Below are 57,671 nucleotides of genomic sequence, written 5' to 3'. Positions count from 1 at the left end.
GGCCAAGAAGCTGCAGGGCATCGCCGACGTCAAGGACCTCACCGACCGCAGCCACGGCACCCAGCTGGTGATCGAGGTCAAGAACGGTTTCGTCCCCGAGGCGCTGCTGGAGCAGCTCTACAAGCTCACGCCGCTCGAGGACTCGTTCTCGATCAACGCGGTCTGCCTGGTCGACGGCCAGCCCCGCACCCTCGGCCTGAAGACGCTGCTCGAGGTCTACCTCGAGCACCGGTACGACGTCGTCCGCCGCCGCAGCGAGTTCCGCCGCAAGAAGGCGCAGGACCGGCTGCACATCGTCGACGGTCTGCTGATCGCGATCCTCGACATCGACGAGGTCATCCAGATCATCCGCAGCAGCGACGACGCCGCCGCGGCCCGGACCCGGCTGATCGACATCTACGACCTGTCCGAGATCCAGGCCAACTACATCCTGGACATGCCGCTGCGCCGGCTGACCAAGTTCTCCAAGCTCGAGCTGGAGACCGAGAAGTCCGAGCTGGAGCGCGAGATCGAGCGGCTGACCGCGATCCTCGAGGACGAGGCGCTGCTGAAGAAGACGGTCGGCGACGAGCTGGCCGAGGTCGCCAAGACCTACGGCACCCCGCGCCGGACCGTGCTGCTGGAGTCGTCCGGCGCCACCAAGACCGCCGCCGTACCGCTCGAGGTCACCGACGACCCGTGCTGGGTGCTGATGAGCTCGACTGGACTGCTGGCCCGCACCAACGGGGTCGACCCGTTCGGACCGGCCGAGGGCCGGGCCAAGCACGATGCGATCGTCTCCGCGATCAAGAGCACCGCCCGCGGGCAGTACGGGCTCGTCACCAGCGCCGGCCGGCTGATCCGGCTCGAGTCGCTCGACCTGCCCGCCGTACCGACGACGGCCGCCGCGCCGAACCTGCAGGGTGGCGCCCCGATCGCCGAGTTCGTCTCGCTGGAGCCGGGTGAGAAGGCGCTCGCGCTGACCACGATGGATCCCGAGTCGGTCGGTCTCGCGCTCGGTACGGCGGGCGGTGTGGTCAAGCGGGTCACTCCGGATCACCTGAGCAACCGCGACGCCTGGGAGATCATCCGGCTCAACGACGGCGACGAGGTCGTCGGCGCGGTCGAGCTCAGCACCGGCGAAGAAGAGCTGTGCTTCGTCACCTCGGACGCGCAACTGCTGCACTTCTCCGCCTCCGCGGTCCGTCCACAGGGCCGGACCGCCGGTGGTATGGCCGGTGTGCGGCTCAGCGCCGGCGCGAAGGTGGTCTTCTTCGGCGCGGTCGCGCCCGGCCGGGAGGCTCAGGTCGTCACAGTCGCCGGCTCGAACGCGGCGCTGCCGGGCACCGAGGTCGGCGCGGTCAAGGTGACGCCGTTCAGCGAGTACCCGGGCAAGGGTCGTGGGACCGGCGGTGTCCGCTGCCAGCGGCTGCTGAAGGGTGAGGACGGGTTGCTGCTCGCCTACGTCGGCGCGGCTCCGGTCAAGGCCAGCGCGAACAGCGGTGCACCGGTGGATCTGCCACCGATCGACCCGCGACGCGACGGTTCCGGCGTGCCGGTGGCCCAACCGATCGCGGCGGTGGCCGCCGACCTGGCAGGCTGACCCCATGAAGAGACTCGTCGCGCTGGGCGCGGTGCTCGTGCTGGCACTGGTCGGCTGCAGTGACAAGAAGGACGCCGGCGGTGGCGCCGGCAAGTCCGACGACGCCGTCGCGCAGCTCACGGCGGCGAAGAAGGCGATCGACGAAGCCGCCAGCGTGCACATCGTGCTGACCGGGCGGGACCTGCCGGACAGCGCGCAGACGCTGGCCAGTGGTGACGGCGTCGCGACGCATGCCCCGGCGTTCAAGGGCAAGCTCACGATCCGCACCGGCGGGGCGCCGATCGACTCCGAGGTCGTTGCCGTCGACAAGAAGGTCTACGCGAAGCTGCCGTTCACCGGGACGTTCGTCGAGCTCACGGCCGACCAGCTGACCGGTTTCGGCGCGCCGGACCCGGCGATCCTGCTGGACCCGGCGAAGGGCCTGACCTCGGTGCTGCCGGCGCTGAAGGACCCGAAGGTGAAGGGTGACACCCGCGACGGCGCCAAGGTGCTGACCGAGATCACCGGCGCGGTCCCGGGCAAGCAGCTGCAGGGGATCTTCCCGAAGGCTCCGGCCGACCAGGACTTCCCGAGCAGCTTCAAGCTCGACAAGGACACCAAGCAACTGGTCTCCGCGACGATTTCCGGGCCGTTCTACGACGGCGCCACCAGCAGCTACGACGTCACCTTCGACAAGTACGGCGAGCAAGTCACGATCACCAAGCCGTAGTGAACAACGCGGTGGCCGCCCGGCCGAGAGCCCAGCTCACGCTCGCGTCGATCGCGGTCGCGTTCGCGGCCGCCGACACGTACGTCGTCGTCCTCGCGCTGCCCGACCTGATGTCCGGGGTCGGGCTGTCCGCGGACGAACTGCAACGGGCAGCGCCGATCATCTCCGGCTTCCTGCTCGGCTACATCGCGGTGCTGCCGCTGATCGGGCGGATCGCGGATGTCGCCGGACGGACGCCGGTCCTGGTCGGCGCGCTGATGCTGTTCGCCGTCGGGTCCCTGATCACAGCGGCGGCCTACGACTTACCCTCCGCGGTAACCGGTCGGTTTCTCCAGGGCGTCGGCGGTGGCGGGCTCGTCCCGGCCACGCTCGCGCTCGTGGCTGATCTGTGGCCGGCCCAGCGGCGAGGGCTGCCGCTGGGCGTGGTCGGCGCGGTCCAAGAGCTAGGCGCCGTCCTGGGACCGCTGCTGGGCGCAGCCGTCCTGGCCATCGCCGATTGGCGCTACATCTTCTGGCTGAACCTCGTTGTCGCGGTGGTGCTCGCGTTGCTGCTCCGCGGACTCCGGCGACCACCTCTGTCAGCCTTGTTGGGTCTCCTCGCGGCTGCGGCTCTCGGACTCACACTGACCGCACCACAACGGCTCGCAACTGATGTGACACTCGGCCTGCCCTTCGTGCCGTTCAGCGGTACGTCGAGACTCCTCACGCCCATCGGCGTCGCGACTCTCGTGCTCGGTCTGCTCTGGGCAGTGCTCGCAGTACGGCGTACTCAGGTGGTTGGCCTCCTCAAGCAGGTCGACCTACCTGGCGCCTTGCTGCTCGCTCTCGCGCTCTCCGGCGTCGTCCTGGCCTTCGCCACGGCCGATCCTGAGCGTGAGCTGATGTCTCCCGCCGGCCCTTGGCTGCTGATCGGCGCGGCCGTCTTCGCGGTGGCCTTCGTCGTTTGGCAACGCCGGACGCCGCGGGCCATCGTCCCGGCCGGTCTGCTCGCGGCCCGGCCGGCCTGGGGCTCGCTCGTGGTGAGCTTCCTGGTCGGCTGCGCGCTGATCGCCGCGCTGGTCGACGTACCGGTGTTTGCGCGTACCACCCAAGGCGGCGGGCAGCTTGCCGCCGCACTCGTGCTCGTGCGATTCCTGATCGCGCTGCCGGTCGGCGCGGTCGTGGGCGGTTGGCTGACCCGGCGCTACGGACTCGGGCTGATCACCGGCGCCGGGCTCGCGCTGGCCGGGGCGATGTTCGTCGTGATGGCGTTCTGGAGTCGCGACGCGCTCGATCACGTCGGAGCGACCGTCGTACTGGTGCTGTGTGGATTCGGCTTCGGCCTGGCACTCTCGCCGGTCAACACGGCGATTCTCGGCGCTACTCCCCCGGCGGATCACGGGCTGGTCAGCGCGCTGGTCGTCGTCGCCCGGATGGTCGGCATGCTGGTGGGCGTGTCGGCGCTGACCGCGATCGGGCTGCGCCGGTACTTCGCGATCGTCGACGACGTACCGTCACCGAACGAGCTGTGTCCGACGGCACCGGCGTCCTGCCGGCCGTTCATCGACGCGCTCCGCGACGCGGCCGTTTCACAAACGCACGCGATCTTCGCGGGCGCCGCCGTCTGCGCTTTCCTGGCCGCGATTCTGGCGGTCGCGCTGCTCGGTCGACGTGGCGTTGTGCACATTTGACGGTCTTTTGCTGGACGCTGCACGGGACTGAGGGCTGCCTAACCTACAGTGGAGCCGTGAGAGTTCCGCCCGACGCGACCGGTCGGCCCGGCCTGTGCTCGACGTTCTGCCGTCAGCTGCTGGAGCCGCTGCCCGGATCAGCCATCGTCGCCAGCGGCTGGGTCGTCCTGGAACAGCCCGGTCCGTGGGGTGCCGATGCCGTCGTCAACAGTCACCTGAACCCGGAGTTCGGTGGCCGGTTCGATGCCGAATGCAAGAAGGCAGATGTCCGCTTCGGCCTGATCCGGACGCCGGGCCGGCACTCCTTCCCGGCCAATCACGCCCAGCAGGTGTACGTCGCCTCGACCGTGCCCGGCAGGTCCTGGCTACTCACCGCCCATCTCGACGACCCGCTGGTACTCGAGCGGCTCGATCTCGCCGCCATCGCCCGCGGCGACCGCGAAGCTGTCGAGACCTCGCTGCCCGGTCTGGTGCCGGTCGACGAGTCGATCATGCTCGTGTGCACCAACGGCAAACGTGACGAGTGCTGCGCGATTCTCGGCCGCCCGCTGGTCAACGCGCTGGCCACGGCCAAGCCCGGCCGCGTCTGGGAGGCCAGCCACCTCGGCGGCCACCGCTTCTCCCCCACCGCCGTCCTGCTGCCGCCCGGCACCATGCACGGCCACCTGGACTCCGAGACCGCACTCGATGTGCTCGCGGCCTCGGACCGCGGCGAGACCCTGCTCACCGGTCTGCGTGGCCGCACCACGTGGACGAAACGCGGTCAGGCCGCGGAGATCGCCGTACGCCACCAGACCGGTGAGCTTGCCTTGGACGCCCTCACCGTCGCGGGCGAAGATCTGGAATCCGTGACAGTGTGGCATCGCGACGGACGGTCCTGGGTCGTCCCGGTGACCAGCGCGCCCGCCGGTCCACCTCGTCCGGAGTCCTGTGGAAAGGAGCCGTTCGCGATGTCGATCCTCAACGCCGGAACCCCGGCCCTGGCCCTGGAGACCGCCCGATGACCACTGGTTTCGAAGACCTCCTCGCCGCCAACGCCGAGTACGCCGCCGATTTCCACTACGGCGGCTTCGACGGAATCGCCCATGCCGGCGTCGGCGTGGTCACCTGTATGGACTCGCGCATCCCGCCGCTGGAGATGCTCGGCCTCAAGCCGGGGGACGCCAAGGTCCTGCGCAGCGCGGGCGGCCGGGTCACCGAGATCACGCTGACCGGACTCGTCCTCGGCGTGAACCTGCTCGGCATCCGCCGGGTCATGATCATCCCGCACACGCGCTGCGCGATGGCCGCGATGTCCGAGGACGACCTGCGCGCCAAGGTCGAGCAGGCCGCCGGGAAGCCGGCCGGCTACCTGCCGATCAACGTCATCCCCGACCAGCTCGAGGCGCTCCGCCACGACGTCACCGCCGTCCGCGAGCACCCGCTGATCAGCGAGGAGATCCTCGTCGGCGGCTTCATGTACGACGTGGACACCGGTCTGCTGACCCAGCACGTCTGAGTGTTCGGCCGGTCCAGGCGGTCCGGCGGCATGGCAGTGTTCGGCCATGCTCACCATCGACCGCCTGGGCCCCACCGACCGCGACCGCTGGCAGACGCTGTTCGCCGGCTACAACGAGTTCTACGGCCGCACGATGCCGGCCGAGTTCTTCGACCAGGCCTGGGCCAGGTTCGAGCGTGATGAAGAGGTGCACGCCCTCGGCGCACACCTCGACGGCCAACTGGTCGGGATCGCGCACTTCCTCACGCACGCCAGCACGACATCCGCGGACGTCTGCTACCTGCAAGACCTCTTCACCGCGCCTGAAGCGCGCGGACGCGGCGCGGCCCGCGCTCTGATCGCCGCCGTGACCGACTGGGCCCGCTCTCGCCAGTGCGCACGCCTCTACTGGGCGACCCAGGAAACCAACGCCACCGCCCGCCGCCTCTACGACCAGGTCGCCGAGAACCGCGGCTTCATCCTCTACACGCTCCCCCTCTGACCTCTGCTTGACATTGTTTTATCCGACTGGGTAACTTTTACTCATGCGGATAAAAGACGGCTTGGATCGATCCGGCAGTACGGCGGCCCGCCGGGACCAGATCGTGGCGGCGACGATCGCCGTCCTGGCGGAGCGCGGTTTCGCAGCGACGTCGTACGACGCGATCTGTGCGGCGGCCGGGTTGAGCAGCAAGCGGCTGATCTCGTACCACTTCAAGACCAAGGACGAGTTGCTCGCCGAGGTACTGCACCGGGTGACGGCCGACGCGGCCGAGCTGATGCGGCCGGCCATCGAGGCTGCGGACGGCCCCGCGGCGAAGCTGGCCGCCTACATCCGGTCGAACGTCGACTTCATCGCGACCCGCCCAGACCACGTGCGGGCGGTGCAACAGATCGCGTTCGGGAGCACCGACGTACCGAGTGAGGAGTCGGACGGGGCTGTGTCGCGGCTGGTGACCTTGTTCGACGAGGGACGCCGTACTGGTGTCTTCCGGGCGTTCGACTCGCTGCTGATGGCGATCACACTGCGGGCGGCGATCGACGCGGTCGCGGGACGAGTGATCGCCGGAGCCGACCCGGCGCTGTGCGCTCAGGAGCTGGTGGAGACCTTCGACCGGGCGACCCGCTCATGAGCGCCGCGACCGAGAGCAAGCCGAAGGCGCGCTGGGGCGCGGTGCTGGCACCGGCGCTGGTCGACCTCGTCGTCCCGCTGCTGATCTTCTACGGCTTTCGCCAGGCCGGTGCGGGAATCGTCACGGCGACGCTCGCGGGATCGGTGATCCCGGCGGTCCGGACCGTGTACTCGCTGATCCGCGGCCGCAAGGCCGACTGGATGGCGGTCTTCATGCTGGTCGCACTGGCGATCGGGACGATCGCGTCGCTGGCCATGCACAGCCCGCGGATGCTGCTGGCGAAGGACGGCGTGATCACCGCGATGTGCGGCCTGTGGCTGCTCGCCACGGTCGTGCTCGGCAAGCCGCTGCTGCTCGCCGTCGGGCGCGGTATCGCCGAAGCCAAGCGCGGCAAGGGCGGCGGCGAGGTCTGGGCGAGCCGGTGGGACACCGAGCCGCGATTCCGGCACGGGCTCAAGCTGATCACCGCGGTGTGGGGTGTGGGGCTGGTGCTCGACGCGATCGTGCGAGTGGTGATCGCGTTCTCGCTCCCGTTGGACGCCGTACCGGGGGTGACGACTGTGCAGTGGATCGTCGTGTTCGCCGGGCTCTACCTGTTCATGTTCTGGTACTCGCGCAAGAACGACCTACTCGCATGAGCGATGTGCTTGTGGTCGGCGCTGGGCCGACCGGGTTGTTGCTGGCGTCGGAGTTGGTGCTGGCCGGGGCATCCGTAGTACTGGTGGACAAGCGGCTGGAGCGGTCCGGGCAGTCGAAGGCACTGTCGTTGCAGCCCCGGTCGGTGGAGATTCTGCATTCGCGCGGTCTGCTGGAGTCGCTGCTGCCGGAGGGACGCGAGTTGCCGGGCGGGCACTTCGCCGGTCTGCCGTTGGACTACAGCGCCTTGGAAACGCGGTTTCCGTACCAGCTCGGGATTCCGCAGTTGCGGATCGAACAGCATCTCGAGGATCACCTGGCTCGGCAGGGTGTCGCCGTACGACGTGGTGTGGAGCTGACCGGACTTGTCCAGGACTCGACCGGGGTGACCGCCGAGTTCGCCGGCGGCGAGTCGATCCGTGCGAGCTGGGTGGTCGGCTGCGACGGGGCGCGGAGTGCGGTGCGGCAGTTGAGTGGGATCGGCTTCCCCGGCCGCGACGGGCGGTACAGCGCGGTCGTTGCGGATGTCGTGATCGACGGAGTCGAGGCGGACTGGCAACTGCCGGAGCTCGAGCCTCGCGACGGCGCGGTGCTCACGCTGCTGCCGCTCGGCGGCGGGGGCGACCGGATTCTGTTCACCGGCCCCGAACAGCAGGGGCTGCCGAAGGACCACCCCGTCAGCTACGAGGAGGTCGCGGCGGCACTCACGAGCTGGTACGGCGAGGGCGTCGTACTGAAGGAGTTGCGCTACGCGTCTCGCTTCACCGACGCAGTGCGGCAAGCGGACCGGTATCGCGCCGGGCGGGTGTTCGTGGCCGGCGACGCGGCGCACATCCACTCGCCGACTGGCGGCCAAGGGATGAACCTGGGACTGCAGGACGCGTTCAATCTCGGCTGGAAGCTCGGGGCGGTCGTTCGAGGCGAGTCCCCGGACAGGCTGCTGGACAGCTACCACGAGGAGCGCCATCCAGCCGGTGCGGCGGTTCTGGCCAACACTCGCGCTCAGGGGGTGCTGATGGTTCCTGATGACGATGTGGCGGCTTTGCGTGAGACTTTTGCCGAGCTACTGCAGTTGCCGGAGGCCAATCGACTCCTGGCTGGGGTGATCTCCGGCCTGGCGGTTGCCTACTCCCCCGGTGAGCACCGGCTTGTCGGCCACCGCATGCCCGACCTGGAGCTGACCGACGGCTCGACCGTCATGCAGGAGCTGCGCCGTGGCCGAACGATCGTGGTGGAGCCGCGGGACGGCTCGATCGCCAGGGCCATCGTCCGTCCGGACGGCTACGTCCAAGCGGCCCGCTAGACCAGCGACACCTGGCCGGTGTCGAGGTTGTAGTAGACGCTCTTTGTGCGGATCTCTCGGCTTCCGCGCCCGGATCTGATAGATACGCCGTATGAGACTCCGCCCCAGCTCATTTCCCAGGTCCCTGCTTGTCGGCGCCCTGGCGCTGACAAGCGTCCTGTCCAGCGCTCCCGCCGTGCACGCCGCACCGGTCGTCACCGGTTGCCTGGACACCACGGTCACCGGGACGGTCGAGGAGCAGCGCCTCGGCCGGGGCGTCGGCGGCGGACCATCCGTCCCGGCCGAGATCCTGCGCCGGACCGGGTTCGACAAGCAGGTGGAGCTGTTCGGCCGGTTGCTCTGCTCGATGCCGAGCCGCGAGGCCGCCAAGCTGCTGATCCGCGCCCAAGGTGAGGCACTGTGGCGGACAGCCGTGCACCGCGCTCAGCACCCGGTCTCCGGCGCTGACGCCCTGCCGTCCACCGACGACCGCGGTCTGTACTGGGCGCGCATCTCGATGGCACTGACGGTTCGCCAGTGGCAACCACGCTTCACAGTCGGTACGGCGGAACGCGCGGAGCTGATCCGATCCCTCGAGTACGCATCGCGCGGGATCACGAGCACGCGGTTCTCCCCCGGCGTACGGAAGATCCTGGTCACCGGATTCGATCCGTTCACGCTGGATGCCGACATCCGGATCGGCAATCCGTCGGGCGCCAACGCGCTGACACTCGACGGACAACGCTGGACGGTGAACGGCACGACGTACGAGATCCAGACCGTCGTCTTCCCGGTTCGCTACACCGACTTCGACCAGAACATGGTCGAGGACGCTCTCGCACCGCACTACCGCGGTGGTCCGCAGCACGCGGATCTCGTGATGACGGCGAGCCAGGGACGCGTCGGCATCTTCGACCTGGAGGTCTACAACGGCCGCCGCCGGTCGACCAGCTCGATCGGCGACAACAACAACCTGTGGGGCGGCGGGACCGCCGCTGCGCCGGTCGTTTCGCCGAGCATGCCTGCTGGTCCGGAGTGGCTCACCTCCAGCCTGCCGTTGGCTCGGATGGCGCAGGCCGAGGTCGCGCCGTTCCGTACCCGGGTGAACACCTCGGTCCTGGAGATCCCCGCCGGTCAGACCACGCCTGTCCAGCAGCCCGACGGACCGACGCCGGGATCGATCGCGTCCGAAGGTGCAGGCGGTGGCTACCTGTCCAACGAGGTCGCCTACCGCAACACGCTGCAGCGCGACCTGAAGGATCCGTCGATGCCGGCCGGACATCTGCATGTCCCGGTGCTGTCGTTCGACGCGGCCAACAAGACCGCGATCACGGACCCGACGTACGAGGCGAATCGCGACGCCATCGTTCGCGGTGCCCATGCAGTTCTCCGCCGGGCACTGTGATCAGTTTTCTGATCAGCTGGCGATTATTCTGAACGCCTCCAGCACCGACTGAACAGAATAGTCGGCTGCCGGTCCGCCTGCGCGATCCCCGACCAGGATGGTGCGCAGGCCGGCATTCGCTCCGCCCGCGACGTCGTACGCCGGATGGTCGCCCACCATCCAGCCGTCCAGCACAGCGCCGGCACGCTCGGCCGCGATCGCGAAGATCGCGGCATCCGGCTTGCGCACCCCCACAGCCTCGGACACGCAGCAGTAGTCGACGACCGCGGCGATACCCGTGTGCTCCAGCTTCAACGTCTGCTGTACGACGGTGCCGTTCGTCACCACTGCAACCCGCCACCCGGCAGCTCGCAGCGCTGAGAGACCCTCCAGGACGGCGGCATCGGCCCAAGTGAACGACGGATGTTCGCGGTCGTAGCTCTCGATGCTCGGTGCAACACCGAACTCCTGCCGCAGACCGGCGAACAGCTCCTCGCGCGGCCGGAATCCGCCGTTGTCGTGGGCAATCAGCCAGGCTGCGGCGGCCTCCCCCAGACCTGCCTCATCGCACCACCAACGCGCCCAGTCACGAAAGGCCGCGTCGCGGTCGATGAGGGTGTTGTCCAGGTCGAAGCAGGCCAGCCAGGCCCTCTCCATCAGACCTCGATCAGACGTCGATGCGGCTCTCGTCCAGCTCGTAGGCGCCCTGAACGATGAACTCCTTGCGCGGCGCCACGTCGTTGCCCATCAGCAGGTCGAACACCTGGGCCGCGGCCTCACCGTCGTCGACGGTCATCCGGCGCAGTGTCCGGTGCCGCGGGTCGACGGTGGTCTCGGCCAGCTGGTCGGCGTCCATCTCGCCCAGACCCTTGTAGCGCTGCGGGGGCTCTTTCCACTTGACGCCCTTCTTCATCAGCTCGGCCGTCTTTCGCTGGTACTCCGCGTCGCTGTAGGTGTAGATGTACTTCTCCTGACCCTTCTTCGGGTTGGTCAGCTCGAAGCGGTGCAGCGGCGGAACAGCGGTGTAGACGCGACCGGCGTCGACCAGCGGCCGCATGTAGCGGAAGAACAGCGTCGCCAGCAGGCAGCGGATGTGCGCGCCGTCGGAGTCGGCGTCGGCCATGAAGATGATCTTGCCGTAGCGGACCTGCTCCAGATCGAAGCTGCGGCCCGACCCGGCACCGACGACCTGGATGATCGAGGCGCACTCGGCGTTCTTCAGCATGTCGCCGACCGACGCCTTCTGCACGTTCAGGATCTTGCCCCGGATCGGCAGCAGCGCCTGGAACTCCGAGCTCCGGGCGAGCTTCGCCGTACCGAGGGCCGAATCACCCTCGACGATGAACAGCTCGGAGCGGTCGACGTCGTTGCTGCGGCAGTCGGCCAGCTTGGCCGGCAGCGCGGACGACTCCAGCGCAGTCTTGCGGCGCTGCAGCTCCCGGTGCTGGCGGGCCGCGACGCGCGTGCGGGAGGCGGCGACGACCTTCTCCAGCACCGCCCGGGCCTGCGCCTTGTGCTCACGCTTGGTGGAGGTGAGGAACGCCTCCAGCTCGGTCTGCACGACCTTCGCGACGATCCGCGACGCGGCCGGCGTGCCGAGCACCTCCTTGGTCTGTCCGTCGAACTGCGGCTCGGCCAGCCGCACGGTGACGATCGAGGTCATGCCCTCGAGGACGTCGTCCTTGATCAGCTCCTCGCCGCTCTTCAGCAGCCGGGTGCCCTCCATCGCGTTGGTGAAGCTCTTGGCCAGCGCCCGCTCGAAGCCGGCCACGTGCGTGCCGCCCTTCGTGGTCGCCACGATGTTCACGAACGAACGGACCTCGGTCTCGTACCCGTCGCCCCAGCGGACGGCGATGTCGACGTCGAGATCACGCTCGACGTCGGTCGGCGTCATGTGGCCGGCGTCGTCGAGCATCGGGACGGTCTCGGTGAAGTGCCCGGTCCCGGTCAGCCGGATGACGTCGGTCACCTTCTGGTCGGTGGCCAGGAACTCGCAGAACTCGCTGATCCCGCCGTCGTGCTTGAAGTGCTCCTCGGTGACCTCGTCACCACGCTCGTCCCGGATCACCAGCTCCAGGCCGGGAACCAGGAACGACGTCTGCCGCGCCCGGGTGACCAGCTCGTCGTAGTTGAAGCTGGCGTCGCGGGTGAAGATCTGCCGGTCGGCCCAGTAGCGGATCCGGGTGCCGGTGACACCCTTCTTCGCCCTGCCGGCCTTGCGCAGGCCCACGGCCGCGGTGAAGCCCGCGTCGGCGCCCTCACCGTCGAACTCACCGGCGACACCGCGCCGGAACGACGTGGTCCACACCACGCCGCCGCGATCGACCTCGACGTCGAGACGCGCGGACAGCGCGTTCACCACCGAGGCGCCGACACCGTGCAGACCACCGGAGGCGTTGTACGAGCCGCCGCCGAACTTGCCACCGGCGTGCAGTTTGGTGAACACCACCTCGACACCGCTGAGCTTGGTCTTCGGCTCGATGTCGACCGGGATACCGCGGGCGCGGTCGCGCACCTCCACGGACCCGTCCTTGTAGAGGACGACGTCGATCCGGTCGCCGTGACCCGCGAGGGCCTCGTCGACGGCGTTGTCGATGATCTCCCACAGGCAGTGCATCAGGCCGCGACTGTCGGTGGACCCGATGTACATACCGGGCCGCTTCCGGACCGCCTCGAGTCCTTCGAGGACGAGCAGGTTGCGGGCGTTGTACGTCGGGTCGAGCTCGGTACTACGAGGCGTCGGGGCGGCCACAGGGCTCCTTCACTGGTTCACCAACTCACTACGAGGCACAGCCTATGCGGCTCCACCCCCAAAACCTGTTAGCGGCTCCGACAGACGGGGAACCTGACAGAACAAGGAAAAGGCTGTTACCGCAGATATCGATAAGGACTCGATCCGGCGTGGCCGACCGACACTCCGAAGATCAGCACCGCGTGACGGGTTCATGGCGCAGAGTGAGATAAGACACGCCCGACGCAGCGGGTCCCGCCTAAATCACTCGAAAGAGAAACGATTCCGCGTCAGCATGCGTCATACGGGAGCAGGTGGTTCGTCTCACATTCGGACACGTTGCCCCCACCGGGAAGCGATCCGCATGTCAGGATGTTGCTATCTGGTGAGAACGGAACTAGATGAGATGAGGCCTCAAGTGACTACAGCACTCGCCCCGAGTTCGGCCCTGTCGGCCGCGGATCGTTGTGACCGCTGCGGTGCGCAGGCCTACGTCCGTGTCACCTTGACCAGCGGTGGGGAGCTTCTGTTCTGCGCCCACCACGGCCGGGAGCACTCGGACAAGCTGCGCAACATCGCCGTCACCATTCACGACGAGACGGGCCGGCTCGAAGCCACTCCCGCCGCCGTCGCCACGGAGGACGAACGGTAAGCCAGGTCTCATAAACGCGCCAACGACGGCGCCAAAGTCCTACAGACCCGATGGCGGTCCCCACGAGGGAGACCGCCATCCTTGCGTTCTCGGGCCCTACTGCTTGATGAAGTACCACCGCTGGCATAGACCGCCGTGGTAGGACCACGTGATCACGTCGGTGCCGGCAGCAGGGTTACAGGTGTCCACGTCCATCGACAGCCCGGAACTGACCGAGGTCACCGCGTAACTGCCGTCGACGGCGGGCTCGATCCGCCACCGCTGGCACTCCCCCTTGTTGCTCGGGAAGGCGATCAGATAGCCCTTGAGCAGCTTCGAGCAGCCGCGGATGTCCAGGGCCCGGTTGCTGCTCGGATCGACGATCTTGTAGACGTCGTCGCCGAGGCTCTCCACCTTCCAGCTCTGGCACGGACTCCCCGGCACCCACTCCCACATCCGGATGTCGTCACTCGCGGCGCAGTTGGCGATGTCGAGCACGTTGTGTGACGTCGCCGCCTCGATCCGGTACCGCGCGGCGCCGTTCTCCCCGAGCTGTGTCTGGTTGTACGACGGCCGTACGGTCCACTGCTGAGTGCTCAGCTGCCCGCAGGTTTGCTGCTTGATCGGTGCGTAGTCGTCGAAGGTGGTGACGTTCTTCTCCGGTTCGGCAGTGACCGTTGCGCACTTGCCACTGTGTGCGAACCTCAGCTGGACCACGGTGTCGTAGCTGGTGCCTTCGATGTACTCGATGGTGAGCTGCTGGTTGGCGGTGGGCTCACCGGTACCGCTACCGCAGGGCCACTGCAGCAGCTGGGCACCGTCCTGCTGGCCGAAGTCCTCGACGTCCGCGCATTTCATGCTGTGCATCGGCCGGGCGCTGTACTGGTCCGTGCCGGCGATCGCATCGATCCGGAACCGCGCGTTCAGGTCGACCGGCAGGCATTGGTACTGGATGTAGCGGGCGTCGTCGTTCGCGCTGGCGAACTCGACGTTCAGGCACTTGTTGCTGTTCTTGCTGACCAGGTCGTAGGCCCGGTGCTCCAGCTCGAACTTCGGACCGGTGACCGCGTCGACCTGACCGGACCAGGTCTGCTGCCGAGCACCGAACGCCGTACCGGTGGACAGTTGAGTGAACGCCTGCCGGCCACCAGGTGTGCTGCCGCCGGCGTACAGCAGGGCGATGTCGTCCTTACGGTCACCGTTGTAGTCACCGACCGACAGGCTGGTCTTGGACAGGTCGAGGTCGTTGTTGGTGACCGACCACCAGGTACTGCGGGTCAGCGTCGAACCCGTCGGCTTGAATACCTGCAGCGAGGTGTTGGCCGGGCTGTCCTCGTACATGGTGACGATGTCTTCGCGACCGTCACCGTCCGGGTCGGCGACAGCTGCCTTGCTCTTCTCCCAGCAATAAGCACCGACGCCCGAGTCGTACGCCGTCGCAGGCGCGGCGAAGGCGGTTCCGGTCGAAGCGAAGAGCTCCACCGAGGTCCGGCAGCCGTCAAGGTTGCGCAGGCTGACGAAGTCGGCCTTGCCGTCGCCGTTGAGGTCGGCCAGCAGCGGAGCGCTGCGGGTCCACTGGTTCGAAGCCTCCGAGGTGAACCACTTCACCGGCGCGGTGAAGTTGGTCGCGGCTCTGAACACCAGGACCTCGAAGCCACCGTTGGCGGTGGCGTTCTGCACCACGATGTCGGACGCCTTGTCGCCGTCGACATCGCCGGAAACCACCCGGGCGGTGCTCAGCGGCCAGCCGTTCGCCCCGCTCGTCCAGCTGGCGTCGAGCGCGTCGTACCGGTTGCCTTCCGACATCAGCTTGTACAGCCAGATCTGCCGGCCGGCGCCCTCGCGCAGCAACGCCATGTCGGCTTTGCCGTCCTTGTTCCAGTCGCCTTGCACCGCCCGCGTTCTGGTCAGGGCGAAGCTGCCACCCTCACTCGTGTCCCACTCCATGACGCCGGTGTGGAAGTTCGTGCCGGCCGAGGGCATCGACCAGATGGCGGTCCGCCCGAAGCCCTGGTCGAAGATCGCGGTCAGGTCCGCCCGGCCGTCACCGTTGCTGTCCCCGCGCGCCGGCGCCGGCGCCGTGCCGCCGGTCAGGGGCCGCAGCGCCCAGGACTCCGTGAGCTCACTCTGGTTGCCTGCCTTGTCCACCGCGGCGACGTACAGGGTGCGGTCGAAGGAGCCGGTCTCCGCCGACGGCGTCAGCGTGATCGGCACGGTAGCCACACCTCCCGCGCCCGCCTTCACCCGCATCGCCAGCTTGTCCGACAGGAAGCCGTAGACGTACTCCGCGACCTCGTTCTCCTGCCCCGTCGCGGGACGGAAGGTGACGGTCCCGGTCGTGTACGCCGGCGTCCGGCGCAGGTTGTCCGGGAAGTCCGTCGAACTGATGGCCGGGATGTCCGGGCTGATCGAGTCGATCACGAAGTAGCAGTCCTTCGTGGCCGGGCCCGCCACGAGCGCGTCCCGGGTGAAGGCCCGGTAGTGGTAGACCTCGTTCTCGTTCAGCTTCCCGGCCGGAACCTCCGCCCAGGAGAAGGCCGCCCCGGTCGCGGTCGGCCCGACGGCACTCGAGTAGACCACCGCGTTCGCGGAGTTGGCGATCTCCAGTGTCGTCGTCACGCCGTCACCGCTGTCCGGGTCGTTCGCGACGGCGGAGAACTGCGGCGTACGGGTGGCGATCGCGGTCGGCGCGGCCACCGTCCCGCACGGGCGGGGCCGGATCATGTTCAGCGACTTCGGCTCCCGCGGCGCAGTGTTGTACTCGATCGACAGCACCGCGGTGTCGAACTTGAACTTCTTCCACTGGCTCTCCAGGCCCTCGTTCGGCGCCCGCAGCCCGAGGCCCATGGTCAGCTTGCGGTCGTCGGCCGCCTGCTGGACCAGGTCGTGCAGCCGCGCCGGCGCGAACTTGACGACCTTGTCCTCCGGCTCCGGCCAGGCCTCCGCCTTCACCTGGTCGATGTTCTCCTTCCAGAACTGGTCGTTGTTACCCCAGTCGATATAGGTGCCGGTCGTGAAATCGTTCAGGTGCCACAGGTCCACCGGCGTCTCGGTGCCGGTCGGGCTGTGGTCGAGGGTGATGCTGAAGTAGACGTCGCCGATCGTGCTGCCGCCGATGGTCTGCGCACCGTTGGTCAGGTTCATCAGGAACATCGACCGGTACAGGTTGTCGGTGTCGTGGTAGGCCCGGCCGACCTTGGCTCCCTGGCCGGTGTCGTAGCCCCAGCCGGTCTGGTTTCCCATCCGGACGTTGACGTGCAGCCAGCCGGCCTTCCGGCCGCTCAGCGACGGGTCGATGTAGATCGGGAACTTCGCCCGCGGGTCGGCCAGCAGCGATCGCTGCGGCGTCAGCTCGAGCGCGCCGGACTTCAGCCGGATGCCGACCTTCGCCTGCCGTGGCGTGACCGGCGTACTGTCCCACATCGTCGGCGCGGGCGCGGTGTAGAGCAGCTCCCCCAGCGGGTTGACCGCTGTGGTCGAACCGTCGCGGTTCACCGACAACCGAAGACCGTCGCCGACGAACGGCGTCCGCAGGGCGCGCAAGGCGTCAGTCAGTGCGGCGGACCGGTCCTTCACCACCAGCAGGTAGGAAAAGTTGTCTACAGCAACTTTGATCTGGAGGTCGACACCGCGGTACACCTCGGGGTAGGTGGCAGTGTTGCCGGCGATGCGAGGCCCCGGAAGCTTGTTCGGCCAGCCCATCGCGACCCGGGCGCCGGGTTTTCCGAAGCGGAGCAGGGTTTTGTCGCCACCGCCGGACAGAACCACGGGCACAGCAGCCGCGACCGGCTGAACGGTGCCGTCCGGCTGGAGACGCAACGACGCATCCGGTGCTGCCCAGCCGGCTCCCTTGCGCACGCGGACCGGAACCGCGTGCTGGGTCATCGTTTTGGAGCCGTTCGGATTGACGTAGACCTCTGATGTCTCGTTGCGCCAGTCCACCACCTCGACTCGCCGCCCGGTCCGGGCCGCCTCGTCGGTGGCCTTCACTTCGGGTGTGAGTGGTCTGCTGAACTTTGCCGGCTGCGCTGCCGCCGGCGGTGGATCGCCTTGTACAGAAGCGATCAGAGGCATCGCCAGGAGCAGCGACAGCAGTGCGGGCAGCAGACGACGACTGGGCGGCATGATGGGACAACCCCTCGGTGGCACGGGCGGGACAGGGCCGATGATCCACGACAAGTGCTTGCTGCGCTTACGTTTCGACCGACCTCGAAACGGCTGCCGAATCAGCTGCCGGCTGTCAGCCTTGCCAGGTCCCCCAATCTCCGGAGGTTTCTCCATGCCCGCCCACCCCCGTCGCCGGCGATCACGCCGGTTCGCCCTGCCTCGTGCAGGTCTGATATTCGCCTCGGCCATCGCGCTGACTGTCGGCGTCCAAGGTCCGGCCGCTCAAGCCGTCGCCGACACCCCGAAGAAGGACACCGAACCGCACACCACCAGACTCACCTCCGTTCCCGGCAAGAAGGTCGCGGTCAAGCCGCGACCGGTCGACGCCGGCGCCAAGTCCGATGTGACCAAGCGTCCGGAGGTGAGCTGGCCGGCGGCCGGGTCCACGGAGGTCCAGCCCGCGGTCTCCGCGGTGGATCCGCGGCTCGGCTTCGGTCCGCAGGCCGGCACGCAGGTCTCCCCCGCCGATCTCACCAAGGGCAAGGCCGGCGCACTGCCGGTCTGGCTGTCGACGCCGGCAACCGCCGCAGGCATGACGGCCGCGGCCGTCGCCGACGCCGTACCGGCCAAGGTGAAGGTCGAGTCGCTGGGCCGGCAGGGCAACCAGTTCCTCCTCAAGCTGCACCGTGCCGACGGGGTGGCGAAGGCCGGGCAGACCCGGCTGACCGTCGGCTACGACCAGTTCCGCGATGCCTACGGCGCCGACTACGCCTTGCGGCTCAGGGTCTTCCAGCTCCCCGCGTGCGGCCTGAACAAGGCGGCACCGGCGGCCGGCTGCACGCCCAACCTGCTGAAGACCACCAACAACCCGGCCGGCTCATTGAGCGCCGACGTACCGGTCGCTCCGGCCGGCTCACCTGAAGGCACCTTTGCTGTCGCGGCGGTTGCCGCCAGCAGCGCCGGGGACTACAAGGCAACCACCCTGAAGCCGCAGGCCACCTGGACGGTCGGCGGATCGTCCGGCGACTTCAGCTGGAACTACCCGCTGCAGACGCCGCCGGCCCTGGGCGGCCCGTTGCCGCAGGCAACCATCGGCTACTCCTCCGGCGGTGTCGACGGCCGGACCTCGTCCACGAACAACCAGCCGTCCTGGGTCGGTGAGGGCTTCGAGTTCGCTCCGGGCGGCTCGATCGAGCGCCGCTACGCGTCCTGTGGCGCGAAGAGCGAGCAGACCGGGAACAACGGCAAGAACCCGACCGGCGACCAGTGCTGGGCCACCGACAACGCCACCTTCACGCTGAACGGCGCCGGTGGCGAACTCGTCAAGGACGACGCCACCGGCGAGTGGCACGCGCGCCAGGAGGACGGATCGACGATCCGCCGCCTGACCGGCGCGAACAACGGCGCCAAGGACGGCGAGTACTGGGAGCTGACCAGCAAGGACGGCATCAAGTACTACTTCGGCCTGAACCACCTGCCCGGCTGGGACAAGCCCGAGCCCGCGGTCAAGCACGAAACCGCATCGGTCTCCACGCTACCGGTCTTCGGCAACCACGCCGGTGAGCCCTGCAACAAGACCGCGTTCGCCGACTCCTGGTGCACGCAGGCCTACAAGTGGAACCTCGACTACGTCGTGGACCGCAACGGCAACACGATGAGCCTGTTCTACGACCGCGAGAGCAACTACTACGCGCGCAGCATGACCGCCACCAAGGTCAGCAGCTACACGCGGGCCAGCAACGTCGCGCGGATCGAGTACGGCCAGACCGACGGCAACGTCTACCAGACGAAGCCGGTCGCGCAGATGGTGTTCACCACGACCGACCGCTGCATCGCGTCCGCGTCGTGTGTCGCGGCCGACTACCTGGACACTCCGCTCGACCAGGAATGCACGTCGAGCACGAACTGCAACAACCACTTCAACCCGAGCTTCTGGACCAAGAAGCGGCTGACCAAGATCACCACCCAGGTCTGGCGGGCGGCGGAGAACAAGTTCGGCGACGTCCAGCGCTGGGATCTGCGCCAGTCCTTCCGTGACCCCGGTGACGGCACCAGGGCCGGGCTGTGGCTGGAGGGAATCAGCGAGGCCGGTCTGGCCGGTGAGCCCGCACAGATGCCGGAGACCAACTTCGACAGCATCCAGCTGGCCAACCGCATCATCCCGGCCGGCGACACCAACCCGCCGATGAACTGGCTGCGGGTCAGCGCCGTCAACTACGGCAGCGGTGGCCAGATCAAGGTCACGTACGCCGACCCTGACTGCAAGACCGGCGACGTTCCGGCCAGCCCCGACGACAACACGCGCCGTTGTCACCCGCTGAAGTGGACGCCGGACAACGGCACCGAGCGGACCGACTGGTTCAACAAGTACGTCGTCACCCAGGTCACCGAGACCGACCGGCTGGCCGACACCCGGCCCGCGGTGACGAAGGTCGAGTACCTGTCGAAGCCCGCGTGGCGCAAGGACGACGAGGACGGTCTGGTCGAGATCGGGAGCAAGACCTGGGCCCAGTGGCGCGGCTACAGCTTCGTGCGGGTGACCAAGGGCGACGGCAGCGACGGGCCGCCGACCGTCACCGAGACGCGGTACTTCCAGGGCATGGACGGCGACCAGAAGGCCGACGGCACCATCAAGCATCCGGTGATCACCGACTCCAACGACGTGTCGGTGGCCGACCTGCAGCCGCTGTCCGGCCAGCCCCGCGAGCAGACCACGCTGAACGGAACCGAGATCGTCGACCGGACGATCACCGACCAGTGGGTCTCCGCGGCGACCGCCACCCGGGTGAAGTCCTGGGGCACGGTGAAGGCCTACCAGGCGCAGGCCGGCGGCAACACCCAGGTCCAGACCGTCGCCGGCGGCGGACTGCGCAAGCTGGCCGCGAAGAACAACTACGACGCCGACGGCGTACTGAAGTCCAAGTACGACGCCAACGACGTGACCACCGCGGCCGACGACACCTGCACCTACTACGAGTACGCGAGCAACGCCGGGGCCGGCATCGGCGAGCTGGTCAAGCGCGAGTACGTCGTGTCGACGGCCTGCGACCAGGCGTACACCAAAGAGCAGGTGATCAGCGACCAGCGCACCTACTTCGACGGCGCGACCGACATCGACGCGACGCCGACCAGGGGCAACCCGACCAAGACCGAGCGGGTCGCGAGCTACGACTCGGCCGGCAAGCCGGTGTACGACGAGCAGTCCAAGCTGGAGTACGACGCGCTCGGCCGATCCGTCAAGGCCATCGATGCCGAGGGTGCGGTCAGCACGACCAGCTACTTCCCGGCCGGCGGCGGACCGGTCACCGAGCGCGTCGTGACCAAGCCCAACGGGCACACCACCACGACCGACCTCGACCCCGCCTTCGGCCAGGAGGTCGCCGTCACCGACCAGAACGGCCGCAGCAGCGAGGCCACGTACGACGGCTTCGGGCGGCTGCTCAAGGTGTGGATGCCCGGCCGGACCGGCTCGGCCGCGGCCTCGAAGCAGGCCAAGTCGGCGGGCAAGGCCTTCACGGCCGACAACGCCGCGACTCCGAACATGGAGTACGAGTACCGGATCGGCATCGACAACGGTGCCAGCTCGGTGATCACCAAGTCCCTGCAGAGCGACGGCAGCGTCAACGAGAGCTACGACCTGTCCGACGGTCTGTTCCGGCCGGTGCAGAAACAGGAGATCGCCCCGGGTGGCGGCCGCACGGTGACCGAGACCTGGTACGACTCGCGGGGTCTGGTCGTGCGGGAAAACGGACCGTACTGGAACGCGCAACCCGCGACCGAGGACGTCTTCCACGGCGACCAGAACGTCATCCCGACCCAGAAGCTGATCACGTTCGACGGCGCCGGGCGGACCACCGAGGAGACCTTCAAGTCGGCGAAGACGATCAAGTGGAGCACCAAGCGGAAGAACTCGGCCGACGAGGAGACCGTCGAGCCGCAGCTGGGCGAGCAGGCGACGACGAAGGTCACCAACGGTGACGGCCGGCTGGTCGAGCTGCGCCAGTACAAGGGCCAGACGGCGACCGGCTCGTTCGACAAGACGTCGTACAGCTACAACAGCCGTGGTCTGCCGACCCTGGTCACCGATGCGGCCGGGAACAAGTGGAGCTGGGAGTACGACATCCAGGGCCGTAAGACCAAGGAGGTCGACCCGGACCGCGGAACGTCGACCTTCACCTACAACGACCTCGACCAACTGGTCACCTCGACCGACAACCGCGGGACGACGCTCGAGTACAGCTACGACCTGATCGGGCGCAAGACCGCCATCAGCGAGGTCCCCACGGCGGGCCCGAAGAAGCTGATCTCGGAGTGGACCTACGACAACACCCCGGTCGTCGGCCAGACCGGCGCGGTGGCCAAGGGAAACATCAGCTCGACCACCCACTGGGTTGACGGGCAGCCGTACACCACGAAGGTGACCGGCTACGACAAGAGCGGCAAGCCGCTGGGCCAGGAGGTCGTGATCCCGGCCGCACAGGGCGGGCTGGCCCGCACCTACACGTTCGGCAACACCTACAAGGAGGACGGCGAGGTCGCGACGACCTCGATGCCGGCCGTCGGCGGACTTCCGTCCGAGACCCTGCAGTACGGCTACAACGACAAGGACCTGCCGACCACGCTGAGCTCGGACATCTCCACCTACGTGACCGGTACGGCGTACACCACGATGGGTGAGGTCTCGTCGCTCGTCCAGCGCGGAACCGGCGGCAAGTCGGTCACGCAGGAGTTCGACTACGAGGCCGGGACCCGGCGGCTGAACAAGGTCACCACGACCAAGGAGACCGCCGACGACCCGATCTCGGTCGTCAGGTACGCGTTCGACCCCACCGGCAACATCACCAAGATCACCGACGCCGGCGAGACCACCGACACGCAGTGCTTCACCTACGACCACCTGCGCCGTCTGACCTCGGCGTGGACCCCGGGCAGCGGTGACTGCGCGGCCGCGCCGACCAAGGACACCTTGGGCGGACCGGCGCCGTACTGGCACGGCTGGACGTTCGACGTGACTGGCAACCGCAAGACCGAGACCAGGACGGACGCAACCGGTTCCACGACGGCGACGTACAGCTACCCGGCGACCGGTCAGCCGCGGCCGCACGCGGTGCAGTCGGTGGTCACCACTGGTAGCGGTGGCACCCGGACCGACAACTACACCTACGACCAGACCGGCAACCTGAAGACCCGCAACCTGAACGCGGCGGGGATCGAGACCTTCGACTGGGACGCCCAGGGCGAGATGGTCAAGGTCGACGGCGCCGGCAAGACCACCGAGGTCATCAACAATGCCGACGGCGAGCGGCTGCTCCGTAAGGATCCGTCGGGCGTCACGCTCTACCTGCCGAACAACAACGAGGTGCTGCTCAAGGCGGACGGCTCGCTGGTCGGCACGCGGTACTACAAGCACGGCCAGCAGACGGTCGCGGTCCGGGTCGGTGCCAACCAGCTGTTCTGGCTCGGTGCGGACCACCACGGCACCTCCACCACGGTCATCGACAACACCCCGGCGCAGAACGTGCAGCGCAAGCGGCTCGACCCGTACGGCAACCTGCGCGGTGTCGCGCCGGCGGCATGGCCGGGACAGCGCGGCTTCGTCGGCGGGACCGAGGACCCCAGTACGGGGCTGGTCCACCTCGGGGCCCGGGAGTACGACCCGAAGACCGGGCGGTTCATCTCGGTCGACCCGGAGGCCAACTACTCCGACCCGCAGACGATCAACGGCTACTCGTACTCGAACAACAGCCCGATCTCGTTCTCGGACCCGGACGGCAACTCCTGGTTCAGCAGCGTGGTCTCCTCGATCGGCAGCGCCATCAAGACCACGGTGGAGCAGGTCGTCACCCGGGTCCCGGAGATCATCAAGGTGGCGGTGCCGTTCCTGGCGCCGGTGGTCAACTACATCCAGGCCTCGGGCGGAGTGTGGAACGCGGTGACCAACTTCGTCAACGCGGTGAAGGAGGTCGCCAAGACGATCTACCGGACCAAGATCGAGCCACACGTCAAGAGAGTCCAGGTCTTCATCGCGAAGGCGAAGGTGGTGGCCAAGAGCGTCGTCTCCCAGGCGAAGCAGAATTTCAAGGAGAACTGGAAGCGGAACGTCGCGGACTTCAAGACCGCCGCCTCCAAGGTCGCCGACGGCGCGAAGTGGGTGGGCAACCAAGTCAAGAACTTCGCCGCGTCCCCGGTCGGGAACAAGATCCTGCATCTCACAGCCAACTTCGCCAGCGGTCTCCTGGCCGGGGTGGTCGTGGGTCTGGCCTGCGGGCCGGCGGCGCTGATCTGCGGCGCGTTGGTCGGGATGGCGGCCGGCGGCGTGATCGGTGCCGGCCTGAACAGTGGTGTGGCGGCCTTGGCCGGGGAGAAGATCACTCCGGGCAAGGTGGCCGGCTGGTTCGCCGAGAACGCGTCACCGGGCCGAGCCATCAGCGGCATGCGGAAGGTCACCGGAACCGGCGGATGGGCCATGACCAAGAGCGTCTTCCGTGGCGGACCGCTGAAGGGGCCCAAGGGGATCGGCGAGTCGTTCAAGGAGGCGATACAGACACCGAAGAACTGGGGTATCCCGAGCCGGTTCGACCCCGCGAAGTACATGCCGAAGTAGCAGCTCCGCAGTAGTCAGCTGACAAGGTGCTGGAGGTCCTTCGGGGCCCCCAGCACTGCTGCTTTCCCGGCCCGCCACTCGACGGTGAGCGGCGCACCGGCCACGCGGAGACCTGACAGTCTCAGCTCGGACCATGGCAGTGACGACGCTGGATTCACCGTCAGCGCACCACCCGGTACGTCCGGTTCGATGCCGAGGGCGGCCACCAGGACGGCGACCGCCGAGGCTGCTGCCCAGGCTTGGGGGCGGCACGAACCCGGGTACGGCGTGGGCCGCGTCTCGGCGGTCAGCCCGCGGCCGCCGTACAGCTCGGGCAGGCGGTAGCCGAACGATTCGGCGGCGCGGACGAGACCAGCGACGTACGACGACGCGACCTCGTCGTAGCCGGTGGCGTAGAGACCCTGGACGGTCATCGCGGTGTCGTGCGGCCAGACGCTGCCGGTGTGATAGCCGATCGGGTTGAAGCGGGACATCGCCGTGGACAGGGTGCGCAGGCCGAAGCCACTGTCGAGATCGTCGTCGCCGAGCAGGTCCGCCACGCGTTGTTCCTCATCGGCGTCCAGGAGACCGGTTCCCAGCAGGTGACCCATGTTCGAGGCGCGGCCGATCACAGCGTTCTTGGCACCGTCGAGAGCGATCGCCGGATAGCCGTCGACCCAGAACGCGCTGCGGAAGCGCTCCTGGAGTGCTGCGGCCCAGGCGCGCCACTCGTCGCCCGATTCGCCGAAGGCTTCCAGGATTTCGGCGCCGCGGATGGCAGCGGCGTACGCGTAGCCCTGGACCTCGCAGAGGGCGATCGGGGCGGTGGCGATCTCGCCGTTCGGCCATTGCACCGAGTCGTCGGAATCCTTCCAGCCTTGGTTCGCCAGGCCGTGGCCGGACTCGTCGACGTACTCGAGGAAGCCGTCACCGTCCGGGTCGGCGTAGTCGCGCATCCATTCCAGTGCCCGGCGCAGGTTCGGTAGCAGTGCACTGACCTGGTCACTCGGCATGCCCCAGCGCCAGGCCTTGTGCAGGGTGGTGATCCAGAGCTGGGTTGCGTCGTGCGTGCCGTAGTAGACCGGCGGCAGGACGAATCCGGTGCCGTGTTCGGCTGTCTCGGCTCTGAGCTCGTGCGGGATCTTGCCGGGCTGCTCGGCGGTCTCGACGTCGACCTTGGTGCCTTGCCAGTTCGCGAGGGCGCGCAAGGTGCCGGCCGCCAGCTCCGGGTCGACCGGGATCAGCATCCCCGCGGAGATCAACGAGTCCCGGCCGAACAACGTGAGGTACCACGGCGGTCCCGCACCGAGGTAGCGGTCGTCGCCGATCGCGAGTTGCAGCGCCCGGACATCGTCGAGCGAGCGGTCGAACCAGCGCTCGACCCGGTGATCACTACAGTGCACACTCGCGGTGTACAGAATAGTGTTCACCGGTGGGTCGATGTCGAAGCCGCTGACCGAGCGGGGACCGGAAGCGATCACTGTAATGATCATCGTGAACTCCTCCCCCGGCGCCAGCTGCGGTGTCGCCGTCGGGCCGGGGTCGAGCTCCGCGGTGACCCGCGTGCCCTCATTCTCCCAGTACAGACGGCCCGAATCGCCGGACCTCGCCTCGAGCGTTGGCAGTGTCGCGGCGCTGCTGTTGCGGACCTGGACGATGCTCGCGAGATCGGTGCCTAGGGCAACTTCCAGCTGACAGGTCACGGTCTCGCGGGAGTTGTTCACCAGCGTGAGGTGTTCGGTCATTCCGTCCCGGCTGACCACGCGGCGGCGGTAGAGCAGCACGGTCTCCTCGCGGTCGACCTTGGCGACGTACACGTGCGTGGAGGCGCTGGGCTCGTCCACCTGCAGCGGGATCGGCTCGACGCCGTCCACGGTGACCACGAATCTCGACAGCAGCCGTCTGTCGCGGGCGTAGACCCCCTCGGCTCCGGAGCCGGTGAGCTGGCCGGAGCGGGGTGAGAGGACCACCCAGGGGGCAGCCAGTGCGGTGACCAAATCGTGCAGCTGGGACATGTCTCCACCCTAAAGGCGTCCGACTTGCGGCAGAGTGTCCGTGTGGACACTGCTATGACAGTTCTGGTCGGAGTGGCGATCTTCGTCGGCATCATCGGCATCGTGGTCCCAGTGCTGCCCGGGGCGATCCTGAGCCTGGCGGCGATCCTGGTCTGGGCGCTGGTGGAACGCAGTGCCACCGGCTGGGTCGTGCTGGCCGCCGCGGTGGTCCTGATCGGGGCCAGCCAGGTCGTCAAGTACGTCGTCCCCGAGCGCCGGCTGCGGGAGTCCGGCGTACCGCGGCGCTCGATGCTCATCGGCGTCCTGCTCGGCATCGTGGGGTTCTTCCTGATCCCGGTGGTCGGCATGTTCGTCGGCTTCCCGCTCGGCGTCTACGTCTCCGAGCGGCAGCGCCTGAAGACGCACGCAGCTGCCTGGAACTCGACCAAGCACGCACTGAAGGCCACGGGGCTCTCGATGCTGATCGAGTTCGTCGGTACGTCGCTCGCCGCGGCGGTCTGGCTGATCGCGGTCCTGTTCCTCTGAACGCCCTGATTGCCAGGAATTTCTCAGGTTCACCGGAGGCTCGTCTCAGCCCGATCGGGGATGCTGAGTCGCATGGCAATGTTCAGCAACCTCTCAGAGAAGCGCTGGCGGATCGCGGGCACCATCGCCGCGGTCGCCGTCACCACCACGGCGGGCGGTGTCGCCTGGGCCGCTACCAGTGCCGACCCGACCCCGTCCCCCTCCGCTTCACCGTCCACCCCGGCCGAGCCCGGCAAGCCGGGTAAGGGCCTGGGACACGGTCCCGGCGGACCCGGCCAGTTCTTCGGTCAGGGCGGCGCCCTGCACGGCGAGTTCGTCGTGAAGAAGGACGGCGGCGGCTACCAGACCGTGGCCACCCAGCGCGGCGAGGTCACCGCGGTCAGCAAGGACTCCATCACGCTGAAGAGCGAGGACGGCTACAGCCGCACCTACACGCTGACCGCGGACACCCTGGTGAACGCCGCCCGGGAAGGAATCGGCGACGTGAAGACCGGGAACACGGTCGTCATCGCCGCCGTGGTCGCCGACGGCAAGGCCACCGCGACCATGCTGCGCGACGGCACCGTCCGGAAGGCCGCGGGCGACAAGTGGGGCTTCCACCGCGGTCCGCGCTGACGACTCGCAGGAACGACTCACAGGCGATTGCCAGGAACCTCCCAGGCCGAGCACGGGGAACAGCGGCAGACTGTGGACATGAGCCCGCATCTGCTGGTGGTCGACGACGAGCCGAACATCGTCGAACTGCTGTCCGCGAGCCTGCGCTTCGCGGGGTACGACGTCTCCACGGCCAGTCACGGCACCGAGGCACTCCGCAAGGCCCGGGAGGTCCAGCCCGACCTGGTCGTGCTGGACGTGATGATGCCCGGCCTGGACGGGTTCGAGGTGGTCCGGCGGTTGCGGGGTGAGGACAGGCACGTGCCAGTGCTGTTCCTCACCGCCCGCGACGCCGTCGAGGACAAGGTCCTCGGCCTGCAGACCGGCGGCGACGACTACGTCACCAAGCCGTTCAGCCTCGACGAACTGGTCGCCCGCGTCCGCGCCTTGCTGCGCCGCTCCGGTCACCGCGAGCAGACAGCGACCGAGACCGCCGTACTGCGGTATGCGGACCTGGAGCTCAACGAGGACAGCTACGAGGTGTTCAAGTCCGGTCAGGCGGTGCAGCTGTCGCTGACCGAGTTCAAGCTCCTGCGTTGCCTGCTGGAGAACGCGGAGCGAGTGATGTCGAAGGGCCAGATCCTCTCCGCGGTCTGGAACTACGACTTCGCCGGCGACGCGGGCGTGGTCGAGTCCTACATGTCCTACCTGCGCCGTAAGGTCGACACCGGCGACCAGAAGCTGCTGCACACCGTCCGCGGGGTCGGCTATGTCCTTCGCACCCCCCGAGGCCCCAGCTGATGAACCATCAGCGCTTCACCGACCGGTACCCGCTCCGCGTCACCATCGTCGTGGTGCTGCTGACCCTGGTCGCACTCGCGCTGGTGGGCTCGGGCGTGCTCGCGACCACGATCATGCGCGGCTACCTGGTCGACAAAGTGGACGCACAGCTCGCCCAGGTCGCGGCACCGGTGGCGGACGGCCGCGGCTTCGGTGGCGGGCCGATGCGAGGCCGGCCACTTCCCAGCCAGTTCTTCGTGCAGCTCAACGACGTTGACGGTGGGCCGCAACCGGGCGGGCCCTTCCGCGCTCCGCTCCGCGAAGCGGAGACGCTACCGAAGCTTCCCACGCTCGATCTCGATCAGGTCCGGGCCTTGAACGGCAAACCCTTCAATGTGCCCGCGACCTCCGGCGGCGACACCTGGCGGGTGCTCGCGGTACCTCTCAACGACGACACCGGCTCAGCCATGGTGGCGCAGAACCTGCATGACGTCTCGCGGACCGTGCAGCGGCTCGTCGGAGTGCAGTCCGCGGCGGGGGTCATCCTGCTCGTCCTGCTCGCCGGCGTCGGCACCTACGTCGTACGGCGAAGCCTCCGCGGACTCGAGGACGTCGAACATACCGCGGTCGCCATCGCCGGCGGTGATCTCAGCCGGCGCGTCCCCGACCGTGATCCGCGCACCGAGGTCGGGCGGTTGTCCTACGCGCTCAACCAGATGCTCGGTCAGATCGAGAACGCCTTCGCTCAACGCACCGCCTCGGAGTACGCCGCGAGGCAGTCCGAGGACCGCATGCGCCGCTTCGTGGCCGACGCTTCCCACGAGCTGCGCACTCCCCTGACTTCGATCCGCGGTTTCGCGGAGCTCAGCAGGCAACGCGGTGTGGCCGAGCCGGACGTCATGAAGCGGATCGAGGACGAGGCCAAGCGGATGGGTCTGCTCGTCGACGACCTGCTGCTGCTGGCTCGGCTCGACCAGCAACGGCCGCTCCGGATGGAGGCGGTCGACCTGCTGCCCGTCGCCGCCGACGCCTTGCACAACGCGCAGGCCGTTCAGCCCGAGCGCAACATCTCGCTGAAGATCCTGCCCGACTCCGAGGCACCGGTCGTTCAGGGCGACGAGGCCCGGCTCCGACAGGTGCTCGGCAACCTGATCAGCAACGCGCTCCACCACACTCCAGTGAACGCGCCGATCCTGGTATCGGTCGGGACGCGCGGGACAGACGCCGTACTCGAGGTCAGGGACTCCGGCCCCGGACTGATCCAGGAACAGAAGGCACGGGTCTTCGAACGCTTCTACCGAGCCGACACAGCCCGAACCCGTACGACGGGTGGCTCCGGCCTGGGACTGTCGATCGTGGCGGCGCTCGTCGCCGCGCACGGAGGCCGGGTCACCGTCACCGACACCGAACCGCACGGCGCAACGTTCACTGTGCTGCTTCCACTGCCGCGCCGGCCGCTGTGATCTCGGCCGCGATCTCCCGGGCGATCTCGATCGCTCGAACCGCCAAGGGGGACTGGGATTCCGTGTCCGGCCAGTGCAGGTAGATCCCGCGGGCCGGCGCCGGGCGAAGCGCGTGGATCGAGAGGCGGTCGTCCTTCGGAACCTCTGATCCGTACACGGCCAGCCACGGGAGCACCGCCCAGCCCAACCCGGCCCGCACCATCGAGAGGATCGTCGCGTTGCCCGGCGACCGGAAGGCGACCTCCGGACGCGCGCCGGCCTCACTCAGCGCCGGTTCCATCCACAGCTGGTCGCACGACTCGTGACAGCCCACCATCGGCCGGCCGTCGAGGACCTTCAGCGAGGCGGGCCCGTCCGGAAGCTCACCGGCCCGCGTGACCAGGAAATAGACATCGTTGATCAGCCTGAGCTGTACGACGTCGCCATCCAGCGGCCGGTCGTAGAACACGAGGTCGAGGTTGCCGAGCTGTGGATCGTCGGCCGGCATGTCCGCGAGCCGGATATCGCAGTCCGGCTGCTCGTCGCGCAGCCGCCGGATGAGCGTCGGCAGGATCACGTGCGAAACGCTCTGGAACGTCCCGATGTCAATCCGGCCGCCGCCGGCCTTGAACCGGCCGACCGCCTCGGACAACTCCCCCGCCTTCGCCAGCAACTCGCGGCCCTGCTCGAGAACCACAGCACCGAGCGGCGTGAGCCGCACCGGACGTGGCCCGCCCGGCCGCTCGAACACCGCGCCTCCGACCGACTTCTCCAACGCGGCGATCTGCTGGCTGACCGTCGACTGCGTGTAGCCGAGGCGCGCGGCCGCCCGGCCGAACGTGCCGTCCTCGACGATGGCGACCATCGTCCCCAGATGTCGTAGCTCGACGTCGACCATGACGATAAATATAGCCTAGAGCGATCATCTTCATCGGAAACAATCGCTTTTCACGATGACGGAATCTCCCTACCGTCGAAGACATGACCACGACGCTGAGCGCGACCCCCAGGACAGCAAGGCGATCGCAGTTGGTCGGGGCGCTCACGGCGACCCACTTCGTCAGCCGGGCGGGCGGCGTCGCGCGATCGTTCCTGGTCCTCTACCTCACTCAGGAACGCGGTCTCTCAGCCACCACAGCGGGAGCGGTGCTCGCAGCAGTCGGTATCGGCGACATCGCGTCCCAGTTGCTCGGCGGTTGGTTGAGTGACCGGATCGGTCGCCGCCGGACGATGCTGATCGGCTTCCTGGGCACCGCCGTCGCGCTGATCACGCTGGGTGCGGCCACCACGCTGCCGGGAATCGCAGCGGCGGCCTTCGGTGTCGGCATGCTGGCGGAGCTGTTCCGCCCGGTCGGGTCGGCGGCGCTGGCAGACCTTCCGCCGGAGGATCGGATCCGCGCCTTCGGCCTGCTCTTCTGGGCCGCCAACGTCGGCTACACCATCTCGACGGTGGCCGCCGGCGTACTGGTCCGCCAAGGGTACGGCGTTCTGTTCTGGATCAATGCCGTCGCCGCAATCATCGCGGCGCTGATCGTGTGGCGCTGCCTCCCGGAGACTCGCCCGTCGACGGCAGCGACCACCCGCCGCGCGCTCCTGCCGGTCCTTCGACGCGACCGGGTGATGCTCGGGATGGTGGCGATTCACATCGTTTACTTCACCGTGTTCCTGCAGGTGTTCTCGACACTGCCGCTCGTGATGGCGGGAGACGGTCTCGGGCCGAGTGCCTACTCCATGGTGCTCGCGTTGAACGGGATCGCGATCGTCGTGGTGCAGCCGATCGCCGTCCGCCTGCTCGACGGCCGGGACACCGCCACGATCCTCGCCTTCTCGATGCTGCTGGCCGGCGTCGGCGGCGCCTTCTCCGCGGTCGTCCACGGCAGCGCCGCCTACGCCACGGCGATCGTCGTGTGGACGCTCGGCCAGATCGGCGTCTCGGTGCTGTTCGGCGCCACCTTCGCCGGTATCGCCCCGGCCGACCTTCGCGGCCGGTACATGGGCATCGCCTCCACCACGTGGAGCCTGGGGGCCGTCCTGGCCCCGCTGTTCGGTACCGCACTGCTCGACCACGCCGGACGCACGGTCCTCTGGGCGACGAGTTCGGTGCTCGGAATCGCACTGTTCATCGCAGTCCGCGTGATCGCCCCGTCGCTGCGCAACCGCACGAACCAACTAGCTGGAGGAATCTGATGTCGATCATCAAGGTCAACGAGGTCGAACTGTGTGTGCGGACGTCCGGCACCCCGGCCGATCCGGCGGTGCTGCTGATCCATGGGGCGGGACATTCGCTGCTCGCCTGGGACGAGGAGTTCATCAACCGCCTGGTCGCCGCCGGCCGGTTCGTGATCCGCTACGACAGCCGGGACGCCGGCCACTCGACCAGCTATCCGGTCGGAGCGCCGCCGTACGGGTTGACTGACCTGGCTGCGGACGCCGCCGGGCTGCTCGACGCGCTCGGCATCCCGACCGCACACATCGTCGGGATGTCACAGGGGCGGGAGTGGCTCAACTGCTGGCGCTCGATCACGCCGACCGCGTGGCTTCGTTGACCCTCGCGTCCGCGACTCCCGGTGGACCCGGGCACTGGAACACCGATCTGCCGCCGGTGACCGAGGAGATCCAGAAGCTGTTCGCGAACGAGCCCGCGCAGCCCGACTGGACCGACCGGGACGCGGTCGTCGACTATCTGGTCGAGGCCGAACGCCCGTACGCCGCTCAGTCGCGCCAGTTCGACCTCGACGGCATGCGGGCAGCCGCCGGGCGCATCGTCGATCGCACCACCGACATCGCCGCTCAACTGACCAACCCGTTCCTGATCAGCGCCGGGGAACCGTGGCGCGCCCGACTGGCCGATCTCCGCGTGCCGACGCTGGTGCTGCACGGCACCGAGGACCCGCTGTTCCCGCTCGGCCACGGCCGAGCGCTCGCGGCAGAGATCCCTGGTGCTGCGTTCCTTCCGCTGGAGCAGACCGGCCACGAGGTCTTCCCTCCGCACGTCTGGGACACCGTCGTACCGGCGATCGTGGAGCACACCGCGCCCTGATCGGTCAGAGGATGGGGAAGGCCCGGTTCGCGGTCTCGCCGTGTTCGAGCACCTGAGCGGCCGGGCCGAGGATCTTCGGGTCCGCTTGCCCGACCAGCTCGTGGTCCTTGTTCGTGTACTCGTACAGGCTCAGGACATGCCGCATGGCCTCGAGCCGGGCCCGCTTCTTGTCGTTGCTCTTGACAACGGTCCACGGGGCGACCGGAGTGTCGGTGTAGTGGAACATCGACTCCTTCGCCTCGGTGTAGGCGTCCCACTTGTCCAGCGAGGCGAGGTCGGTCGGCGACAACTTCCACTGCCGGACCGGGTCGATCTGGCGGATCGTGAATCGGGTCTGCTGCTCCGACTGTGAGACCGAGAACCACAGCTTCACCAGCAGGATCCCGGAGCGGACCAGCATCCGCTCGAAGTCCGGCGTCTGCCGCATGAACTCCTCGTACTCGTCCTGGGTGCAGAAGCCCATCACCCGCTCGACACAGGCGCGGTTGTACCAGGAGCGGTCGAACAGCACCATCTCTCCGGCCGACGGCAGGTGCTCGACGTACCGCTGGAAGTACCACTGCGTCTTCTCGCGCTCGCTCGGCTTCTCCAGCGCGACGATCCGCGCGCCGCGTGGGTTCAGGTGCTCCATGAACCGCTTGATCGTGCCGCCCTTGCCGGCCGCGTCCCGGCCCTCGAAGACGATGACGAGCTTCTGCTGCGACCGCTTCACCCAGTACTGCAGTTTCAGCAGCTCGATCTGGAGCAGCCGCTTGTCCCGGTCGTAGACCTCGCGCGGCAGCCGCTCGCCGTACGGGTAGCCCTCGCGCCAGGTGTCGACCGGCGTACCGTCGGCGCGGAGCAGGACCGGATCGTCGTCCTCCTCGTCCAGCACGCGGAAGCCGAGCTCTTGAACCAAGTCAGGGGTGTTCATGGCCTCAGGTTCGGGTGACCGGATGACTTCCAGGTGAACAGGTCAGCGATCGAGCACCGGCAGCGGCTCCGCCCGGCCGACGATGAACGCGTAGGTGAGGGCGCCGATCACCGCGACCACACCCGCGAGGAGGAACGCCGGGAGGTAGCTGCCGTCGTACAGGTCGAGCAGGAGGCCGAAGACGAACGGGCTGATGATGCCGGCGATGTTGGACGCGAAGTTCTGGATGCCGCCGATCGACGCGACGTGCCGGGAACTCGGCGCCACGTCGCCCGGCAGCGACCAGATTCCCGTCGCCGCGATCGCCAGGCTCGCGTACGAGATCGCCAGGAAGAGCAGCGCGACGTACACCGACTTGGCCGGGGCCGCGAACACGATCGCGGCCCCGCCGAGCAGGCCGCCCACCATCACCGTCTTGCGCACCCGGGTGACGTCGGCGCCGGCGCGGATCCGCCGGTCCGCGACGATACCGGCGATCCAGCCGCCCGCGATCGCGGTGATTCCGGGCAGCGTGCCCAGGGTGCCCAGCTCGGCCAGGTCGAGGTGCCGTGCGTCCTTCAGGTACGACGGGAACCAGGTGAGGAAGAAATAGATGACGAAGTTCAGGCAGAAGAAGCCGAGCATCATGCCGCGGACCGTCCGGTACCGGAACAGGTCCCGCCAGCGGATCTGCGCCGCGGCCTCGTCGTCGGTCTCCTCCAGGCGCGCGCCGTTGTTCGCGATGTACTCGCGCTCGAGGTCGTTGGCGCCCGAGTGCTGCCGCGGATCGCGGTAGTACCAGTACCAGACCGCGGCCCACAGAACGCCGATCACGCCGAGCACCACGAACGAGAAGTGCCAGCTCACCAACGCGATCAGCGCCGTCACGACCGGCAGCGACAGCACAGTCCCGACCCGCGATCCCGAGTCGATCACCGCGGTCGCGAACGCGCGCTCGTGCCGCGGGAACCAGCGTGACGCCGCCTTGGTCGCACTCGGGTACGCCGGGGCCTCCCCTGCGCCGAGTGCGAACCGGAACGCGAACAGCGACCAGAAGCCACGCGCCAGCGGCGTCAGCGCGGTGATCACGCTCCACCACAGCGCCGCGAACGTGAACGCTTTGCGCGATCCCACCCGATCGGCGAACCAGCCGGCGGCCAGCATCGCGCCGTCGTACGCCCAGAAGAACGCGCCGAGGATCAAGCCCTTCTCGGCGTTCGACAGGTTGAGGTGCAGGTCGTCCTCGATGAACGGCAGGGCGACGCTCAGGTTGGCCCGGTCCAGATAATTCAGCGAGAGTCCGACGAACGCGAGGCCTAGGATCAAGTAGCGTCGACGGGTCGCGCCGGGCGGCGCCTTGACGGTGGTGGCGGTCACTGCGTGCTCCGTTCTGAGTGCGGATCGTTGCACGTTATCGAACGCTCCGAGCTTGTGCGGACATATGTTTCATCCAGTGGAATGAGGACGTTCTGTGTTCGACGACGACGGTGAAGAGGTCCCACTGCTCGGTGGCGATGTGACCGTGGGACTGGTCCGGGTCGGCAGCACGGTACGGCGGCCTCCCGGCGAGCGGGCCGAGATGGTCCGCGGACTGTTGCGTCATCTGGAGGCGGTCGGCTTCACCGGCGCTCCGCGCCACTTGGGCCTGGACTCCGCCGGCCGCGAGGTGCTCACCTACATCCAGGGCGAGGTCGCGGGCCGGCCACGTCCGAGCTGGATCGCCGACGAGGACCGGATGATCTCGGTCGCCCAACTGGTCCGCGCCTACGACGACGCGGCCGAGGGCTTCGGCATCCCGGACAACCTCCCGGCGCCGATCGAGCCGCCGGGTCTGCCGGATCTGGCCGACCCGCCAGAGCTCGTCGGCCACCAGGACATCACCCCCGAGAACGTCGTCTTCCGCGACGGCCGCGCGCATGCCCTGATCGACTTCGATATGGCCCGGCCTGTCAGCCGCGTCCGCGAGGTGGTCAACCTAATGCTCTGGTGGGCACCCTTCGGCGCCGACGAGGACCTCGACCCGCTGTTGCGCGGCCTCGATCGGCCGCGCCGCAGCCGCCTCATCGCAGACGCCTACGGACTGTCCGAGGACGGCCGCCGCCGGCTGATGCCGCTCGCCGTCGGCCTCAACGAGCGCGCCTGGCACACGATGAAGTTCCGCGCCGAGACTCAGGGCGGCGGCTGGGCCCGGATGTGGGACGAGGGCGTCGGCAGCGTCATCAACCACCGTCAGCACTGGCTCGACGAGAACGCCGACGCGATCACGGCGGCACTCCTCGACTAACGACCGGCCCGCCGGAAGCCGAACCCGGCGATCAAAGCACCAGCCACCGCCAGTACGCCGATCGCCGCGAAGGCAGTGTGGAAGCCGTCGACGCCGGCACGGTTGACGAGCACGGTCGAGACTGTGGCGACGCCGGTGGCTCCGCCGATCTCGCGCATGGTCTCGACCAGTCCGGACGCAAGACCTGAGTCCTCGCCGGCGACGCCGGACAGCGCACCGATCTGCAGGGCCGGTCCGCACAGTCCGAAGCCCGCACCGACGAGCAGGAAGGCCGGCACCAGATCGATGACGTAGTCAGCGTCGGCTGGGAGTCTCGTCAACCAGAGCGTTCCGGCCGCGATGACGATCAGCCCGGCCAGCAACATTCCCCGTACGCCGACCCGCCCGACGAAGCGCGAGCTGACCGTGGCCACGACGACGACTGTGACCGTCGTGGTCAGCCAGGACAGCCCGGTCTTCGTCGGCGAGTAGCCCAGCTGCTGCTGCATCAGCAACGAGCCGATGAAGATGAACGCCAGCAGCGAGCAGTACGCGAGGAAGGCCGTCAGGTTCGCGATGACGAGCGTCCGGTTCTTCAGCGTCGACCCCGGCACGAGCGGCGCGACCGAGCGCCGTTCGATCCAGACGAAGGTCGCCAGCAGAACGGCGGCCGCCGCTGCAAGAGCCAGGCTGGAAACCGAGGTCCAGCGGTGCTGAGCGGCGTGATGCAAGGCGTACACGGCGAGCAGGAGACCTCCGGTCACCGTGGTGGCTCCGGCCAGATCAAGCTTGGCGCCCCGATCCGTCACCTGGTCACGGCGGAGGTAGATCACCGCGATCACCACACCGGCAACGCCCACTGGGACGTTGATGAAGAACGACCACCGCCATCCCGGACCGCCGGCCAGCAGGCCGCCCGCGACCACGCCGACCGATCCGGCCGCCGCGCCCACCGCTCCGAAGATGCCGAGCGCTCGATCCCGCTCCGCGCCCTCGGCGAAGGTCACCGCGAGCAGCGCCAATGCGGCGGGCGCGATCATCGCCGCACCGAAGCCCTGCAGCGCCCGGGCCGCGATCAGTACGTCGGCCCCGTTCGAGGCACCCGACAAGAACGACGCGACCGTGAACACCCCGAGCCCGAGGACGAACATCCGCCGCCGCCCGAAGTGATCGGCCATCCGGCCGCCGACCAGCAAGAACCCACCGAGCAACAGCCCGTAGACGACCACCACCCACTGCACGGTGCCGTTGCCGATCCCGAGGTCACGCTGGATCGAGGGCACTCCCACGTTCACGATGGCGGTGTCCAGCCCCACCATCGCCATCGCGGCCGAGGCCAGTGCGAGCACCAGCCGCCGGTGGCCCCGATCCGTCGCCGCAGAACCGCGGTCGGCTTCGACCTGCGTCATCGTCATCCCTTTCGTCGGTGAATGTGTCCCACCGACGAGCGAGGTCATCGCAGATCGACATCAGCGCTCAGAAAGTTTTCCGCCCGGTCGCAGCTCGGCGATCCGACCCGCCAGATAGCGCCGCTCGGCCTCGGTCGGCGCGAGCACCAGGGCCTCGTCGTACGCCGTTACAGCCTCGGCGACACGCCCGTCACGGCGCAGGAGATCCGCCCGCGTCGCGGGCAACAGGTAGTAGCCGGACAACTGTCCGGAGCGGTCGAGCTCGTCGACGATCGCCAGACCGGCCGAGACACCATCGGCCATCGCGACGGCGACGGCGCGGTTCAGCTCGATCACCGGCGACGGCGTGAGCTTGGCCAGGTCGGCGTACAGCGCAGCGATCTGCGACCAGTCGGTGTGCGCCGTGTCCGGCGCAACCGCGTGGCAGGCAGCGATCGCGGCCTGGAGCTGGTACGGCCCGGTGCGCCCGCCGGCGAGTGCCTCGTCCAGGATCTCGAGGCCCTCCTCGATCAGCGCGCGATCCCATTGCGAGCGGTCCTGGTGCTCGAGCGTGACGAGCACGCCATCGCTGATCCGCGTCTCCCGCCGAGCCTCGTGCAGCAACATCAGTGCCAGCAGGCCACGCGGCTCGGGCTCAGCCGGCAGAAGGTGGGTCAGGACCCGGCCGAGGTGGATCGCCTCGCCGGTCAGTGCCCGGTTCTCGTCGTGCTCGTCGAAGCCCTGGTTGAAGATCAGGTACAGCACCGCGAGGATCGCGGCCAGTCGCTCCGGCAGCAGCTCGGCGGGCGGAACGCGGTACGGGATGCCGGCTTCGGCGATCTTGCGCTTCGCGCGCACGATCCGCTGCGCCATCGTCGGCTCGGCGACCAGGAACGCCTTGGCGATCTCCGCGGTGCTCAGACCGGCGAGTGTCCGCAAGGTCAACGCCACCCGCGCCTCGAAGGGCAGGGCGGGATGGCAACAGGTGAAGATCAGCCGGAGCCGCTCATCGGGGATCTCTTCCGGGGCGGGCTCGCTGCTCAGCAGCGCCTTCTGACGCAGCGCGGCCTGCCCGACGGTGTCGCGCCGCAAGCGGTCCCGGGCGCGGTTCCGCGCTGTCGTCGTCAGCCACGCACCCGGACGCCTCGGGACACCGTCGCGGGGCCAGGTCCGGAGCGCCTCGGCGAACGCCTCCTGCGCGCTGTCCTCCGCGAGGTCCCAGTCCCCGAACAGACCGATCAGCGTGCCGACCACCTGGCCCCACTCGTCCCGGTACGCCGCCGCGACGGCCTCCTGGACGGTCATTCCCAGACCGGGCGGATCTCGATGCTGCCGGTCGCGGCCCACGGATGACCGGCCGCGATCGCGATCGCCTCGTCCAGATCCGCACACTCCACGATCACCAGTCCGCCGATGAAGTCCTTCGTCTCGGCGAACGGGCCGTCCGACACCAGCGTCTCGTCCTTGCGCACCCGCACGGTGGTCGCGTCCACGCTCGGGCGCAGGCGCGCGCCGTACAGACGCGCGCCGCGCCGTTCGAGATCGGCGAGCCAGGTGACATGCACGGGATCGGCCTCGATCTCCGAGTTGCTGCGGAGGTCGGACTCGTCGTCGCAGATCAGCAGGGCGTACTTCATCGGGTCAGTCTCGCACCGGCCAGTGTCAGCACGCGAACGGATTGTTGCCTGAGGCAAGCGCCGGCAGCACGGTCGAGGCGAGCCTTTGGTAGACGTGCTGCTGCAGCAGCGGACCGAAGCTGACCCGGGCGACACCCAGCGCGGCGAAGTCCGCCACCGTCCGCTCGCCGCGCCCGAAGCCGACGTTGACCGGGCCGTCGATCCGCTCGGTCAACGCGCGGATCACCTCCGGATTGCCGGTCGCGATCGGATAGACGCAGTCGGCGCCGGCCGCGAGGTACAACGTGCCGCGATCGACCGACGACTCGAGTTGCGCCGTCGCTGATCCGTCGCGGCGCAGGAACGAGTCGGTTCGTGCGTTGATCACCAGGTCGCTGCCCGCAGCCGCGCGGACGGCGGCCAGGAAGTCGGCCTGTTCGGCGGCCTCGATCATCGCTCCGGTGCGCGGATTGGAGTCCTCCAGATTCAGCCCGACCGCGCCGGTGTCGAGGAAGCGCTTCACGAGTTCGGCGGGCGGCAGGCCGTAGCCACGCTCGAAGTCGACGGTGACGGGGATGTCCACCGCGCGCGTGATGCGAGCGACAGCCGCCAGTATGTCGTCCACCGGCGCGAGCTCGCCATCGGCGTACCCGAGGATGGTTGCTGTGGCGAAACTACTGGTCGCGACAGCTGGGAAGCCTGCTTCTGCGACGATCCGCGCCGACGCGGCGTCCCAGGCGTTGGGGACGATCAACGGTGTGCCCGGCACGTGGAGTGACCGGAGAATCTCGGCTTTCATCGTGTCTCCAAGACTGGTTGTTTGAGGGGTACTTCGGCTTTGCGGGCCGTGATCGCGAAGCCGGCCAGTGCGCCCAGCACCGACAGCACCGCCGCGCCCGCCACGGCCCGGGTGAATCCGGCACCGGTGTAACCACCGGCCGCCACGAACACTGACCCCAGTACGGCGACCCCTGCCGCGCCGCCCAGTTGGCGGTTCATGCTGTAGATGCCGGAGGCGATCCCGACGGCTTCCCGTGGCAGTGCACTCATCGCGGCGGTCTGCGCGGCCGGCATCGCCAGCGAGATTCCGCAGCCGGCCACGATCAGCGGGGCGACCAGTTCGCCGTACTGGGTGGAGCCGGTGGTCGCGTGGCTCAACCACCACAGGCCGACGGCCTGCAGGCTGAGGCCGATCACCACGAGCGGCCGTTCGCCGAGCTTGTCGACCAGGCGACCGGCGAGCGGACCGACGATGAACAGAGTCGCTGTCCACGGCAACAACTGCAGGCCGGCGCGGAGTGGATCCGAGCCGAGGACGGCCTGCATGTACTGGGAGAGGAAGAAGACCGCACTGAACAGGGCCGCCGTCAGCAGGAAGCCGGCCGCGTTGGCCGCGGCGAAGATCCGGTTCCGGAAGAACTCCACCGGCACCATCGGCTGCGCCGTCCGGGATTCCCAGAGGAGGAAGCCGACGAGGAACAGCACACCGACCGCGAACGAGGTCACCACCTCCACGCTCGACCAGCCGATGCTCTCCCCGCGGCTCACACCCCACACCAGCCCCAAGACCGCAACGGTCACCAGAGCGGCACCGCCGAGGTCGAGGCGGCGAGCCACTCCCGCGCTCTCCGGGATCTTGCGCAACACCAGCGGTACGGCGATCAGCCCGACCGGAAGGTTGATCCAGAAAATCCACTGCCACGCCAGGCCCTCGGTCACCGCGCCGCCGATCACCGGCCCGCCCAGTACGGCGAGACCGGTCACGCCGCTGAAGACTCCGACCGCCCACCCTCGTCGCTCCGGCGGGAACGCGGCGGTCAGCAGTCCGATCGCCAGCGGCATCACCATCGCCGCCCCAACGCCTTGCACGATCCGGGCCGCGATCAACCACTCCACGGAGCTCGCCAGCGCGCACGCTGCCGACGCGACCGTGAACAGGGTCAGGCCGGTCGCATAGGTGCGGCGGCGACCCCAGCGGTCACCGATCGCGGCCGCCGTCATCAGGAGGACCGCAAAGCTCACGCTGTAGGCATTCACGGTCCATTCGAGTTGCTGGACGGACGCACCGAGGTCGCCCCGGATCGTGGTCAGCGCAGCCGCGACCACCAACACGTCCAGCGACACCATCACCGACCCGATCGAGGTCAGTCCCAGCACCCATCGCTGCTCGTTCGTCGTACGCACAGAACCTCCATCGCTTCGCTGTCACCGATACAGACCTCGGGACCGGGCGAATCGCATCGCTGCGACGGAGGTCAGCTCAGTACGGCGGGGAATCCGGCCGCGAGCACGTGGTCGGCGCCATGGAAGTTGGTCGACTTGGCCACCCGATCACCGACGACCGTGAGGACGACCAGGTGACTCGCGACGAACGCTCCGAACTCGTCGCGCCGGTACGCAGCGGCCGCCGGTTGCCCGTTAGCTCGGGTCGCGAGCAGCCGCAACTCCCCCGGCCGCCGGAGCGACCGCCTTTCGATGAACGGCAGACAGACCGCGATGCCCTTGAACCAGGTCGTGTGCGGCGTCGCCTCGATCGCGAAGTCGTCGCGCAACAACTTCTCGATCGCACCGATGTCCGACGCTTCGAAGGCCTGGATCCACCGATCGAGAAGGTCGCGCTCGACCTCTTCCGGCACCGGCGGCCCCGACAACTCCGGGTCCACCTCGGCGAGCCGGCTCCGCGCCCGCTGCAGCAGACTCTTCACCGCGGGCACGCTGATCTCCAGCGCCTCGGCGATCTCCTGGGCCTTCCACGCCAGGACGTCGTACAGGAGCAAGACCGCCCGCTGCCGCGGCGGCAGGTACTGCAACGCCACCACGAACGCCAGCCGTACCGACTCGCGTTCGAGAACAACATGCACCGGATCACTCACCCCGGCCCGAGCCAACGCCGCCTCCGGCAACGGCTCGAGCCACGACACCGAGAGCCGATCCCCCACCGGCGCCTCCGGGTCATCCGCGGGCGCACCGAGTCCGGACGGAATCACCCGCCGGCTGCGATGCTTCAACGCGGTCAGACAAGCATTGGTCGCGATCCGATAGAGCCACGTCTGCACCGACGACCGCCCCTCGAAGGCAGCCAGCCCCTTCCGCGCCCGCAGATAGACCTCCTGAACGACATCCTCCGCGTCGTGATACGACCCGATCATCCGATAGCAGTGGGCGACCAGTCCCCCACGCAACGCATCGAACTCCCCGTCGAACGCAAACTCGTCGTTCACAGACCCTCCTCGTACCACCGGTACCACAGAGACTCCGCAAACTCGCCAAAGGAATCGGTCCACCCAAAGGCGGTTTGTTATTGAACAGTGGTCAAGTCCTGCACAGCGTTCAGGTCATCCAGTAGGCTGCCGCTATGGCGACCGAGGAGTACACGTCCGTCTGGACCCGGCCCAAGCGCAACCGGCGCCGCGAGCAGCCGGCGCTCAGTCAGGAGCAGATCGTCGCCGCGGCGATCAAACTCCTCGACGCCGACGGCCTGGAGGCACTGACCATGCGCAAGCTCGGCGCCGAGCTTGGCGCCGTGGCGACGGCGGTCTACTGGCACGTCGCCAACAAGGAGGAGCTCATCGAGCTCGTCATCGATCACGTGTACGCCGAGATCGACGTACCGGAGATCTCCGGACCCGGCGAATGGCGCGCCGCCGCGGCACGGTGCGCGCAGGGCTTCCGCGCCATGATCCTCCGGCACCCGTGGATGGGTGCGACGCTCGCGGACGTCGGCCTGACGCTGATCGGCCCCAACATGATGCGGATGTCCGACCGCATGCTCGCGATCTACGAGACAGCCGGCTTCAGCCTTCGCGAGGCCAACCACGCCTCCACCGCGGTGATCAGCTACGTGGTGGGCCTCGCCTCCACCGAGGCCGCCACGATGAGCAAGATCCAGCGCAGCGGCCTGTCCGCGGCGGACTGGATGGAGAAGGTCTGGCCGGCCGCCCAGGCAGCCGCCGAGCCGCACCCACGGATCCGCGCCCTGTATGACGAGTACACCGCACTGGGCGCCGCGGACACCGCTGACGAGGTCTTCGACTACGGCCTCGCCTGCGTCCTGGACGGCCTCGAGGCACGCCTGCACCAGGCGTGAGCCGTCCGCTGATTAGCCTGGCCCCATGGCCATGGACACGCCTCGCCGCGGCGACCGAGCGTCGGAGACCCCCGGTCGCGAGCGCTCAGCGCCGACCCCGGCGCCGTCGTACTGGCGAGAGCCGACGCCCGCCGAGCGGCGCGTCCAGAACGAACTCCGCGGGCACCAGCCCCACGAGGTAGCGCGAATGATGGTTGCGAATCCGGGGCTCGGGTACCCCGAGGTCGCCGAGCGCATGAGCGACCTCCAACGCGACGCCCGCTGGTATCCGGAGCGAGTCGGTGTCGCCGCGCTTCAAGCGGCCGACCCCTACCAGCTCGACTTCCGCCTGAACGACCGCGCTCGGGCTCTGGCTGAGCACGATGAGCGGACGCCCGATCAGCGCACAGCCGCACTGGCGCAGCACACGGCCGAGATCCGGGCAGCGATCAACTACGCCGGCGACGGCCCACCCGAGCTGACCGCCGCGCTCGAGACGCAGATCGGGTTCGAGGCCCGCTTCCGGGACCTGCGCGACATCGAGCAACGCGTCGAAGCCGAGCAGGCACCCGCGCGCGAACTCGCGCGGGCCGAACATGCGGCGTACGCCGAGAAGCCGTCTCGCGATGCCGGTATCGAATCCAAGGCGGCCCACGCGGCATGGGCCGCCGAACAAGCGCCGCGCTCGGCGAAGGCCGACACCGAGGAGGCGCTGCGAGTGGCAACGCCCCCGCCGGCCACGCGCACCGCCGCCGCACAGCCCGCCGCTCAGGAAGACCCGAACGTCCGCCGGCTGCGCGAACAGCGGATGGCGAGCTGGACGCAGTTCGCTCGCGACCACGGCTCCCAAGGCTGAACTGTGGCCCTAGGCAACTAACGCTGCAGGACTGCTCGTTCGACGACGGTCCACGTCGTGGTGGTCAGGACGTAGAGGCCGGCGGCCAACGGGACGAAGGCGACCGTGAGCAGGGTGCCGAAGGGTAGGAGCATGGCCAGCCTGCGGGACAGGGGCGTGGCTGACTCGTCCAGTTGGCGCAACGCGAGGCGGGCGGAGAAGTAGGCGACGACGGCAAGCAGTACGGCGAGGATCAGGAAGCCCGGGGTCGCGGCGAAGACCGGCCAGTGCAGGCCGAGGGGGGCGCCGAGCAGCGTGCCGCTGATGAGTTGGTTGGTCTCGCCGCCGACGAGAGCCCGCGAGAACAGCGTGTACATCAGCCAGAAGAACGGCAGCTGCGCGAACGTCGGCAGCAGGCCGGCGAAGAGCGACGTACCGTGCTCGGCTTGCAGCTTGGCCAGCTCACGCTGCAGGCGCTCGGGGTTGTCGCGATGGCGCTCGGTCAGCTTCTTCAGGTGCGGCGTCAAGGCTGCCCGGGCGCGGAGACCGCGCTGCGCGCGGACGCTCAGCGGAAGCAGGCAGAGCCGGACCAGCAGCGTGCAGGCGACGATCGCGATGACGGCGGCCCAGGGGCCGGTCAGCGGCTGCAGGGCGGTGACGAGGGACGAGAGCAGGTGATAGGCACCGGAAACCGGTGCCTCCAGGAAGGAAGGCACAGCAAACTCCAGGAGGGTGCGAAGGAACGGATGGCCCGAGGGCACGCCGGAGCGTGCGGGCTACCGTCCTGGAGCTCGGGGCCTGGGTCTGCCGGCAGCGTCCGGATCGCGGAGCCGGAGGAACGCAGTGCGCTCGGCGCGGTCGCGGACCGAGGCCGCGCGGGCGAGCAACGGTGCCGGGGTCGGCGCCGACCGGCGGGCGACCAGCAGCACCGCCAACAGCAAAGCCGCCGCCGTGAACACGGCGGCGGCCAGAGATGCCGTATCGAGGACAGGGATCACCAGCGCAAGCGCGCCGGCGATCAGCTGTCCCATGTGATCAGTCCAGATAGTCGCGCAGAACCTGCGAGCGGGACGGGTGCCGCAACTTCGACATCGTCTTGGACTCGATCTGGCGGATCCGCTCGCGGGTGACGCCGTAGACCTTGCCGATCTCGTCCAGCGTCTTCGGCTGGCCGTCGGTGAGACCGAACCGCATCGAGACCACACCGGCCTCGCGCTCGGACAGCGTGTCGAGCACCGCGTGCAGCTGCTCCTGGAGCAGCGTGAACGAGACGGCCTCGGCCGGCACGATCGCCTCGGAGTCCTCGATCAGGTCGCCGAACTCGGAGTCGCCGTCCTCACCGAGCGGCGTGTGCAGGGAGATCGGCTCGCGGCCGTACTTCTGCACCTCGATGACCTTCTCCGGGGTCATGTCGAGCTCCTTGGCGAGCTCCTCCGGAGTGGGTTCGCGGCCGAGGTCCTGCAGCATCTGGCGCTGGACACGGGCCAGCTTGTTGATGACCTCGACCATGTGCACCGGGATCCGGATGGTGCGGGCCTGGTCGGCCATCGCGCGGGTGATCGCCTGCCGGATCCACCAGGTGGCGTACGTCGAGAACTTGTAGCCCTTGGTGTAGTCGAACTTCTCGACCGCGCGGATCAGACCGAGGTTGCCCTCCTGGATCAGGTCCAGGAACAGCATGCCGCGGCCGGTGTAGCGCTTGGCCAACGACACCACCAGGCGCAGGTTGGCCTCGAGGAGGTGGTTCTTGGCGCGGCGGCCGTCCTCGGAGATCCACTCGTACTCGTCGCGGACCTTCTCCTTGAGCTTGTTCGCCTCGTCGCCGATCTGCTCCTCGGCGAACAGGCCGGCCTCGATCCGCTTCGCGAGCTCGACCTCCTGCTCGGCGTTCAGCAGCGGGACCTTGCCGATCTGCTTCAGGTAGTCCTTGACCGGGTCCGCCGTGGCCCCGGCGACCATCACCTGCTGCTCGGGCTCGTCGGTCTCGTCGGCCTCGGACACGATGAAGCCCTGGTCCTCGGTGATCTCCTTCTCCAGGACCTTCACCGTATCGGGCTTGAAGTCGGCGTCGTCGACCTCGTCGAGCGCACGCGGCTTACCCGTCTTGGGGTCGATCGCCAGTCCGGCCTCGGACACTGCCTTCTTGGCGGGCGCCTTCTTGGCGGCGGCCTTCTTCGCGGCGGGGATACCGTCCTCCTTGCTGCCGGCGGCCTTGACCGCAGTCTTCTTCGCGGCCGCCGCCTTCTTGGCAGCGGGGTCGGTCACTCGGGCGCTGGTCCTCGGAGCCGCACTGCGGGCGGTGGCGGCGACCACTGCCCGGGCTGACTCGGCGGGAACATTCTCGGACGAGCTGGACGACACGAAATACCTCTCGTCTGACGCAGGGTTTGTACGACGTTCTGGTGCTGGTGCAACAAGCTTCTGGGTACGACAGTGTGCGGCGGCTCGCTGGTCAGGCGGCGACAACACTCCATTGTAATCCGCAGACCAAGCCAAGGCGTTCCGCGACCCCCCGAAGGACGTCCTCAGGCCTCCACCGGACGGCGTACCCGCGCCGGTGGAGGCCTGAGTCGTACACACTGCGTTGTGGCGTGTTACCCGTTCCGGGTCTGCCGCAACGGGCGGGCGACCACCCGCTGCCGGCCGACCTGCTGCTCCATCTTGAACTGCCGCACCTTCACCAGCGACGCGACATCGATGACGTCCGCGACGGACTTGTAGGCGCCGTCCTCGCCGTACGGCTCGGACGCCTCCCGCCAGCCCCGCGGCCGCACCTTCAGCTGCTTGCCGAGCAGCGCGACGAAGATCTTCGCCTTCTGCGCGCCGAACCCCGGCAGGGCCGACAGCCTGGCCAGCAGGTCGTCGCCGGACTTCACGTCCGACCACAGGCCCGAGGCGTTGCCGCCGTACTCCTCGTCGAGGTGCTTGGCCAGCGTCTGGATCCGGGCCGCCATGGCGGTCGGGAACCGATGCACCGCCGGCGGACCGGCGACGATCTCGACGAAGGCGTCGGGATCGTAGTGCGCGACGGTGGTCGGGTCGAACGGGCCGGCCATCCGCTTCGCGATCGCGACCGGGCCCGCGAACGCGCGCTCCATCGGGATCTGCTGGTCGAGCAGCATGCCGACCAGGAGTGCGAACGGGTCTCTGCTCAGCATCTCGTCGGCGTCGGGCTGCTGTGCGAGGCACAGCTTCTTGCTGCGTGTCGAGGTCACCCTATTCCTCCCCTTCCTCGGCCTTTACTGCGAGCACGGGGCACGGTGCGTCCAGCAGCACGCGTTGAGCGTTGCTGCCGAGGATGAGCTTGCCGACCGGTGACCGGCGCCGCAGGCCGATCACGATGAACTCCGCGTGCACCTGCTCGGCGACGGCCACCAGGTCCTCCGCCGGGTCGAGACCACGCACCAACTGCCGCACCTCGTACGGCACGCCGGTCGAGTCGAGCTGCTCCCGTACCTCCGTCAAAGCGGCGTCACTCGCCGCGGCCTCGTCGCTGTCGAAGCTGCGACCACCACGGTGCGAGTTCACCACCACCAGCTTGGCGTCGCGCAGCGTCGCCTCTTCGGCCGCTCGCCGGAGGGCGGCACGGCCCTCGGCCTTCGGCACATATCCCACGACGATGGTCGTCATCGCCCTGCCTCACCTCCGGTGTCGCCTCACTGTCACGGTCGACCCGTTCCGAACGATACTGCTCCCGGCCTGAGTCGGCATCCGCTGCCTATACACCATCTGGTGTCGCAGTTGCCAGCTGATGTGTCGCGGTCGGCCGAACGTCAGCGGGTAGTGCCCGAGTACTACCCGCGGCGGGACGCTCTAACCTTCCGGTTGCCACACCTTTGCAGGGCTGTCACCCAACACGCCACCCCTGTAGGCCGGGTCGTTATCGAACTCGTCCACCCAGTTGCCCTGGGCAAGATCGCCGGTTCCGCCCGGCTGACCCTTGTTCCGGTCGGGCTCCACGCTCCCCCGAGCGTGTTGTCCACCGTTGTCTGCTTAGTCGATCGGCCATTCGTGCACCGGCAGGTTCTCGTGCATATGGTCGCGGTAGCGACGGAGCATGCCGCGCAACGCGTCCTTCCGGCCGTGCGATCCCTTTGTATACAGTCGATGAAACTCGTCCACCTGCCACGACGCGCCGTTGCGATTGGTCAGGCAACGCTGCTCGATGATGCCCAGCAACCGATCCCGTACGGCGGTGTCCACGCCCCACGACTCGAGTCCGGACGACGCGAGCGGCAGCAGCCGCCGAAGCACCAGCTCGGTGGCGCGCGCCGTACCGACTCCGGGCCAGAAGACCTCGGCGTCGATACCGTTCTTGGCCGCCTCGTGAAAGTTTTCTTCAGCGGCGCTGAACGACATCTGCGACCAGATCGGCCGTTCGTCGTCGGCCAGCGCGCGGACCAGGCCGAAATAGAAGGCCCCGTTGGCGATCGTGTCGACCACGGTCGGCCCGGCCGGCAGCACCCGGTTCTCCACCCGCAGGTGCGGCTTCTCCCGGACAACGTCGTACACCGGGCGGTTCCAGCGATAGATCGTCCCGTTGTGCAGGCGAAGTTCCGAAAGGGCTGGTGTATCACCGCGATCGAGCACGGCGATCGGATCCTCGTCCGACGTCACCGGCAACAGGGCCGGGTAGTACCGCGAGTTCTCCTCGAACAGATCGAAGATCGACGTGATCCAGCGTTCGCCGAACCAGACCCGCGGCCGCACGCCCTGCGTCTTCAGCTCGTGCGTGCGGGTGTCGGCCGCCTGCTCGAACAACGCGATGCGGGTCTCGCGCAGCAACTCCTTGCCGAACAGGAACGGCGAGTTGGCGCCGACCGCCAGCTGCACACCGGAGATCGCCTGGGCCGCGTTCCAGTACCGCGGGAAGGCTTCCGGCGTCACCTGCAGATGGAACTGCGTCGACGTACAGGCGGCCTCGGGCACGATGCTGTCCGCGGTCACCTGCAACCGCTCGACACCGTCGATCGAGATCTGCACGTCCTCACCGCGGGCGGCGAAGATCTGGTCGTTCAGCAACGCGTACCGCGGGTTCGTGCTGAGCGCCTCGCGCCGGATGTGCTCGGTGAGCAGCGTCGGCAGGATGCCGACCACCACCATCGACGAGCCGGTCCGGGACGCCTTCTCCTCGGCCGCGTTCAGGCTGTCGCGGATGTTGGCTTCCATCGTGTCCAGCCCGATCCCGTCGATCTGCCCGGGCGGCACGTTGATCTCGATGTTGAACTGACCGAGCTCGGTCTGGAACGCGTCGTCCTCGATCGCGCTCAGCACCTCGGAATTCTTGAACGCCGGGTCGCACTGCTCGTCGACCAGGTTCAGCTCGATCTCGATCCCGGTCATCGGCCGGTCGGGAGCGAACCGGTCCTCCCGCAGCATCCGCGCGAACGCGTCCAGGTTCCGATGCACCTGGTCGCGGAACGCGGTTCGATCCGCCCGGGTGAACTCGACCCGGTCGACTTCCTCACCCATGTAGCCTCCCCTGCTCGTGCCCCGGCACGCACTCCTCGCTTCAGTCTGCCTGACCGTGCCCGTTCGTGGGCGTTTCCACTCGCGTGGTGGACGGTATTGCCACCGGCAACCACCGCCGGAGCGGGAATTGTCGGTGCGGGAGGGGAGACTGGTCAGGTGCGAAGGGAACCGTCGGTGCTGCATGTCGATCTGGACGCGTTCTTCGCGGCCGTCGAGCAGCGCGACAAACCCTCCTTGCGCGGCAAGCCGGTCGTGGTCGGCGGCATCGGGCTGCGCGGAGTCGTCTCCACCGCCTCCTACGAAGCCCGCAAGTACGGCGTTCGCTCGGCGATGTCGACCGCGGAAGCACGATCGCGGTGCCCGCACGCGGCGTACCTGTGGCCCCGCTTCGAGGTGTACCGCGCGACCAGCCAGGCGGTGATGGCCGAGATGCGGGCGTTGTCGCCGCTGGTCGAGCCGCTCTCGCTCGACGAGGCGTTCATCGACCTGGCCGCGGCCGGGCTGACCGGGCTCACCGACGACGACGTCCGCGCGATCGCCGAGGATCTCAAGGAATCGATCCGGGCGGCGAGCGGTGGGCTGACCGCCTCGGTCGGGGCGGGCACGTCGAAGCTGATCGCGAAGATCGCCAGCGACCTGGACAAGCCCGACGGCGTGGTCGTCGTACCGGCCGGCACCGAGGCCGAGTTTCTCGCGCCGATGCAGGTGACGGTGATTCCCGGCGTCGGTCCGGCGACCGCGCAGCGGCTGAGCATGGCCGGCGTCCGGACCGTCGCCGATCTGCAGCAGCTCGACGAGGACGAGCTCGTCCGTCAGGTCGGGACGGCGCACGGGACCAGCCTGCATCGGATGGCCGTCGCGGCCGACGACCGGCCCGTGGTCAGCGATCGGGAGACGAAGTCGGTCAGCGTCGAGGACACCTTCGAGACCGACATCATCGACCGCGCGCTGCTGACCGCGATCGCCGAGCGGATGGCCCGCCGCGTCTCCGAGCGTCTGCAGAAGGCCCAGCTGTCCGGGCGCACGGTGACGCTGAAGTCGCGGATGCACGACTTCACCACACACACGCGCTCCTCCACGCTCGCCGGTCCGACCGATGATCCGCGAGTGATCGCACGGGTCGCCCGGCGGCTGCTCGACGACACCGATCTGGCCGGTGGCATCCGCTTGCTCGGCGTCGGTGTCTCGTCGCTGGCCGACTGGATCCAGGACGACCTCTTCACCGACAGCGAGGCGGCCGAGGCAGCAGAGGCCGAGGTCGTCGACGTGATCGAGCTGCCGGAGCGGCGGTCGCGCGACCAGGGCGGCTACTACACCGGCCAGGACGTGCACCATCCCGACCACGGTCTCGGCTGGGTGTGGGGCTCCGGCCGCGGGCGGGTGACGGTGCGCTTCGAGACTGCGGAGACGCCGCCCGGGCCGGTCCGAACGTTCGCGATCGACGATCCGCTGCTGACAAAACCGGCACCCGCGGCGGCAGAAGAAGACGCCGAGCCCGAAAATCGACACAATGGGCCAAATGAATGAGGAGCGGCGGGGGGTCTACCCGTTCTGCGGCAGCTGTACGGCGTCGTCGGTCGCATGGCGGGTCACCGACCCCGCCGGCGCGACCGGGATCGGCAGCCGGTTCTACGGTCACAGCGACGTCTGCGAGAACTGCGGTTCGTCGGTGCGGACGCTCTACCGGACGTTCCTGTGGGTCCCGCTGGCCAAACTCGGCCGGTTCCGGATCATCCCGACCGGCGGCCGGACGTACGTCGCTCGCAAGGTGATCGACCGCCCGGTGGTCGCCGTACCGGGTGAGCCGACTTCGGCGATCGGCGACCATCCCGCGCTGGAGCGCGATCCGTCGTACCGGCAGGCCGAGTCGTACTGGGCGGCCAAGGAGCCGGGGCAGGCGCTGCCGTTCTACCAGTCGGCGCTGACGCAGCGGGAGAGCGTGCTGCCGGCCGACGATCCGGCCACGCTGCGAGTGCGGCTCCGGGTCGCGCAGGGTTTGCTCGCGACGGGGAACTACGGTCGCGCGATCGCGTGGTTCGAGTTGGTGACGCCGCTGCTGACTCGTGTCTTCGGCGCACAGCACGAGCTGACGCGGGCCGCGATCGAAGGTGCGACGGGGGCGCGGCTGATGGTCGGCGGACCGCGGTCCGAGGCGAGTCTGCTGGCCGACATCGTCGCTGTTGATGCCGATGATCTGGGCACTCATGATCCGCAGCTGATCCGGGATCGCGCCGCGCTCGGGCGTGCGCTGCTCGCGTGTGGGCGGATCGGTGAGTCGGTCGAGGCGCTGAGTGCAGCTGTCGTCGGCGCTTCGGAGGCACTGGGCGCCGACCATCCGGACACCGAGGTCTATCGGGCCGCGCTGCGGGACGCGTGCGCAGTCGGCGCGGCCCGCGGGAAGAAGCGCGACCTGGCGGCTGTCGAGGCAGCGCGCGAGTTGCTCACCGACGAAGCCGCACCGACAGACAGGTGACGCAGCCCTCGAGCTTTTCGAACTCGCTGATGTCGACGACGACCGGCGTGTAGCCGAGCTCTGCGAACAACTCCGCCGACTTGGGCGCGGAGGCAGCCATCAGCAAGCGGTTCTCCCCCAGCAGTACGACGTGCGCGCCCGCCTCCTCGGGAACGGCGAGGAACGCATCGAACGCCGCCGGATCGTCGACGAGCGGCTCGTAGCCGATCACGGTGCCGTTCGGCAGCGCGGTCACGGCGGACTTGAGGTGCAGCACCTTCTGCACTGGCACGGCGCGGACGTCGGCTCCCATGGGTGTCAGAGCTGCTGTGAGTTGCCGAATGCCCTCGGCGTTCGTGCGGCCGCCGAGACCGACGTACACGGTGGTTCCGACCTTGAGGATGTCGCCGCCGTCGAAGGTGCCGGGGTCGGTCACGTGGGTGATGCGGTAGCCCTGCTCACGCACGGCCTGCTCCGCGGCCGCCGCTTCCGGCCGCCGCGACTCGGCTCCGGCACGCGCGATCACCGCGAGGTCGCCGTACACGACCATCGTGTCCTCGACGAAGACACCGTCCGGGCATTCCTCGATCGGCGGCACCTCGACCGGGGTCCATCCGTGCTGCGCGAGAGCGTCGACGTACTGCTGCCACTGCCGTACGGCGAGGTCCGGATCGACCGGCGTTCGCTCGATATGCGTGACCAGGCCGTCGGCGAGGCGCGGGCTCGGACGGCGTACCAGGGCTGAGGGCATGGCCGCAGGGTAACCGGGGTACTGGCCGCGCACCGTGAGAAGGAGGAAATACTGATGCCGAAGATCCTGCCGGCCTCGGATGGTGACGTGGTCGAGGTCATCCTCGCCGACCATCGCTGGTTCGAAGAGGCGCTGCGCGAGCTGCGCGACGTCCAGAGCGACCGGGCCGCCGTCCTGGCCGACCTGGCCACCGTGCTGATCGCCCATGCGGAGGCCGAGGAGTCGAAGGTCTACCCGGAGCTGCGCCGCAAGGACGCCATCGACAGCGACGAGGTCGAGCACTCCGAACACGAGCACGACGAAGGCAACGAGGCCCTGCTCGCTCTGATGGAGGTCGAAGACACCGCGAGCGAGGAGTTCGGCGAGAAGCTCCACGAGCTCTCCGAAGCACTCAGCCACCACCTCGACGAGGAAGAGCGCGACGTCCTCAACCCGGCCCGCACCGACGTCTCCGAGGAGACGCGCCGCAAGCTCGGCGCCGCCTTCGGCCAGGAACGCGCTCGCCTGATCGAGTCCGGCTGCGGCGCCATCGAGAACGTCCGCAAGCTAGTAGACAACGCCAAGTCCAGCTGACCTGCAGCCCCCGCACCTTTGTGCATCTACCGCATCTTTGTGCACGCACCAACCATCTGGGAGGCGTGCAAGTGGTTGGTGGGTGCACAAGGTGCGCCCCCGCGCCCAAAGAGCAGCGGACCCACCTTTGTGCACCGTTCCGCCGGCGCCACACTGAAGCCAATCGTCGAATGGTACGAGTGTGTCGTCGGCAAACGATTGCAGGCGACGCACTCCGCACAGTCGACGTTCGGGATGCACGGTGGGTTCAGTGGCGGACGGGCACCACGGCCAGGCTTACAGCGGCAGGGTGAGGCCTTCGGTGGCGGCCATGACCTCGCCGGTGAACTCGGCTTGGGCCTCGGCGACGGAGATCGAGCGGTCCGAGCCCGGCCAGAAGTGGGTGAGAAGCAAGCGGCGGGCGCCTCGGGCGGCGGCCGCGGCTTCGGTTGCGGTCATGACGTAGCGCGGGGCTGTTCGGGGTGCGGGGCCTTGCAGAGTGGCGTCGGCGATGAACAGGTCGGTGCCTTCGGCAAGCTTCGCGTGGTCGGCGGAGGGGCCGCTGTCGCCGGTGTAGGCGAGTGAGACACCTGGGGCTGTGAGGCGGACGCCGTAGTTGGTGACGTAGTGCGGAAGCTGGACCGTTTCGACGGCGAACGGGCCGAGGCGGGTGGTGTCTGCGAGGTCGTGGAGGTCGAAGACCACTGTGGGGTCGGGGCTGGGTTCAATCGCTCGCAGTACGTCGACCACGCCGGGCGGACTGTGTAGCGCGATCCGCGGTGCGTCCGGCGTTTCGTAGTACCGGACGCGAGCCAGTGCACTCACGTCGACGCAGTGGTCGGGATGGTGGTGGGTGACGACGACCGCGTCGACCTCGGCGTGCGGCCGGTGGGCGAGCAGTTGCGGGAGGGCGGCATAGCCGAGATCGAGTACGACGCGGAAGCCGTCGTACTCGATCAGGAAGCCGGCGCATGCCCGGCCTGGCTCGGGCCAGGCGCCGCAGGAGCCGAGGACGGTCAGCGACCTCACCGGGCGAACGGCTGGTCGGTGGGGACGATGTCCTTGCCGAGCGGGAGCAGGGAGATCGGGATCAGCTTGAAGTTGGCGACGCCGAGCGGGATGCCGATGATCGACACGCACAGCGCGATGCCGGTGACGAGGTGGCCGAGGGCCAGCCACCAGCCGGCGACGATCACCCAGACGATGTTGCCGAGGACCGCGCCGGCGCCCGCGCTGCGCTTGTCGACGATGGTCCGGCCGAACGGCCACAGCGTGTACCCGGCGATCCGGAACGCCGCGATGCCGAACGGGATCGTCACGATCAGCACGCAGCAGATGAGGCCGGCGACGGCGTAGCCGACCGCGAGCCAGAAGCCGGCGAGGACCAGCCAGATCAGGTTGAGAAGCGTTCGCATACCTTCAGCGTGCCAGCTCGCGGGTGTGCTCGAGCACGAGCCGCGCGACAAGTCCGGGATCATTCCGGGGCATCCAGTGGCCGCCCCTGACCACGCGCACGGTGAGGTTCGGGGCCCAGCGCTCCACATCGGTCTGCAGTGGCGGAGTCACGAACGCGTCGCCGTCCGGCGACACCGCCAGCACCGGTACGTCGGTACGCCGTTCCTCCGGTCGCAGCATCCGTGGAATCATGTTCGCCCGATACAGGTTGAGGCCGTTCACGTGATCGCCCAGCGAGCGCTCTCCCGTTGCTGACGGAACACCGTCGGCCGACCGCTCGAGCCGGCCGAAGACGCGATGCGCCCAGCCCGTGCGCCAACCGAGCTCCGGCAGCCATGGCAGATGGAAGTAGTAGATGTACCAGGAGTGCAGCAACTGCCGAACCACGTCCGTGACTGGTCGATGGTCTCGGACGAAGTAGCCCGCATGGTCGAGCGACGGTCCCGAGATCGATACGAACGACGCGATTCGGCCGCGCAACCGCTCACTCGTGACGAAGTGCCACGACTGGATCGAACCCCAGTCGTGCGCCAGCAGATGCACCGGCCGGTCCGGCGACACAGCATCCAGTACGGCGACGAAGTCGTCCTCCAGCCGGTCGAGCTGGTACGCCGATTGCTCCCGCGGCTGGCCGGATGCGCCGGCCCCGCGGACGTCGTACGTGACGACCCGGAAGTCGGCGGCCAGCCTGTCCGCCACCGGCTCCCACAACCGCGCGTTGTCCGGGTACCCGTGCACGCAGAGCAGCACGGGCAGATCGGAGTCCGGCGCGTAGTCGTAGAGCGCTATCCGGGTGCCGTCGGAGCTAGTAGTCGCTTGTGCTGAGGGTGGCAAAGGTCATCCCTGCTTTCACCAGGCGTTCGCGCAGTGCCGGACCCATCGCCGCGGCGGTGGTGGTCTGGCCGGCCGTCGTCGGAAGATCGTCGAGAGCGAGGCAGAGCGCGCTCTCCCCCAGCATCTTGGCGGTCTCGTCGTAGCCGGGGTCGCCGCCGGCCACCTCGGTGATCACCTGTTTGCCGCCACCGCGACCGACGAACCGCACCTTGAACCAGGACTTCGCCCGTACCTCGGGCGCCGGCCCGTCGCCCGGCAGCAGCCTGCCGAGCAGCGCGTTGCGGGCCGGCGGGATCTGCGCGGCGGCCGCGAGCAGCGCGACCCCACCGATGCCTCCGGCAACCATCGGCAGATGCTTGACGGCGGCGTAGTGCCCGTACCGGAAGTCGGGACCATAGCTGTCCAGCAACCGTCCGGAGTAGGCGACGATCTGCGGATCGACGGTCGGCAACGGCACCGCCCAGAAGCCTTGCTGGCGGTGGATCCGCCCGGCGACCGCTCGCGAGCTCCGGCCGACTGGCCGCTGCTCGGCGCTCTTGCGCGCCTTGTGAGCTTCCAGGTTCTGCTTGGGCCGGGAGAACGCCGTGATCGCTGTGTGGAACGTGCCGCCGGACGGACGACCACCGGCACGCAACAGACCGTCGACCGTGATCGGCACCCGCTGCGGCAACTGCTCGACCGTGAACTGCACACCGAGGTCGTACGGGATCGAGTCGAATCCGCACGCGTGGATGATCCGCGCTCCGGTCTGGAGAGCGCGTTCGTGGTACTTCACGTACATCCGGTCCACGAACTCCGGCTCACCGGTCAGATCGAGATAGTCGGTCCCGGCCTCGGCACATGCGGCCACCAGCGCCTCGCCGTACTGGATGTAGGGACCGACGGTGGTGACCACGAGCCTGGTCGACTCCGCGAGTGCCTTGAGCGACGCCGGGTCCGTGACGTCAGCGATCAGCACATCCTTGCCGAACGGCTCCAGCTTCGCGCGGTTCCGCCCGGCCACCGCCCACTTCAGCGAGGTCGGTGCGTTCTTCTGCAGGTATTCCGCGGTGAGCGCTCCGGTGAAGCCGCTCGCGCCGAGCAGGACGACGTCGTACGGGCGAGTCATCGACCGGTGGCCTTCTCGGTGTCCGCCTGGCCGCCGGCGCCCGAAGCGCGCGACGACACCGACGCACCGCGCGCCTCGATGTCGGCCAGCGCCGCTCGGTCGGCCTTCGGCACGCTGAACCGCGACCCGGCCTCGATCACATGCGGGATCAGCCAGCGGAACACCTTCAGTACGCCGATCCACTCGGGCACGTGCACGGTCCGCTTCCGGCGCTTGATGCCGTCGGTGAACTTCTGTACTGCGAACTCGAGCGGGTACACCTTGCTGGCCAAGGGAATCCCGGTCCGCACCTTGCCGAACACCGGGTGGTCGTCCACTCCACGCACCATGTCGGTGTCAACGAACGTCATGTGCGCGACACCGACTCGCACCCCCAAGTGCTTGAGCTCGGGCCGCAGCGTGTCACCCATCGCCTCCACGCCGGCCTTCGCCACGTTGTACGACGCCAGACCCGGGATGTGCACGACGGCCGCCAGCGACGAGACGAGCAGCAGGTAGCCCTTACTCTCGAGCAGGTAGGGCAGCGTCAGGTGCACTGTGCGCCAGACGCCGTACAGGTCGACGTCGAGCACTCGCTCCCACACCGCGGGGTCCATGCTGCGCGTGAAGCCGGGCGCCGCGATACCGGCGTTCGCCATCACGACGTCGATCCGGCCGTACCGCGCGTGGACGGCCTCGATCGCCGTACGGAGGGATTCGGTGTCGGTGACGTCGGCCTCCCACCAGCCCGCATCCGGTCCGCAGTCCTCGGCCACCTGCTTCAGCTCGTCCGGCTCGAGGCCGATCAGCGCGAGCTTGGCACCGTCCTTCGCGAGGCTTCGCGCCACAGCGGCGCCGATCCCCCGGGACGCTCCGGTGATGAGGACAACCTGTCCGGGCAACGGTCGCATCTGAAATCCTCCGGCTCGAGCTGTTGAGTGGATACTCAACAGTAAGTGCTTATTGAGCCCATACTCAATAGACTGGCCGTATGACCCAGACCTCGTCCGCCCGGCTGCACCCTGACGAACGGCGCGCCCAGATCCTCGAGGCCGCCCGCCGGGTCCTGCTCGCCGACCCGCACCGCGAGCTCACCGTCGAACTGGTCGCCGCCGAGGCGAACGTCTCCCCCGCGCTGCTGTTCCACTACTTCGGCTCCAAGAAGAAGTTCCAGTACGCCGTCATCGAGGAAGCCGCCGCAGAGATCCTGCTCCGCACCGCCCCCGACCAGTCGCTGCCGCCGGCCGAGCAACTCCGCTCCGGCATCCGCGCGTTCGTCCGCGCGGTCCTCGAAGCTCCCCAGCTCTACCGCGCCACCCTGCTCATGTCGGCCGCCGGCGACCCCGACATCCGCAAACTCCACTCCGAGATCCGCGGCGTCTTCAGCACCTGGGTGATCGGCGCCGTCCGCGAGACCGGCCGCGAGATCACCCCCGTCGTCGAGCTCGCCTGCCACGGCTGGCAGGGCTACGTCGAGCAGACCCTCCTGCTCTGGATCGAGAACGCGACCATCTCCCCCACCGACCTGGAGCACCTCTGCGAGCGCTCCCTCGATGCGATCCTCTCGACCACACAGAGTTAAGGTGTGGCGGTGCTGACGGTCGCTACAGTGAATGTGAACGGGATCAGGGCCGCTTACCGGCGCGGGATGGCGCCGTGGCTGGAGCAGACGGATCCGGATCTGTTG

The 57,671-nt window shown here is 68.5% G+C and carries 50 protein-coding genes and 1 pseudogene (2 of these 51 cut by a window edge); 26 read left to right on the top strand and 25 right to left on the bottom strand.

Translation table 11 applies throughout. From position 1 onward, the window contains the following. The 10 genes from ABZS29_RS22685 to ABZS29_RS22640 all read left to right on the top strand — a co-directional run. A protein-coding gene (locus ABZS29_RS22685; protein WP_355464262.1) for a DNA topoisomerase IV subunit A crosses the window boundary here: on the top strand, window positions 1–1,582 show its 3' portion. Its footprint begins 869 nt before the window's first position; 1,582 of the gene's 2,451 nt are visible here — the last part of the coding sequence; its start codon lies beyond the left edge, outside the window; it ends in the stop codon at window positions 1,580–1,582. A gap of 4 nt (window positions 1,583–1,586) precedes the next feature. After that, complete coding sequence (locus tag ABZS29_RS22680; protein WP_355464261.1) at window positions 1,587–2,291, top strand: LppX_LprAFG lipoprotein; 705 nt, start codon at window positions 1,587–1,589, stop codon at window positions 2,289–2,291. Beyond that, complete coding sequence (locus tag ABZS29_RS22675) at window positions 2,291–3,961, top strand: MFS transporter (RefSeq protein WP_355464260.1); 1,671 nt, start codon at window positions 2,291–2,293, stop codon at window positions 3,959–3,961. The genes ABZS29_RS22680 and ABZS29_RS22675 overlap by 1 nt, the downstream gene beginning before the upstream one ends. Before the next feature lie 56 nt (window positions 3,962–4,017). Further along, a complete protein-coding gene (locus ABZS29_RS22670) occupies window positions 4,018–4,965 on the top strand; it encodes a sucrase ferredoxin (protein WP_355464259.1) in 948 nt (315 codons plus the stop codon). After that, entirely contained in the window at window positions 4,962–5,459 is a 498-nt protein-coding gene (locus ABZS29_RS22665) for a carbonic anhydrase (RefSeq protein ID WP_355464258.1), read from the top strand. The genes ABZS29_RS22670 and ABZS29_RS22665 overlap by 4 nt, the downstream gene beginning before the upstream one ends. Before the next feature lie 46 nt (window positions 5,460–5,505). Then, window positions 5,506–5,940: a GNAT family N-acetyltransferase gene (locus ABZS29_RS22660; RefSeq protein ID WP_355464257.1), complete on the top strand. Its 435-nt coding sequence runs from the start codon at window positions 5,506–5,508 to the stop codon at window positions 5,938–5,940. Between the two features lie 43 nt (window positions 5,941–5,983). Further along, entirely contained in the window at window positions 5,984–6,571 is a 588-nt protein-coding gene (locus ABZS29_RS22655) for a TetR/AcrR family transcriptional regulator (RefSeq protein WP_355464256.1), read from the top strand. Continuing rightward, window positions 6,568–7,209, top strand: a complete 642-nt coding sequence (locus tag ABZS29_RS22650) for a VC0807 family protein (RefSeq protein ID WP_355464255.1) — start codon at window positions 6,568–6,570, stop codon at window positions 7,207–7,209. Before ABZS29_RS22655 ends, ABZS29_RS22650 begins: the two co-directional genes overlap by 4 nt. Then, window positions 7,206–8,510: an FAD-dependent monooxygenase gene (locus tag ABZS29_RS22645; RefSeq protein ID WP_355464254.1), complete on the top strand. Its 1,305-nt coding sequence runs from the start codon at window positions 7,206–7,208 to the stop codon at window positions 8,508–8,510. Before ABZS29_RS22650 ends, ABZS29_RS22645 begins: the two co-directional genes overlap by 4 nt. Before the next feature lie 91 nt (window positions 8,511–8,601). Continuing rightward, the gene (locus tag ABZS29_RS22640) at window positions 8,602–9,894 is read left to right on the top strand and encodes a hypothetical protein (RefSeq protein WP_355464253.1); all 1,293 of its coding nucleotides are present in this window, start codon (window positions 8,602–8,604) and stop codon (window positions 9,892–9,894) included. A gap of 12 nt (window positions 9,895–9,906) precedes the next feature. Here the strand turns inward: ABZS29_RS22640 and ABZS29_RS22635 are convergent, their stop codons facing one another. Then, window positions 9,907–10,530, bottom strand: a complete 624-nt coding sequence (locus tag ABZS29_RS22635; RefSeq protein WP_355464252.1) for an HAD family hydrolase — start codon at window positions 10,528–10,530, stop codon at window positions 9,907–9,909. Between the two features lie 10 nt (window positions 10,531–10,540). Next, the gene (locus ABZS29_RS22630; protein ID WP_355464251.1) at window positions 10,541–12,625 is read right to left on the bottom strand and encodes a DNA topoisomerase IV subunit B; all 2,085 of its coding nucleotides are present in this window, start codon (window positions 12,623–12,625) and stop codon (window positions 10,541–10,543) included. A gap of 385 nt (window positions 12,626–13,010) precedes the next feature. Between ABZS29_RS22630 and ABZS29_RS22625 the strand changes: the two genes are divergently transcribed. After that, window positions 13,011–13,256 (top strand): hypothetical protein, encoded by a 246-nt coding sequence (locus tag ABZS29_RS22625; protein ID WP_355464250.1) that lies wholly within the window; start codon window positions 13,011–13,013, stop codon window positions 13,254–13,256. 96 nt (window positions 13,257–13,352) lie between these two features. Here the strand turns inward: ABZS29_RS22625 and ABZS29_RS22620 are convergent, their stop codons facing one another. Beyond that, window positions 13,353–17,360 carry an RICIN domain-containing protein gene (locus ABZS29_RS22620; RefSeq protein WP_355464249.1) on the bottom strand — a complete coding sequence of 1,336 codons (4,008 nt, stop codon included), beginning with the start codon at window positions 17,358–17,360 and terminating at the stop codon, window positions 13,353–13,355. A gap of 154 nt (window positions 17,361–17,514) precedes the next feature. On the opposite strand from ABZS29_RS22620, the gene ABZS29_RS22615 reads away from it, so the two are divergent. Then, window positions 17,515–23,946, top strand: coding sequence for an RHS repeat-associated core domain-containing protein (locus ABZS29_RS22615; RefSeq protein ID WP_355464248.1), 6,432 nt, complete (start codon window positions 17,515–17,517; stop codon window positions 23,944–23,946). A 14-nt stretch (window positions 23,947–23,960) separates the two neighbouring features. Here ABZS29_RS22615 and ABZS29_RS22610 read toward each other — a convergent pair whose 3' ends face one another. Beyond that, window positions 23,961–25,940, bottom strand: coding sequence for a glycogen debranching N-terminal domain-containing protein (locus ABZS29_RS22610; RefSeq protein WP_355464247.1), 1,980 nt, complete (start codon window positions 25,938–25,940; stop codon window positions 23,961–23,963). A 54-nt stretch (window positions 25,941–25,994) separates the two neighbouring features. Here ABZS29_RS22610 and ABZS29_RS22605 point away from each other — a divergent pair, with 54 nt between their 5' ends. The 4 genes from ABZS29_RS22605 (at window position 25,995) to ABZS29_RS22590 (ending at window position 29,302) form a co-directional block, all read left to right on the top strand. Continuing rightward, on the top strand, window positions 25,995–26,465 hold the full coding sequence (locus ABZS29_RS22605) for a DUF456 domain-containing protein (RefSeq protein ID WP_355464246.1): 471 nt from the start codon (window positions 25,995–25,997) through the stop codon (window positions 26,463–26,465). Window positions 26,466–26,537: 72 nt separating this feature from the next. Continuing rightward, window positions 26,538–27,080, top strand: coding sequence for a hypothetical protein (locus tag ABZS29_RS22600; RefSeq protein ID WP_355464245.1), 543 nt, complete (start codon window positions 26,538–26,540; stop codon window positions 27,078–27,080). Between the two features lie 78 nt (window positions 27,081–27,158). Further along, window positions 27,159–27,860, top strand: a complete 702-nt coding sequence (locus tag ABZS29_RS22595; protein ID WP_355464244.1) for a response regulator transcription factor — start codon at window positions 27,159–27,161, stop codon at window positions 27,858–27,860. Continuing rightward, on the top strand, window positions 27,860–29,302 hold the full coding sequence (locus ABZS29_RS22590; protein WP_355464243.1) for a HAMP domain-containing sensor histidine kinase: 1,443 nt from the start codon (window positions 27,860–27,862) through the stop codon (window positions 29,300–29,302). Before ABZS29_RS22595 ends, ABZS29_RS22590 begins: the two co-directional genes overlap by 1 nt. Here the strand turns inward: ABZS29_RS22590 and ABZS29_RS22585 are convergent. Next, window positions 29,265–30,179: a LysR family transcriptional regulator gene (locus tag ABZS29_RS22585; RefSeq protein WP_355464242.1), complete on the bottom strand. Its 915-nt coding sequence runs from the start codon at window positions 30,177–30,179 to the stop codon at window positions 29,265–29,267. The two genes, ABZS29_RS22590 and ABZS29_RS22585, sit on opposite strands and share 38 nt — an antisense overlap. 83 nt (window positions 30,180–30,262) lie before the next feature. Here ABZS29_RS22585 and ABZS29_RS22580 point away from each other — a divergent pair, with 83 nt between their 5' ends. Both ABZS29_RS22580 and ABZS29_RS22575 read left to right on the top strand, forming a co-directional pair. Continuing rightward, window positions 30,263–31,468 carry an MFS transporter gene (locus tag ABZS29_RS22580; protein ID WP_355464241.1) on the top strand — a complete coding sequence of 402 codons (1,206 nt, stop codon included), beginning with the start codon at window positions 30,263–30,265 and terminating at the stop codon, window positions 31,466–31,468. Beyond that, window positions 31,468–32,321, top strand: a pseudogene (locus ABZS29_RS22575) (alpha/beta hydrolase). Before ABZS29_RS22580 ends, ABZS29_RS22575 begins: the two are co-directional and overlap by 1 nt. Before the next feature lie 4 nt (window positions 32,322–32,325). Here ABZS29_RS22575 and ppk2 read toward each other — a convergent pair. Beyond that, window positions 32,326–33,234, bottom strand: a complete 909-nt coding sequence (gene ppk2, locus ABZS29_RS22570) for a polyphosphate kinase 2 (RefSeq protein WP_355464240.1) — start codon at window positions 33,232–33,234, stop codon at window positions 32,326–32,328. Window positions 33,235–33,276: 42 nt separating this feature from the next. After that, the gene (locus ABZS29_RS22565; protein WP_355464239.1) at window positions 33,277–34,590 is read right to left on the bottom strand and encodes an MFS transporter; all 1,314 of its coding nucleotides are present in this window, start codon (window positions 34,588–34,590) and stop codon (window positions 33,277–33,279) included. A 94-nt stretch (window positions 34,591–34,684) separates the two neighbouring features. Between ABZS29_RS22565 and ABZS29_RS22560 the strand changes: the two genes are divergently transcribed. Next, window positions 34,685–35,497, top strand: a complete 813-nt coding sequence (locus ABZS29_RS22560) for a phosphotransferase (RefSeq protein WP_355464238.1) — start codon at window positions 34,685–34,687, stop codon at window positions 35,495–35,497. Here ABZS29_RS22560 and ABZS29_RS22555 read toward each other — a convergent pair. From ABZS29_RS22555 to ABZS29_RS22530, 6 genes are all read right to left on the bottom strand, one after another. Then, on the bottom strand, window positions 35,494–36,885 hold the full coding sequence (locus ABZS29_RS22555) for an MFS transporter (protein ID WP_355464237.1): 1,392 nt from the start codon (window positions 36,883–36,885) through the stop codon (window positions 35,494–35,496). The genes ABZS29_RS22560 and ABZS29_RS22555 overlap by 4 nt on opposite strands. Window positions 36,886–36,945: 60 nt before the next feature. Beyond that, on the bottom strand, window positions 36,946–38,169 hold the full coding sequence (locus ABZS29_RS22550; RefSeq protein WP_355464236.1) for an RNA polymerase sigma factor: 1,224 nt from the start codon (window positions 38,167–38,169) through the stop codon (window positions 36,946–36,948). Continuing rightward, a complete protein-coding gene (locus tag ABZS29_RS22545) occupies window positions 38,166–38,501 on the bottom strand; it encodes a YciI family protein (RefSeq protein WP_355464235.1) in 336 nt (111 codons plus the stop codon). The genes ABZS29_RS22550 and ABZS29_RS22545 overlap by 4 nt, the downstream gene beginning before the upstream one ends. A 25-nt stretch (window positions 38,502–38,526) precedes the next feature. Beyond that, window positions 38,527–39,279, bottom strand: a complete 753-nt coding sequence (locus ABZS29_RS22540; protein ID WP_355464234.1) for an isocitrate lyase/phosphoenolpyruvate mutase family protein — start codon at window positions 39,277–39,279, stop codon at window positions 38,527–38,529. Beyond that, window positions 39,276–40,664 (bottom strand): DHA2 family efflux MFS transporter permease subunit, encoded by a 1,389-nt coding sequence (locus ABZS29_RS22535; RefSeq protein WP_355464233.1) that lies wholly within the window; start codon window positions 40,662–40,664, stop codon window positions 39,276–39,278. The genes ABZS29_RS22540 and ABZS29_RS22535 overlap by 4 nt, the downstream gene beginning before the upstream one ends. A gap of 71 nt (window positions 40,665–40,735) precedes the next feature. Next, a complete protein-coding gene (locus ABZS29_RS22530) occupies window positions 40,736–41,701 on the bottom strand; it encodes an RNA polymerase subunit sigma-70 (RefSeq protein ID WP_355464232.1) in 966 nt (321 codons plus the stop codon). A gap of 134 nt (window positions 41,702–41,835) precedes the next feature. On the opposite strand from ABZS29_RS22530, the gene ABZS29_RS22525 reads away from it, so the two are divergent. Together ABZS29_RS22525 and ABZS29_RS22520 are read left to right on the top strand one after the other, a co-directional pair. Further along, complete coding sequence (locus ABZS29_RS22525) at window positions 41,836–42,567, top strand: TetR/AcrR family transcriptional regulator (RefSeq protein WP_355464231.1); 732 nt, start codon at window positions 41,836–41,838, stop codon at window positions 42,565–42,567. A 25-nt stretch (window positions 42,568–42,592) separates the two neighbouring features. After that, on the top strand, window positions 42,593–43,402 hold the full coding sequence (locus ABZS29_RS22520) for a hypothetical protein (protein ID WP_355464230.1): 810 nt from the start codon (window positions 42,593–42,595) through the stop codon (window positions 43,400–43,402). 17 nt (window positions 43,403–43,419) lie between these two features. Here the strand turns inward: ABZS29_RS22520 and yidC are convergent, their stop codons facing one another. The 6 genes from yidC to ABZS29_RS22490 form a co-directional block, all read right to left on the bottom strand. Further along, entirely contained in the window at window positions 43,420–44,097 is a 678-nt protein-coding gene (yidC, locus tag ABZS29_RS22515) for a membrane protein insertase YidC (protein ID WP_355464229.1), read from the bottom strand. A 60-nt stretch (window positions 44,098–44,157) separates the two neighbouring features. Then, window positions 44,158–44,412, bottom strand: coding sequence for a DUF6412 domain-containing protein (locus tag ABZS29_RS22510; RefSeq protein ID WP_355464228.1), 255 nt, complete (start codon window positions 44,410–44,412; stop codon window positions 44,158–44,160). 4 nt (window positions 44,413–44,416) lie between these two features. Continuing rightward, window positions 44,417–45,742 (bottom strand): RNA polymerase sigma factor, encoded by a 1,326-nt coding sequence (locus ABZS29_RS22505; protein ID WP_355464227.1) that lies wholly within the window; start codon window positions 45,740–45,742, stop codon window positions 44,417–44,419. Between the two features lie 233 nt (window positions 45,743–45,975). Beyond that, window positions 45,976–46,596 (bottom strand): HhH-GPD-type base excision DNA repair protein, encoded by a 621-nt coding sequence (locus tag ABZS29_RS22500; protein ID WP_355464226.1) that lies wholly within the window; start codon window positions 46,594–46,596, stop codon window positions 45,976–45,978. A 1-nt stretch (window position 46,597) separates the two neighbouring features. Continuing rightward, entirely contained in the window at window positions 46,598–47,011 is a 414-nt protein-coding gene (locus tag ABZS29_RS22495) for a universal stress protein (RefSeq protein ID WP_355464225.1), read from the bottom strand. A 363-nt stretch (window positions 47,012–47,374) separates the two neighbouring features. Then, a complete protein-coding gene (locus ABZS29_RS22490) occupies window positions 47,375–48,853 on the bottom strand; it encodes a glutamate--cysteine ligase (RefSeq protein WP_355464224.1) in 1,479 nt (492 codons plus the stop codon). Window positions 48,854–49,009: 156 nt separating this feature from the next. On the opposite strand from ABZS29_RS22490, the gene ABZS29_RS22485 reads away from it, so the two are divergent. Beyond that, window positions 49,010–50,380, top strand: a complete 1,371-nt coding sequence (locus ABZS29_RS22485) for a DNA polymerase IV (protein WP_355464223.1) — start codon at window positions 49,010–49,012, stop codon at window positions 50,378–50,380. Continuing rightward, the gene (locus tag ABZS29_RS22480; RefSeq protein ID WP_355464222.1) at window positions 50,373–51,326 is read left to right on the top strand and encodes a tetratricopeptide repeat protein; all 954 of its coding nucleotides are present in this window, start codon (window positions 50,373–50,375) and stop codon (window positions 51,324–51,326) included. The genes ABZS29_RS22485 and ABZS29_RS22480 overlap by 8 nt, the downstream gene beginning before the upstream one ends. Here the strand turns inward: ABZS29_RS22480 and ddaH are convergent. Then, the gene (ddaH, locus tag ABZS29_RS22475) at window positions 51,295–52,056 is read right to left on the bottom strand and encodes a dimethylargininase (protein ID WP_355464221.1); all 762 of its coding nucleotides are present in this window, start codon (window positions 52,054–52,056) and stop codon (window positions 51,295–51,297) included. The genes ABZS29_RS22480 and ddaH overlap by 32 nt on opposite strands. Window positions 52,057–52,110: 54 nt before the next feature. Between ddaH and ABZS29_RS22470 the strand changes: the two genes are divergently transcribed. Beyond that, the gene (locus ABZS29_RS22470; RefSeq protein WP_355464220.1) at window positions 52,111–52,629 is read left to right on the top strand and encodes a hemerythrin domain-containing protein; all 519 of its coding nucleotides are present in this window, start codon (window positions 52,111–52,113) and stop codon (window positions 52,627–52,629) included. 276 nt (window positions 52,630–52,905) lie between these two features. On the opposite strand, the gene ABZS29_RS22465 is transcribed toward ABZS29_RS22470, so the two are convergent. Genes ABZS29_RS22465 through ABZS29_RS22445 form a run of 5 tightly spaced genes read right to left on the bottom strand, consistent with a single transcriptional unit; the run spans window position 52,906 to window position 56,895 of the window. After that, window positions 52,906–53,637 (bottom strand): MBL fold metallo-hydrolase, encoded by a 732-nt coding sequence (locus ABZS29_RS22465; RefSeq protein ID WP_355464219.1) that lies wholly within the window; start codon window positions 53,635–53,637, stop codon window positions 52,906–52,908. Next, on the bottom strand, window positions 53,634–54,023 hold the full coding sequence (locus tag ABZS29_RS22460; protein WP_355464218.1) for a YccF domain-containing protein: 390 nt from the start codon (window positions 54,021–54,023) through the stop codon (window positions 53,634–53,636). The genes ABZS29_RS22465 and ABZS29_RS22460 overlap by 4 nt, the downstream gene beginning before the upstream one ends. A gap of 4 nt (window positions 54,024–54,027) precedes the next feature. Then, window positions 54,028–54,897, bottom strand: a complete 870-nt coding sequence (locus tag ABZS29_RS22455) for an alpha/beta fold hydrolase (RefSeq protein WP_355464217.1) — start codon at window positions 54,895–54,897, stop codon at window positions 54,028–54,030. Then, entirely contained in the window at window positions 54,869–56,005 is a 1,137-nt protein-coding gene (locus ABZS29_RS22450; RefSeq protein ID WP_355464216.1) for a saccharopine dehydrogenase NADP-binding domain-containing protein, read from the bottom strand. The genes ABZS29_RS22455 and ABZS29_RS22450 overlap by 29 nt, the downstream gene beginning before the upstream one ends. Continuing rightward, window positions 56,002–56,895: an SDR family oxidoreductase gene (locus tag ABZS29_RS22445; RefSeq protein WP_355464215.1), complete on the bottom strand. Its 894-nt coding sequence runs from the start codon at window positions 56,893–56,895 to the stop codon at window positions 56,002–56,004. The genes ABZS29_RS22450 and ABZS29_RS22445 overlap by 4 nt, the downstream gene beginning before the upstream one ends. Window positions 56,896–56,975: 80 nt before the next feature. Between ABZS29_RS22445 and ABZS29_RS22440 the strand changes: the two genes are divergently transcribed. Continuing rightward, window positions 56,976–57,566, top strand: coding sequence for a TetR/AcrR family transcriptional regulator (locus tag ABZS29_RS22440; RefSeq protein ID WP_355464214.1), 591 nt, complete (start codon window positions 56,976–56,978; stop codon window positions 57,564–57,566). 9 nt (window positions 57,567–57,575) lie between these two features. Further along, window positions 57,576–57,671 carry the 5' portion of an exodeoxyribonuclease III gene (gene xth, locus ABZS29_RS22435; RefSeq protein ID WP_355464213.1) on the top strand. Its footprint extends 708 nt past the window's final position, so the window shows 96 of its 804 coding nt (coding positions 1–96); the start codon lies at window positions 57,576–57,578; its stop codon lies beyond the right edge, outside the window.

It is taken from the genome of Kribbella sp. NPDC005582 (assembly GCF_040605415.1).
Taxonomy (GTDB): Bacteria; Actinomycetota; Actinomycetes; order Propionibacteriales; family Kribbellaceae; genus Kribbella.
This window is presented reverse-complemented; position numbering and strand designations above follow the sequence as displayed.

Coding starts and splice junctions, on each gene's coding strand:
- ABZS29_RS22640 (WP_355464253.1), top strand. CDS start 8,602: ATGAGACTCCGCCCCAGCTCATTTCCCAGGTCCCTGCTTGTCGGCGCC.
- ABZS29_RS22525 (WP_355464231.1), top strand. CDS start 41,836: ATGGCGACCGAGGAGTACACGTCCGTCTGGACCCGGCCCAAGCGCAAC.
- ddaH (WP_355464221.1), bottom strand. CDS start 52,056: ATGCCCTCAGCCCTGGTACGCCGTCCGAGCCCGCGCCTCGCCGACGGC.
- ABZS29_RS22440 (WP_355464214.1), top strand. CDS start 56,976: ATGACCCAGACCTCGTCCGCCCGGCTGCACCCTGACGAACGGCGCGCC.
- ABZS29_RS22625 (WP_355464250.1), top strand. CDS start 13,011: ATGAGGCCTCAAGTGACTACAGCACTCGCCCCGAGTTCGGCCCTGTCG.
- ABZS29_RS22460 (WP_355464218.1), bottom strand. CDS start 54,023: ATGCGAACGCTTCTCAACCTGATCTGGCTGGTCCTCGCCGGCTTCTGG.
- ABZS29_RS22665 (WP_355464258.1), top strand. CDS start 4,962: ATGACCACTGGTTTCGAAGACCTCCTCGCCGCCAACGCCGAGTACGCC.
- ABZS29_RS22445 (WP_355464215.1), bottom strand. CDS start 56,895: ATGCGACCGTTGCCCGGACAGGTTGTCCTCATCACCGGAGCGTCCCGG.
- ABZS29_RS22655 (WP_355464256.1), top strand. CDS start 5,984: ATGCGGATAAAAGACGGCTTGGATCGATCCGGCAGTACGGCGGCCCGC.
- ppk2 (WP_355464240.1), bottom strand. CDS start 33,234: ATGAACACCCCTGACTTGGTTCAAGAGCTCGGCTTCCGCGTGCTGGAC.
- ABZS29_RS22615 (WP_355464248.1), top strand. CDS start 17,515: ATGCCCGCCCACCCCCGTCGCCGGCGATCACGCCGGTTCGCCCTGCCT.
- ABZS29_RS22490 (WP_355464224.1), bottom strand. CDS start 48,853: ATGGGTGAGGAAGTCGACCGGGTCGAGTTCACCCGGGCGGATCGAACC.
- ABZS29_RS22680 (WP_355464261.1), top strand. CDS start 1,587: ATGAAGAGACTCGTCGCGCTGGGCGCGGTGCTCGTGCTGGCACTGGTC.
- ABZS29_RS22605 (WP_355464246.1), top strand. CDS start 25,995: ATGACAGTTCTGGTCGGAGTGGCGATCTTCGTCGGCATCATCGGCATC.
- ABZS29_RS22545 (WP_355464235.1), bottom strand. CDS start 38,501: ATGAAGTACGCCCTGCTGATCTGCGACGACGAGTCCGACCTCCGCAGC.
- ABZS29_RS22480 (WP_355464222.1), top strand. CDS start 50,373: ATGAATGAGGAGCGGCGGGGGGTCTACCCGTTCTGCGGCAGCTGTACG.
- ABZS29_RS22600 (WP_355464245.1), top strand. CDS start 26,538: ATGGCAATGTTCAGCAACCTCTCAGAGAAGCGCTGGCGGATCGCGGGC.
- ABZS29_RS22520 (WP_355464230.1), top strand. CDS start 42,593: ATGGCCATGGACACGCCTCGCCGCGGCGACCGAGCGTCGGAGACCCCC.
- ABZS29_RS22510 (WP_355464228.1), bottom strand. CDS start 44,412: ATGGGACAGCTGATCGCCGGCGCGCTTGCGCTGGTGATCCCTGTCCTC.
- ABZS29_RS22650 (WP_355464255.1), top strand. CDS start 6,568: ATGAGCGCCGCGACCGAGAGCAAGCCGAAGGCGCGCTGGGGCGCGGTG.
- ABZS29_RS22585 (WP_355464242.1), bottom strand. CDS start 30,179: ATGGTCGACGTCGAGCTACGACATCTGGGGACGATGGTCGCCATCGTC.
- ABZS29_RS22470 (WP_355464220.1), top strand. CDS start 52,111: ATGCCGAAGATCCTGCCGGCCTCGGATGGTGACGTGGTCGAGGTCATC.
- ABZS29_RS22555 (WP_355464237.1), bottom strand. CDS start 36,885: ATGACGCAGGTCGAAGCCGACCGCGGTTCTGCGGCGACGGATCGGGGC.
- ABZS29_RS22580 (WP_355464241.1), top strand. CDS start 30,263: ATGACCACGACGCTGAGCGCGACCCCCAGGACAGCAAGGCGATCGCAG.
- ABZS29_RS22540 (WP_355464234.1), bottom strand. CDS start 39,279: ATGAAAGCCGAGATTCTCCGGTCACTCCACGTGCCGGGCACACCGTTG.
- ABZS29_RS22635 (WP_355464252.1), bottom strand. CDS start 10,530: ATGGAGAGGGCCTGGCTGGCCTGCTTCGACCTGGACAACACCCTCATC.
- ABZS29_RS22610 (WP_355464247.1), bottom strand. CDS start 25,940: ATGTCCCAGCTGCACGATTTGGTCACCGCACTGGCTGCCCCCTGGGTG.
- ABZS29_RS22595 (WP_355464244.1), top strand. CDS start 27,159: ATGAGCCCGCATCTGCTGGTGGTCGACGACGAGCCGAACATCGTCGAA.
- ABZS29_RS22660 (WP_355464257.1), top strand. CDS start 5,506: ATGCTCACCATCGACCGCCTGGGCCCCACCGACCGCGACCGCTGGCAG.
- ABZS29_RS22450 (WP_355464216.1), bottom strand. CDS start 56,005: ATGACTCGCCCGTACGACGTCGTCCTGCTCGGCGCGAGCGGCTTCACC.
- ABZS29_RS22590 (WP_355464243.1), top strand. CDS start 27,860: ATGAACCATCAGCGCTTCACCGACCGGTACCCGCTCCGCGTCACCATC.
- ABZS29_RS22645 (WP_355464254.1), top strand. CDS start 7,206: ATGAGCGATGTGCTTGTGGTCGGCGCTGGGCCGACCGGGTTGTTGCTG.
- ABZS29_RS22620 (WP_355464249.1), bottom strand. CDS start 17,360: ATGCCGCCCAGTCGTCGTCTGCTGCCCGCACTGCTGTCGCTGCTCCTG.
- ABZS29_RS22550 (WP_355464236.1), bottom strand. CDS start 38,169: ATGACCGTCCAGGAGGCCGTCGCGGCGGCGTACCGGGACGAGTGGGGC.
- ABZS29_RS22495 (WP_355464225.1), bottom strand. CDS start 47,011: ATGACGACCATCGTCGTGGGATATGTGCCGAAGGCCGAGGGCCGTGCC.